Source organism: Microcoleus vaginatus FACHB-2002, from assembly GCF_040004035.1.
GTDB lineage: Bacteria > Cyanobacteriota > Cyanobacteriia > Cyanobacteriales > Microcoleaceae > Microcoleus > Microcoleus vaginatus_C.
This window is the reverse complement of sequence record NZ_JAMPLN010000023.1, coordinates 57,672-115,342: the sequence shown is the minus strand read 5'-3', so window position 1 is coordinate 115,342 and position 57,671 is coordinate 57,672. Positions and strand designations below refer to the sequence as shown.

Genomic DNA, 57,671 nt, shown 5'->3' with positions numbered 1-57,671 from the left:
AAAATTTTAGACTCCTGTTCCTGCTCCCAGATTTAATGCCAAGTAAATCTAAAATCTAAAATCTAAAATCTAAAATCGACTGACTGATGGCTATCACCGTTTGGGGCTTGCCTACCGTTGCATTCTTTTTTGAAACTGGTGCTGAATTATTTTCTTGTGATAGGCGTTAACTCACTTGCGACTAAGGGTTCTTGGGCTATTTTGCCGAGTTCGACTGAGTTCAACAGTGCTGACCACTTGATCGCTAAACTGGCATCGCTGGGAGACTCGATACGCAATTGAGCTAGAGTTGCCAGGTACTCGTACCAGAGACTTTGTTGGGCGAAGATACTGAGCTTGGTGAGGTCGGGCGATCGATCCAACTCTGTTTTCACGGTTGGGGCGAGTGCGGTGCGGTTGATCCACCCGGAAACGAGAACATCATCTGTTGTATTTTTTGGGTTGCATTTGATAGTAAAGTACCATTGATAGTTTTTGCCAACTTCCAGGGCTGGCGAGTTGTCGTCGGAGCCGAGGCTGACGCTAACGATACCTGCACGGCTAGTTACCATGCGAAAACTTTTTTTGTATACTGTTTTGTCTCTTTGGTCTGCTAACTCAAACTGAACTGTTTTGTCGAGGGGTACGGGAAGGTAGTAGAAAAATGTTGGCTTTGCTGATATGGTTTGCCCCATAGTTGATTGGGGAATCAAGGCAGTTAAGGCAGTTGTGGCCGTGGGGCATTCTAAGCCGCGCGTTCCTCCCCCTTCCCTCCTTCCGGGTACTCCGTCCTCCGGCGGTTGAAAGCTATTCCACGTGGAACCCGTTGGCTGAATGTTCGGTCTGCTTCCGCTGGGTTCAGGGGGTTGAACTGTTTGCCAGTTGAGGGGTAGCTGCCGTGGTGAGGGGCGCTTGACAATGTTTGCGGGGCTGTTGAGAGCCTCTGCTGGTATTAAGAAACTACCGGCGGCAACTGCCTCTAAAGACAGAATTAATGAAAGAGCACCGATATTTAGAGCAGACTTCAAAGCCATGACGAACCTGCCTTTTGATGAACCTAGGAACTTTATCGCACGGTTTTATTCTATCCAAGGTTTTGATGGATATAGTAATCTGTTGTACTTAATTTATATCTTTAGGCAGATACGATTATTTTGGTCGCTGTGCTCAACATAGAATTCTGTGTCGCCTTTGTCAGTGGTAGCTTAGTAGTTATACTTACTTCCATTCACGGCAGCAGGTTGGGTTGAGCTTGTTAAACCCAACTTTGACAAAGACTAATATTCGGGTTCTTTTAACTCTAGCAAGAGGATACAACGCGTCTTTTCGTAAAAACACCCGGTTGATGCGTCAATCCTGGATATCAGGAAACTCGGCAATTTTGCTGGTGAACCTCAAGCGATCGGCTACAAGTTACAAATCAGGTTTTCTGTACAATACCGGCAAGAAATTTAGCATGAATCTCGATTCACCTGTTCTCTCGGACAAACAGCCACCTGGGCTGCGGATGGTAAGACCCATCGGAGTCTTGGCACTGCACGGCATTGCTTTTTTAGGAAATAGGTTGTTCGCTGTCGATCGCGCCGAAGGGCTGCTATTGGAGATCGATAGAGAAAGTGACAACACTACTGTTTTGAATCCTTATCAAACGGCTAAGTTTGCGGGCGCAACGGGGCTGGCTATTTCGGAAGATACTCTCTGGTTTGCGCGGGATGAGGATATTTGTTGCTGTCGGGGCGCAATTCGGGACGGGGCGATCGCTGAACTCAAGCCGGAACATTTTGTTTCGCTTTCTTATCCTGCTGACGGGATTGCTGTTTGGAAATCTACGCTTTATGTGACTTGCCAGAGATTGGGTTCTATTCTGGTTTTTGACCTGAAAACGGGTCGGGAAATTACTCGGTTTTACGCTCCCGGTATTGGGGTAGAAAATATCACTGTCCGGGATGAGGAACTTTGGGTTTGCGACAAAACTGAGCAAACTGTTTACTGTTTGGAACGGGGAACTGGGGAGATTAAATTTAGCGTTTTGACTCCCTTTGAGTTGCCTTCTGGTTTGGCTTTTCACAAAGATTCCGAGACCGGAGAGGAGGTTCTGTACGTGGCTTATGCCGGCGATGAACTTTACATCCGGGACGACCCGAATTCGGAAGATCCTTTTCAGTTGACGAAGCGCGATCGCACTTTTATTCAGCCTTTGTCTTTTTACTACAATGAAGCTGACCGCTACGCTCTGTCAAACGGTTTTTTGATGGAAATGTCTTATGTGGAGGAACTCTCTCCTCTCGATGAGGTAGAAATCGAAAATTTGGAGTGGCGGATTGCTTTGCCTTCGGAAACTCACCGGCAAAAGGTCAGGAAAATTACGCCTATCGGAATGCCTTTTACTGAGGAAATTCAGGAAGGGGAACGGGTGGCGGTGTTTAAGTTCGATCGGCTGCACCCCGGGGAACGCCGAATTTTTGGCTGGAAGGCATTGTTAGAAGTTCGATCGATTAAGTATCAGTTGTCGCCTCGGGATGTCGAAAAGGCTCCGAAGCTGTCGCCGGAGTTTGCAGCTAAGTATTTGGTTGATAATGACAATTTGGCGATGGATACGGAGATTGTGCGATCGGCTGCTGTGGCTGCCATTGGCTCAGAAACTAATATTCTCCGGCAATTGCTGAGCATTCGTAATTTTGTTTACGATCAACTTTCTTACGGGATTAGGCCTCACATTGACACTCCCGATATTGTGCTGCGCCGCGGCATCGGTTCTTGTGGCGAGTACGTGGGCTTGTTGTTGGCTTTGGCTAGGTTAAACGGGATTGCTTGCCGCACGATCGGGCGCTACAAGTGTCCGGCTTTTGCTGACAGAAAAGGTGTGTCGCTGGAGCCGGATTTCAATCACGTTTGGCTGGAATTTTACATTCCGGGTTTTGGCTGGGTGCCGATGGAATCTAATCCTGATGATATTCAAGACAGAGGCCCTTATCCTTTGCGATTTTTTATGGGTTTGGCTTGGTATCACGTAGAAATTGGCAAGGGAATTCGGTTTCAAGGTCTCACGAGCGGCGGTCTCCCTTTGAACAAGGAGGATGTTTCTGTGGGGACTCTGGCAATTAATCATGTGAGGTTTACAATTTTGGAAGATTTGCCAGCAGTTTGAATCGAGTGTTAACAATTAACAGTTAGCCGTCAACATTTAACTGTTAATTGTTAACATTTTTAATCTAAAATCGAAAGTAGAAAATGTAAAATCAGAGGAAGAGGGGTTGTGGAATTTTCGATTGCTAATTTTCTCGTTTTAGTGGCATTTGTACTGCTGGTGACGGTGACTGGCGGGGTCGCTTATTTGACTTCTGTTGAGTGGCGCGATCGCAGGCGGTTAGATAAGGCTAAACGGAAAAAAAAGTAGCTTTTTGCTGTTGACAAAGTGCATTTCTTATGATAAAAAACAAGGTTGCCTGGTTTGGTCGCCTTGTTTTTTTGAATGTGAACCGCAGATTAACGTATAAGCCCAGAGGATATTTTTTCTACTTTCTTTTGTTTCTCTTACCTACACCTATGTTAGGGGATTTACCTCGCAAAATATTGCCTAAATCATTATTTGTGCGACTAATTTCAAAATTATTTTTATTAAACACCTTAGATAACTTATTTTGATACTCCTGATGTTCGTGGGGTACAGAACCAGCAGACCCATAAATGAACGCTTTTGGTTTATAACTAGAATTTAGATGTAATTTGAAACTGGTGTAAGTATTAATTACTTGCTCGGTTGCATGACCTAAATCACTCATATTCTCTTTTAATTCTACAAAACAGATGACGCGCTCCCTCTCTTTAGCGTAAAAAACTATCAGATCGCAAATTGTTTGACCTGTTTGTGTTCCCCATAAAAATTTACGCAACTTACAACCAGGATTTGATTGATCATCAATGTTAAAAAAAAGTATCGTTTCACCCTCGTCGGGTGTTACTTCTACAGTAGCTTTACCTTCCTTAAAAGAGGTTAGACCGGGAAGTAAACAATCGGATAAAAGCAAAATTTCAAAAGGCAGCAAAGTATCAGAAGCCATTAACTATCTCTCAATCTTTTACTTTTAGTAAACTAGCATAAATTTGAGAAACATCATCAGACACTTTGCCAAAAGTTTCCCAATTTATTGTACCTTCTTCACGGATAATGTTTTTGGCTGTTCCATCTTCAAACAAATAGACTGAAACTTTTTCTTGAGAAATAAAAGCCTCTGTTCGCTCTAAATAAAACATTTCTTTAATGCTATCGGGATCTTCATGCTTAGCGGCTTGCATCAGATTAGCAAGATGGTCAACAATGTACGGACTATGGGTTGTAATTAAGACGTGCAACCCAGCATTAACTAACATCGCCAAGAATTCAGCAATTTCCACTTGAGCTGCTGGGTGTAAGTTCATTTCTGGTTCGTCAATTATCAGCAACTCATAGGGTTCTACTAAATAGCGCAAACAGAGAACTAATGGAGCTAGTTCTTTTACCATTGAGGAAACAATCGGCATTTCCAACTTAGTATTTTCTTTAGGTTGAAAAAGTAGTTCGTCTCGCACTTCGGCTGTCTCAAAAGCAACGGTTCCTTGTAAAATCTCCTTTTCCAAAAAATCAGCCAACTTCACATATTCCCCTAGCTGGGGATTTTTATTGATTTCCTCTTCTCTGCGTCGTCTGTGTTCTTTTTGATAACTATGAAGAATCATATCGAAAAAATTATTTACTGGTTCAATAAAAGACGTCCCTCTTTGTTCAACTTCAGATTGATCTGTGTCTGTTAAAAGTTCTTCAATTCTAACTTTTCGTCGTTGAACTGGCAAAGTTATAAAAGCCGTTCTTTCAGTCGGAAATGTATATATATAAGCATAAAATGCTCTGTGGAGTATCTGGAAAATTTCCCGAACTACGAATTGCTGAATCGCTTTTTCAGGGAGCTTTTTCAAAAGGTCTCCTTCTGAATAGAAGTATAGTATTTTATCTCCTGTTTCTTTAATAGCGTTTAGTGACTCTAAAGAATTTTTCCTGTTTAAAGAAATTTCTCTATGTACAGAAGCTGCTTTTATCTTTTCCAAAAACTCTGCCTTTGTTTCTGCTAAATTTAAATGTACTTCCAAATCATTAAAATTGGCTCGCTCCGTAGCCATAAACGATCGCATCCTGTTTGGAGTTAAACGAGCCACATCCTTAATATAATTTTCGGCATAGTCATTAGCAAATTGAATCATGTCAATTTGTGCATTACCTTCCTCAAAAAGTTGCTGAAGTGCGCTATCTAAGGTTGGATATGCTTGTTGGGTGTTACCGTCAAGATAAGCTTTCAAGTAATGTCCGTATCCCTGCTGCCCAAAGATAGCTGACAAAGTGTATGCAGCCCAAGTTTTGCCTTCACCATTACCACCAATAAAAACAGTTAAAGGCTTCAAATCAATTTCAGCTTTTTTAATAACACCTAAGTTCCTAATTTCAACTTTCATTAAAAAATGTCCTGTTGATAAACTATCAGATAGAGAGGAACCTGAAACCGTTAGTTTTATAGATTTTTCATTCCTCAATCCATTATACCTGGATTGGTGATTCCTGTTCAATATTAACAGCAAGTAGAGCGGCGACGAGCGCCGCCTTCGGCAACATCACATTTAAGTCCACTGTCGGAAAAATGTATTTTCTTGCCACGCCGCAGCGGTGCGTTTTTCAAGTGCTGCCATTTCTGTTTGGTTCAGGGGTTGGAATGCTTGGGCGACTTTGAAGTTTTCTTCTAATTGCTTTACTGAGTCGGCGGCGATGACGCAGCAGTGTACGCCGGGAAGTGAAAGCGTGTAGCCCATTGCTTGGTGCATTCCATCTAAAACACCGTTCTGAAATAATTTGCCGTAAGCTGGTATTTTCATGGCTATGACGCCGATGTTTTTGGCTTTGGCAACTGGTAAAGCGCTGGTAACAAAGGAGCGCGGGTGATGTTTTTCGGCGGCGTTGAGGGAGATTAATGTTGTGTCGAAAGGATAGCGCTCCAACCCTGCGGCAATGATAGCAGGTTCGTGGTGTCCGGTGATGCCGGAAAAACGAATTATTTTTTGCTGTTTGGCTTCTTCGATCGCCTTTATTGCTCCTTTAGCACTGAAAATTTGGTCTAATTCGGCTTGGAATGAGACGTGGTGGAGTTGCCACAAGTCGATCCGATCGGTTTTCAATCTTTTGAGCGATCGCTCTAAGTCTCTCCACGCGCCATCTCTGTCTCTGGCGGAGGTTTTTGTGGCTAGGAATAGGCGCGATCGATATGGTGGCAAAACTTTGCCTAAGTTTTCTTCGCTGGGCCCGTACTCGGCCGCCGTGTCAAAATAGCGAATGCCTAGTTCGATCGCGCGTTCAATTTGTACCGCTGCTTCTGCTTCTCTTCCCGGCTGCGAAAGCGGTGTTTGTCCGGCCCCCCCCAAACCGAAAATCGGGACTTTCACGCCGGTGTTGCCTAACAGTCGTTCTGGCATTTTTACTGTGGCGGCCACCTTGTTATTGGGTGCGGCTGCGATTTCCCGATCCTGCTGTTCGATCGCCTTAGCACCTGCAATGCCGCTGGCAACAGCTATACTGCTCAATATAAAATTGCGGCGAGTCTTTTTGCGGGCCATTGTTTCCGTCTCCTCAGAATATGTGAGAGAAATTAACCGCGTTTGTGTTGGCACAATACATAAATTTTTACTGCAAATCGGATAATTTTCCCCCTCTCCGAGGGAGGAGATGGCCGGGGGAAAATTATATATGTGCCGATCGACTATTGGTCAATTATCCATGCGCGAATCAGTTCGTTTATCTGTTCTGGTACTTCGTCGTGGGGACAGTGACCGGCTTTGATAAAGTGTTCTGTCAACTGCGGATAGTGTTTGCGAAATTTGGCGCTTCTTTCTGCGGAATTCATCCACGGATCGCCTTCTCCCCAAAGCATTAGCAACGGGCAGGTTAATTGAGTAAGTAATACGTCAATTTTTTCGCCTTGGGGTGTTCGGAATACGGAAGCGAATACTTTGGGGGCACCGGGATCGCAGGAGGGAAGGTATATTTCTTCTACTAATTGGTCTGTAACGGCGCTTTGGTCGAGATATACTTTTTCTAGGGTTTTCCGAATTGTCGATCGCTGGCGCACGTACTGGAACAGCAGAAAACTTGCCCAATCTTGCTGAAATAAAGTTTTAGCTACTGCAGATATAGCTTTTTGCAAGGGCGGGGCTTCGGGTGCGGGCTGCGGTTCGCTGAAGGGGCCGGCGCTGTTGATTAATATGAGTCCGGCTGCTGATTCGGGGCGCTGGGCGGCTACACACAAGGCGGCGTAGCCTCCGAGGGAGTTGCCGGCTAGTACGGCCGGTCGGCCGATGATGTTGGTGATAAAGTCGTGGAGTTGGTCGCGCCAGAGGTCGCCGCTGTACTGCAATTCGGGTTTTGCCGATCGCCCGAATCCGATCAGGTCGATCGCCCACACTTCAAAGTCTTTGCTCAGCCCGCTGATATTTTTGCGCCAGTGGTCTGTAGACGCTCCAAAACCGTGAATTAACAGTAGGGGAGGGCGTTCTGGATGGCGATCGCTGGATCGAACGTAGTATACTGAATGCCCCCGCCACTGCCAGTAAGTGCCGGCTATGGGGGCTGTGGTGATGGCTGGGGTTGTTTGCATGATGTAAAGAAATAATTATTTACTTTAACTATTGTATCGCGACGCTCAGATTTATAAAGTTTGGCATCCGCACTGGGCTTCCGCTAGCAAAGGATTCGTGAATGTGAGCGAGTTGGGATCTGGCGATCTTACGCACTCAGAATTAATAAGTTTTGTAACGAATATTGATTTTGTGAGGGGCGCAGCAATGGGAGGTGTTTGGCCCGATCGCATTGGGGAAAATAAATCGGGTTTTGGCTGCAACATACCTAGGTATGATGATTGTGCTGTGTGGCGGTAAGAGATAGCTCTGCGGCGATGGGTGCAAAGCTTGGCGGCGAGGGTCGAACCTGATTGGTGAGCGTTAAGGGATCGACTTTTTTATAGTTATTTCCGAGCTTTTCCAGGTGGGGATCGTTTGTTCAAGAGGTGTTGACGCCTTGGGGGATGAAGCGAACCTAAGCGTTGCGAGTTGTCAAAAGCTGAAATCAAAAATTTCGTGGCTGGGAGAAGTTATAAGTAAAATTACTGATGGTTGTCTGCAGAAGTTTCTCAGAATCGCTGAATATTTTGTGACGTTGTTTGCTGTTCTTAATTGCTTTGATACTCTAATATAGAAGTAGAGCTGCGCCGCTCAATTAATTAGCATTTTGAATACTAGGGAGCCAACTATGCAGGGTGTGAACTTTATCCACCTGAAAGTTAGGGAGTTTTCTGAGTGATTGCTATTTCACCTCGTCCTGTCGGACGCAATTGGATTACGATTAGCTTCGCTTCTACTCTATACCTTTGTCCTATTTTGGATCTGCTCCTAGCAGAGGTGCCAGATTGCTGGCAAGCGGAATTGCGGTTGGGGCTTCAAGAAGCTTTGGTAAATGCTGCTAAGCATGGAAACAAGTTAGACCCCGCTAAAACTGTTGGAGTCCGTTTTTCCATAGTCCAAAACCAATATTGGTGGGTGATATCGGATGAAGGTTCTGGCTTTAAAGCTCCTTGCAGTTGTAACCTTTATACCGATGATTGCGACAATCTGCTAGCAGAGGACGTTGCAGATAACTCTGGACTACCTCATGTGGAACAGGAATGTGGTAGGGGGTTGTTTATTCTTTACCAAATATTCGATCGGGTAGAGTGGAATTCTCAAGGTACAGAGTTACGGCTGTGCAAAGAACTTCCCAGTCGCTACCGACTGCCTCGCTTTCGCTAGCACCGCTATGAAAGCAGCAGTTTTCACCTCAGCTAGACCTGGAAAATTTTTCGTTCTCGGGCTGAAGTTTGCAGTGAGAATTTGAACGTTCTGGCTATTGATAGCTGATCATAATGCAAAATGTGAGTTTTGAGTTAAAAAAGTATAAATCTTTTGAACTCACAATCGCGCTGCTCGATCAAGCGGCGCGATTGTCTAAGTTTTGAGCGACTACTCAAGCCAAAACTCAAGACTCAAGACTCAAAATTATTTGCCGTGGGTGGGACAGGGAGGAGCAGATATCGATCGATCCAGCCATCCTGCTGCTTGGTTTAAGCGCGGGAGAGCTTCTTCGGGCTGTTTTTTGAGCAAAAAGACCAAAGCGGCTGCGGCTTGCTCTGCGGCCCGCGCAGAACGGTTGGCTTTGAGGCGATGCCAATCTTTTTCGTGGATGGCGAGGCGCGCGGCTAGAGCTTGGGCTAGTTCTACCGTGCTCAGCTCGTTGAGGTTGACAGTTTGGGTTGTTTGTGTAGTTTCAAGCATAGGTGGTAAGGAAGAAGGAAGAAGGAAGAAGGAAGAAGGAAAATGCGATAAAATCAATGGTTTCAGCAATTAAAAACGTTTTAAAGGCCGATAAAGTTGCTATACTTATCTCTATTTGGCTAGAGTTCGTTAATTTAGAAAATATACTGCATATAATAACAACTTAATTGGAAATCGGTTTTTTTTATTATTATTGTCAGGTTTGCAGATCGAAATGCCTCAACAGCCGTCAGAGTTAAATCGGGAAGAGCAAGAAAGCGAGTTTGTTCAAGCGCTCGCAGCAGTGGAGCGCTCGCTCGCGGCAGTCAAAGAACGGTACACTCAAATTCAGGTCGATCGACAGCGCCAAGTCGAGCTCGGCCATCGGCGCGAAGAAATCCGCCAGTCGGGGCGCCGAAATCCTTTGCCGCAACTCAAAAAAGAATTGCGGGAAATTGAGCAAGAATTGGAAACTATCGAGTTGAATTTAGAAAGCAGCCTCTTTTCTTGGGGAAGCATAAAACAACCTTTTTGGCAAGCCGTTCGCTTTGGGGGACTCGGTATTTTGATCGGTTGGATTTTGAAATCCTATGCAGGTTGAAGGATTTTGGGAGTTAGAATTTTTGATTTTTTTATTTACCGCAGAGGGCGCAGAGGGCGCAGAGTCAGAGAAAAAAGAGAAATATGGTGCAAAATATTAAATAAACAGGAGTGGATATGACAAATCAACGAATAGCAGCAATTTTGCGCGCCGGTGAACCCGATGAAACTGTAACTGTTCAAGGCTGGGTTCGTACCAAACGCGAATTGAAAGAATTTGCCTTTGTCGAAGTCAACGATGGTTCGGCGATGGCTAATTTGCAAGTAGTCATAAATTCAGATTTGCCAGACTTTGAAAATGTACTCAAACAACTGAATACAGGTGCATCTCTAGAAGTGTCGGGAGTGCTGGTAGCATCTCCAGCAAAAGGACAGCGAATTGAGTTGAAAGCCTCACAAGTACAAGTTTACGGGGATGCAGACCCGCAAACTTATCCGCTGCAAAAAAAGCGGCATTCCTTTGAATTTTTGCGGACAATCGCGCATTTGCGGCCGCGCACAAACACCCACGGTGCTGTCTTTCGAGTCCGCAATGCTTGTTCGGCGGCGGTACACCAATTTTTTCAAGAACGCGGTTTTTTGTGGGTTCACACTCCGATTATTGCTGCTAGCGACTGCGAAGGGGCGGGGGAAATGTTCGCCGTTACCAACTTTGATTTAAAGAATGTGCCGCGCACTGATTCGCAAGAAGTTGATTATGCTAAAGACTTTTTTGGAAAGCGCGCCTATTTAACAGTTAGCGGCCAGTTGGAAGCGGAAGTTATGGCAATGGCTTTCGGAAATGTTTACACTTTTGGCCCGACTTTCCGAGCGGAAAATTCTAATACTTCGCGACATTTGGCTGAGTTTTGGATGATTGAACCGGAGATGGCTTTCTGCGATTTGCAGGGAGATATGGATTTGGCTGAGGCGTTTTTAAAGTACATTTTTAAATACGTTTTGGAGCGTTGCCCGGAAGATATGGAGTTTTTCAATGAGCGCATTGACAAAACGGTTTTGGCTACTGCTGAAAATATCATTAATAATCAGTTCGAGCGGATTACTTACACGGAGGCGATCACACTTTTGGAAAAAGCCGACAAAAAGTTTGATTTTCCGGTAAGTTGGGGTTTGGATTTGCAGTCGGAACACGAGCGTTACTTGGCTGAGGACTTGTTTAAAAAGCCGACAATTGTCAGCGACTATCCCGTCGGGATTAAAGCATTTTATATGCGTTTAAACGATGACGAGAAAACAGTGCGAGCAATGGATGTTTTGGCTCCTAATATTGGGGAAATTATCGGCGGTTCGCAGCGGGAAGAAAGGCTGGATGTATTGGAGCGGCGCATGGAAGCGCAGGGTATGAATAAGGAGGAATTGTGGTGGTATTTGGATTTGCGCCGCTACGGTACTGTGCCTCACGCTGGGTTTGGTTTGGGATTTGAACGGTTAGTGCAGTTTATGACGGGAATGGGGAATATTCGGGATGTGATTCCGTTTCCGAGGGCGCCTTTGACTATTGATTTTTAGTTGAGGTTCGTAGTGAGGACTTTAGTCCGCATTCATCAAGGACTAAAGTCCCCACTACAAACATCTTAACTGGTTCCCAGGCTCCAGCCTGGGAAACTAAATCCAACATCTTAACTGGTTCCCAGGCTCCAGCCTGGGAAACTATATCCAGAGGCTCTGCCTCGCTTGGTAAAATGGAGGCAGAGCCTCCCGATCGGCGTTACCAGGCTGGAGCCTGGTAACGAGTAATCTAAAATATAAAATCTCAAATGGTATGAGCTAATGGTACTTCAAATCCCATCGAGTTCCAAAGCACCAACTGTCACCTGGGAAGCCTTACCAACCGATTTTGTATTACCGGACGATCCGGTGGAAAATATTCAACAACCGCCCCTTGCTGCCGCTCTCACCGATGCTCTGGGAGCCGCCGGACGCATTCAGCCGATCGCCCTAATCGGTTCCCATTTTGGACTGGTAGCGACTGTAAATAAGCAGATTGTAGTCAAAGCACCGGATTGGTTTTTCGTGCCGCAAGTGCATCGAGTTGCTGAGGGGACGATTCGCCGCAGCTACACGCCGAATCTGGAGGGTGCGCCGGTATCGGTGGTGATGGAGTTTTTGTCTAATGAAGATTACAGCGAATTGTCTGTGCGATCGACTCCTCCCTACGGCAAGCTCTACTTCTACGAACAGATTCTGCAAGTGCCCACCTACGTCACCTACGACCCCTACGAGCCCAAGCTGGAAGTGCGGTATCTGCAAAAGGGAGCCTATGAAACGCAGGCTGCTGATGCTGAGGGACGGGTGCGGATTCCAGAGTTAGATTTGTGGCTGGGGATTTGGTCGGGGGAACGGCTGGGGCAAACTATGAATTGGCTGCGCTGGTGGGATGAGGCAGGAAATTTGCTGCTGTGGAGTTCGGAACAGGCCCAACATGAACGGCTGCTGGCTCAACAGGAACGCCAGCGGGCAGAACAGGAACGCCAGCGGGCGGATGTATTGGCGGCAAAGTTGCGCGAATTGGGTGTCGATCCCGATCGGCTGGCATGAAAGGGCAGGATGTCTGTGAAACAAAAAGAGAGGAATAAAGTCATTACTACGAACCTTAAAATTGTTTTTAGTAATGACTTTATTCCTTATTACCAATTAAGTCGCGGAGGGAATAGTGATATCAACAGATTGCACTTTTACCGAAGTTCCCAAACTCGATAACGGCGGTTGAATTGCCTCGGTATTTCCCACTACTAATGTTACGAGATTCTCCGGTTTCAAGTAAGTCTTAGCTACGCGCTGCACGTCGGCAATTGTTGCTGCTTCGATGCTGCGGCGGTAGCGAAAAATGAAATCTTCGGGATAACCGTAGTATTCGTAGCGCATTAACCGCGACAAAGTTTGACTGGGATTTTCAAATTTGAAGATGAAAGAATTTAGAGTGGAATCTTTAGCAAAAGCTAATTCTTCCGGGGTAATTGGTTCGGTGCGGATACGCTCGATCTCGGCGCGAATCGCTTGGATAAACGGTACTGTGGCGTCCGATCGCGTTTGGCCTCCTGCGACAAACACCCCCGGATAGTCATATCTCGGACTCCAAGCCGCGTATACTGAATAAGCTAAGCCTTGGCGCGATCGCACGTTATTAAACAAACGGCCACCGAAACCATTGAGAACCCCATTCATCACGTCCAAAGCACCGTAATCTGGACTGCTGAGCATTCCGCCCAAATGTCCCATTTGCACATAACTTTGACTTAATTGTGGCTGATTTACCAAAAATACGCCGCCCCCATTTGCTGGCGCTACGGTTGGTAGTGCAGGCACTTCTGCACTTTGACTCGGTTGCCAGTTGCCGAATTTTTGCTCGACGAGCGATCGCATTTTAGCTGTATCAAAATCGCCAGAAATACCCAAAATCATATTCTTGGGGTGGAAATATTTCTGGTAGAAACTCACCAAATCGTCGCGGGAAATATTGGCGAGGGTTTTGTATTCTACCGTGCGCGCGTAAGGACTGCGAGATCCATAAATTAATTTTTGAAACTCGCGGCCGGTAATACCGTCAGGATCGTCATTGCGGCGGGCGATCGCACCTTGAGTTTGGTTCTTCGCTAAATCCAACTTTTCCTGAGCAAATATTGGCTCCCGAATCACTTCCGCAAATAAGTCAAACACGGGTTCCACATCTTCAGCTAAAGCACTAAAATTAGCCGTACCAGAAGCAACATCAATCCCCGTTTCTACCGAAGCTGCTCGCTGTTCTAGCAACTGATTTAATTCATCAGCCGTATGCCGGCTCGTGCCGCCAGTTCGCATCACTTCTCCCGTCAAACCTCCCAGTCCGATTTTATCGGCAGGTTCAAAGCGCTCGCCCGTGCGAAATAGCGCCGTTCCCTCAATTAGCGGGAGTTCCCGGTCTTCCATCAGATACACCCGGATGCCATTTTTCAGCTCGAAGCGAGTGTATTTAGGCAGTTTAATTTCTGATAGCGGGGGAAATGTTAATTCGTCGTAGTGTTTGGGTGCCGCCGCAAGGGAAGGTAACAAATTAAACGTGCCAAGTGAAACAGTAAAAAAGCAAAGCGATAGCAGAAATAACTTTACTTTTTTCAGTCTCAATTTAGTCCTTTTCATTCTTTCTCCTAAGTTTTTTAGTGTGACAATTCTACAGCGAGGCATAGCCTCTGGATCTGCGTTCCCAGGCTCTACCCAAGGCGTGACAACTTAACGTTAAACCAACCGTCTATCTTGTTTGTCGCGAACTGCGAGATCCCCCCTAACCCCCCTTATTAAGGGGGGGGACAAGACTCTTCTCAAAGTCCCCCTTCTTAAGGGGGATTTAGGGGGATCTAGAGTCGAATAAAAGCGACATTTATTATGGGTTTTAGTCTTAAGTTGTCAGGAATGGGCAGAGTCGGGAAACGAATTTTCCTTCTTCCTTCTTCCTTCTTCCTTCTTCCCTCTTCCTTCTTCCCTCTTCCTTCTTCCTTCTTCCTTCTGGTTACAGCGGCAAAAGCTTACCAATCGTGCGATTTTCCGGGCGGAAAGTTGCCTGAGCGACACGCTGAATGTCAGCGGGAGTAACAGCCGCGATCGCATCCAATTCCTTGAACAAATTTCGCCACGAACCGGTGTTTACTTGATAGTCCACCAGCGCAAATGCCATGCCCATATTAGAATTGAGCGATCGCAACAAATCGGCTCTCGCCTGAGTTTTCACTCGCTCCAATTCCAAATCAGAAACCGGCTCTGTTTTCAGGCGCTCGATTTCCTTGCTCAAAGCGGAGGCTACTTCATCAACCGTGCGGCCCGGAGCAGTTTGAGCATAAAATAACATCAAATTCGGATACTTTTCCCCTGGATAACCGCTGAAACCTTGAGCCGCCAGCGCCAATTGCTGCTCTTCTACCAAAGATTTGTAAAGCCGAGAAGTGCGGCCATCGCTGAGCAAAGAACCAATCATTTCATAAATCGCATTGTCGGGATGATTCATCGCCGGTTTGTGGTATCCTTCCAAATACCAAGGTTGAGTTTTTAATTGGAGCGTGACTTCCTTAGTTTGCGTTTGGGGAGGTTCGACAAGTTGCAATTCTGGAGGCGCTGGTTTCGCCTTGTAACGGCCGAAATAAATTTGAGCGAGTCGCTTGACCTCCGAAGCTTTCACGTCTCCTACCACCGCCACAGTCAGCTTGCTGGGGACGTAGTGAGTCTCGAAAAACTTCTGCACGTCGCTGCGGGTGAGGTTTTTAATGTCTTCACTGTAGCCAATTACAGGGCGGCGGTAGGGATGAACAGAGAAAGCTTTGTTGGCAAAAACTTCCACCATTTGTCCGACTGGAGAATTCTCGGTTCGCAGCCTACGCTCTTCTAAAATTACCTGTTTTTCTTTGTAAAATTCCCGAAATACTGGTTCTAGAAATCGCTCGGATTCCAGGGACATCCACATTTCTAACTTATTAGCTGGAAGGCTGTAAAAATACATTGTGGCGTCGGTGGAAGTAGCAGCATTTAGTCCGACTCCGCCGGCTTGTTCCACTATTTTGCCGAGTTCGTTGCGCTTGACAAATTGCGAAGCTTCGGCTTCAACTTTGTCAAATTCTGCTTTTAATTGGGCGACTTCTTCAGTTTTGCCGCTGGCCTTGGCTGCTTGCATTTGCTCGAAGAGTTGGTCTTGTTTTTCTAGCAGCGGCTTTTCGGCTTGGTAGTCGGTAGTGCCGATTTTTGGCGTGCCTTTAAAGGCTAAATGTTCGAGATAGTGAGCGACACCTGTTTGACCGTCGGGTTCGTTTGCCCCACCCACATCGGCATGAATCAGAAACGATGCTACGGGCGCTCTGGGCCTTTCGAGTACGATGAATTTCATGCCGTTGTCGAGCTTAAATTCGCTGACTTGGCTGATTACTCGATCGAGCGACGGTTGAACAGAGACTGCTTGGGAGCCGCTAGCGGGGTTGGGGCGGGCGAGGGCGATTTCGGGAGAAATGCCCCACCACAGCAGTACAGCGGCCAGCAGGGAGGCGATGAATCGAGTTTGGATCACGGGCGATTCCCTACGGGATAGCTTCGCTTCACGGGGTTGTTGGAACTGCGGGGTCATTCGATTTTAGATTTTAGATTTTAGATTTTGGAGTGTCAAACAAAAAAATGTTTGTGTTCGGTGGCCAGAGATTCTTTTCTCAGGATAAAGATTTTTGGAGGCATAAGCGATCTGTTGCGCCTCAGATGTTAGGCTGATACAGCAAATCTCAAAAAGGGTCTGGAGCCCGGCGAGGAGTTTTAAGTTTGGGATAAAAGCCGCGCACAACTTAAAACTTAACATTATTTAGCCATTCCGTCCCGATCCCGTAGTTCCAAGTCGCAAATTACCGATTGCAAAGCCATGCGAATTTTTAATCAGTCTCCTCCTTCTGAAACAGAAACCAAGAAGCGGATTTTACAAGCCGCTCAGCGGTTGTTTGCCCGCAGCGGATACGACGGCACGACAACTCGTGATTTAGCAGCGGCGGCGGGGGTGGCAGAGGGTACGCTATTTCGGCATTTTGATAATAAAAAAGCGATTTTGATTGAGGTGGCGACGGAAGGATGGGTGGAGTTGCTGACGGATTTGCTGACTGAATTAAGCGAGATGGGCAGTTACAAAGCAGTGGCTCAGGTGATGCGGCGGCGGATGCTGAATATTCGCGAGAATAGTGACATGATGCGGGTGTGTTTTTTGGAAGCGCAATTTCACCCGGATTTGCGCGACAGAATTCAGTTGGAAGTCATCGGAAAAATGAGCGATGTTGCTGAGGCTTTTTTTGAAACAGCGATGGAAAAAGGAGTTTATCGGAAGATGAATCCGAAGATTGTCGCTCAGGTATTTTTGGGAATGTTTGCAGTCGCCGGTTTCAGTCAAAATACGATTATGGAGCCAAATGCTTCTCCGCAGGAAATGCAGGAAATGGCTGAAGGATTAGCCGATATTTTTCTGAATGGGGTTTTGCAGAAAGATGAATAATTAGGGCAACAGGGAAAAGTTGTTATGGGCAAAATTTTGCACTATTCTATTCGGCCGCTAACCCAGAAAGACGAGCCTTTTCTCTGGAAAATGCTGTATGAAGCAGCGCACATGGCAGAAGAAGGCGAATCAACGGTGCAAGCGGTTGTCAATCATCCTTTAATTGCGAAATATGTCAAGAATTGGGGACGTGCAAACGATCTGGGCTTCGCAGCAATCGAATTGAACGGGAACCAGCCAGTAGGAGCCGCCTGGCTGCGTTTGTTTACAGAGGATGACAAGGGGTTTGGCTGGGTTGACGATACTATCCCGGAATTGGCGATCGCCGTTCTTCCAGAATATACAAATCAGGGTGTAGGAACGCAGTTGCTGGATCGTTTGTTGTCCGCAGCAAAAGCATCTTATCGATCGGTATCCCTAAGTGTCAGAAGCTCGAATCGAGCCCTGAGTTTGTACGAGCGATCGGGATTTAAAGTAATTGAGGGAAGCGAGACAATCAACCGCACAGGAGGGACATCATTCACCATGAAAGTGGATTTTGATTAAGTGAATTATTACTCTATAAAATCGTACATCTTTTGTACCCACTTCTCCCGATTATCCTGCCATTCATCCGTCACTACTTCCCAAGTTGTATTGCTTTCAAGTTCCAGCAATAGACTTGATACTTCTTCTAGCGTCGATGCTATGTGACATTCTTCTACCCAACTTTCACGGATCATTTTCCAGAGACTTTGTACCGCTTCTCGCTGAAAATTTGACTCTAATTCAACTAGCAATTTGGCTAGGTGTTTTTCGTCAATTGCTGCTGACACCTCGCTCATCCAACAGTTGCGACGTTCTTTCCATTCTTCCGTCACTGCGTCCCCGTTTAGGTGGGCTTGAAACTCTAACAGTAATTGGTTTAGTTCTACCATATTAAATTTTGTCTTCTTTGCAGTTTGTGCTATGATTGTACAAATTTTAGTAATTTAGACTGTGGGTTTTTTATAATGAGATATGTGGCTGAGGCTTTATTGGGGAACGGCGATGGAAAAACAAGTTTATCCAACGACGAATCCGAAAATTGCCGCTCAGGTATTTGTGGGAATGTTTGCAGTCGCGCCCTTCAGTCAAAATACGATTATGAAGCCGAATGCTTCTCAGCAGCAAATGCAGGAAATGGCTGAAGGACTCGCTGATATTTTTCTGAATGGGGTTTGGCAGAAAGATGAATATTGAGTCATTAGTTATGAGAAAATTTTAGAGCCTGAAAACGCATATCTACAGGCTCTGACTCGTCGAAACTACTCCTTAAACTTGTGCATTTCCTGTACCCATTTCTCGCGATTCTGCTGCCATTCATCGGTCACGGCTGCCCAATTTGTATTGGTTTCAAGTTCCAGCAATAAACTTGATACTTCTTGAACAATCGATGCTCCCAGACATTCTTCTACCCAACGGTCTCGACGCTCTTGCCACTGAATATCCACCGATTCCCACTGCAAGTTAGATTCCAATTCAACTAGCAATTTTGCTAGATATGTAAGGTTAACTGATGCTGCCACCTCGCTAACCCAACTTTCCCGGCGCTCTATCCATTCTTTTGTCACTCCTTCCCATTTGAGGTTGCTTTCAAACTCTAACAGTAACTGATTTAGTTCTACCATCTTAAATCTTGACCCTTTTGTAGTTTATGCTACAATTATACCAAAAATTTCAATAAACAAAATGTTAATTTTTTTTTTAAGATTGCGGTTGCAGTGAAACTACAGAATAGATAACTGAATAATGAGCGATGAATTTACTTTAGATATGCTAGAGATTCCCAGCGGTTGGAGGCGGGGCGAAGGTGACTGGACTGGAGTGGCGGCGGCTCTTGCTAGAGGGGAAACTGTCGAAGTAATTCAAGAAGTTGGTTCTACTTGGTGGCAAAACAGTCTGCCAGAAAAACATTCTTTGTATTGGGATGGGGAAAATCTCTCAACTATCAAAGCCAGAATTTGGATTAGTTTCACCCAGAGAAGATTTTCGCCAGAATCTGCTTTGCCAAAGGTTCAGTGGCATCCGAGAGTGTTGTGGATAGGGATAGGTTGTGAACGCGGAACAGGGCGAGAATTAATCGAAACAGCGATTAAACAAGTATGCCGTGCTTATCATTTAGCCGAAAGTGCGATCGCAGGTATTGCTACAATAGACACTAAAGCAGGTGAAGTCGGTTTATTAGAACTTTGTCAAGAGCGAAACTGGCCGTTACAAACCTTTGCGGCTGACATTTTAAGTTCCGTAGAAGTCCCCAATCCTTCAAATATTGTAGTCAAACAAGTCGGGACGCCTAGTGTAGCAGAAGCGGCGGCACTTTGTGCAGTTAGAAAAGAAAATTTAACCGCAGATGAACGCGAATATACGCAGATATCCATCAATCATCAGCGTCCCTCTGCGTTTATCTGCGGTTCAAATCCCCTCTTAGTTCCTAAACAAATATTTCGCAGCAAAAATCCCCCCCTTTCACAAGGAGGGGTTAGGGCGGGTTCTGCGGTAACAGTAGCGGTTGCAGTTTGCCCGATCGAGTATCTGGGATAATGTATTACTGAGACAAAGTATTGGCATTCACAAATCGACCAATCAACCCAGAAACAAATGACAACACAATGGAACCCACCAAAGCCGGCCAAAAACCGCCAACCACAAAGCCGATATTGAACGCACCCGCCAACCACGAAGCCAGGGAAAGCGAAATTGCATTCACAACGAATAAAAACAAACCTAAAGTAATAATGGTCAAAGGCAGCGTCAGCAATGTCAGAATCGGTCTGACAACCGCGTTTACCAATCCGATAACAACAGCAGCCAGCATCGCCGCCGGAAAGCTAACCACCGAAATACCTGGTACAATGTTAGCGGTAATGATCAGCGAAACCGCTGCTACTATCCAAGTTAAGAAAAAACTTAGCATATCTTTTTTTTCATCTCCATCACTATTAATTAAGATTGTACCTGTTTAGTCGAGCGACCCAAGTTCGGGATACACTACGAAATACCCACCTTGCAAGAATATCAGGCTTATGAAACTCCGGCAACTAACAGCATTCCTCTTGGCGCTAACTATCTTCATCCTGCCGCGGCCAGCCCTGGCTCAATCTAAATATTACGCTCCGCCGTTGTCCTTTAGCAACGCCGAACTGACAAGACGCGATTTTTCCGGTCAAATGCTGCGCGCCGCCGAGTTTTCTAACGCTAATATGGACTTGACTAATTTTTCTAATGCCGATTTGCGGGGAGCAATTATGAGCGCTTCGGTGATGACTCAGGCGAATTTGCACGGAGCGAATTTAACTAATGCAATGATAGATCAAGTTAAATTTACTAATGCCGATTTAAGTGATGCAATTTTAGCGGAAACAATTTTGCTGCGTTCTACTTTTGACGGAGTTGATATTACCGGCGCTGACTTTACCGACGCAATTATGGACGGCTCACAAGTTAAAGAATTGTGCACAAAAGCCAGCGGTATTAATTCTCAAACAGGGATTTCTACTCGTGATTCCTTGGGATGCCACTGATTTATTTTACAATCCTATAATTTCAATTTGTGGAACGGGCATCTTGCCTGTTCCGAGCTAGAAACTCACCCCTCAATCAATAAATACACAAAATAAATTTGTTTTTGGGACGACGGGCCGGAGAACCCGTTTAGGGCGGGCTAGAAGCCCACCCCACAATCAATAAATACAACAAATAAATTTGTTTGTGGAACGGGTTCTCAGGCCCGTTCCTGAAAGCTTAGCCTAAACCCAATTTACTAAGGCTTTGCTTTTTTCTGAGCAGCCGCATAATGCTCACTCATTAACTGATTAACTTCTGGATTGTATATCCGCAGATAATTCCAGTAATTCTCAAACACCGATTTTACGTATCCTTTCGTTTCAGGAAACGGAATCTTTTCGGCAAAAGCATCCGGGTCACTAAAACTAAACCTCTTCAACCAATCTGCTACTGCAGTCGGCCCGGCATTGTAACTCGCCACAGCTAACATCGAGTTATTCTTGTACTCGTCGTGAGTGTGATCCAAATACCACGTACCGAGTTTAACGTTGTCGTCCACATTCTCCAATGAATACTTTTTGAGGCTGATTTGAGCGGCAACCCAAGCTGCTGTTTCCGGCATTACTTGCATTAAACCAGTGGCGCCAACTGATGATTTGATTGCGGGCATAAACCGCGATTCTTGCCGGATTAATGCTGTTACTAATACTGAATTTAGTTGGCGTTCTTGCGACCATTTGACAATGGTTTCCAAGTAAGGAAAAGGATAAAGTGCTTGCCAATAAATCGGTTGCTGTCTGAGTTCCAGGTATTGGACTCTATCATCTGGTTTATCGCGCTGCCGCAAACTACCCACCATCCACAAACCGTCTAAGTTGTCTCCAACTCCTACTCGCATTAAACCGTCGGTAAACTGTTCGGCAATACTTGGTTCTACGCGGTCGATAAATTCTACTTGCCACAGCGTCCAAGCATCCCTATCTTGACCTAATTGATAGAGTTCTTTTAACGCAGGAGAACCGGCGGTTGGTTCGGGGCGCTGAGGTGGCCGCACTACATTGGGAGACAAATCTCGGACTGTGGTAAAGTCGCCGACTGGCCAGCCAAGAAGTACAGCCGATCGCCACGCAAAATATGATTCTGGATAGCGTAAGATCGTATAGTCAAATGCAGTCTTGGCGTCTTGTTGGCGGCCGAGTTGCTGTGCCCATTTCCCGACCCAAAATGCTGCTTCTGGAGCTTGTTCGCTGTCGGGATTGTGGGTGGTTAATTCTCTCGCCCACTGCCAAGCTGATTTTAAATCTCCGCCTTTGGCATACTGCTGGGCGATCGTCCACCGCAATTCGCCGGCTTTATCAGAATTATTGTATTTTGTCAAGAGCAATTTCCGGGTGTCTGAGGCGGATTGACCGCTGCGTGCTTTGTCGAGAATTTGCGATTTATCTAACAAAGCTTCGGGGGCATAATTGGGAAATTTGCTAATAACTCGATCGAGCAAAACGATCGCTTCTTTCGGTTCGCTCAGCCGCGATAGCCGAATTAAACCCAAACCAGTATCTTCGGCATCGGGAAACTGGCGCACTAATTCTTGATAGGCAATTCTCGATTCCGGGATTTTTCCGTCGAGCCACAAACCGCGAGCTTTTCGGTAAAGATTTTTGGCGTTGCGGGGAGCTTTCCCGTAAGCAATAGCTCCTTTGCCGTAATCTTGTTTTTCCCAATAACCAAAGGCAATTTGTTCCCAATCTTCCGGTTTCAAAGCGGCGCTGTTTCGCTGCACCAGTTGTTCCAAAATTGTCCCGTAATCTTTGACATAATGACCGTGTTTTGCTACGAGCAGCATCAACTGCGGCTGATTAGGATTTTCTTTTAACTTGCGGAGGGCAATTTCTACGCTGCGGGGATGAGCGGGAAATTCAGTAATTGCCTGTTGCCAATATTCCGGTTTTGACTTGCCTAAAACATATAAAGCTTCCGCTGCTACCGGGTCGCTCGGATAGTTTTTGAGCAGTTCCTGCCAAGCTTTTTGGGCTTTGCCTTTGTCGCCGGTCAATTGGTAGGCTTCCGCTCTTTTTAGGGCAATGTGAGCAGCTAAAACCGGATATTCTTGCTCTAATTTATCCAATAAGTTTAATGCTTTGGCGGCATTTCCTTGCTGGATTAAATCGCTGGCAAGCAGGTAGCGGGCGCGGCTTTGAGGGGAGATTTCCTGCTGCGGGTTCGTACTTTCAGACTGACTGGCTGCGAGTTCAACTAATTTCGCAGATCGCTCGCTCGGTGACAGCGACACAAGCATCTTGACTTCCGATTCGGAATTCGCTGCATTCAGGGGCTGCTGAGCCTTCTGGACCGAGCCAAAACCCATCCATTTCATCACAGCAACCAAAGAGCCGATCGCAATAACGCAAACTGAAACGCTGATTAAAACAGAAAATCGGGTCCGGCGTCGTTTTAGCATGGGAAAATTTAAGAGAATAAGATATAGAGAACCGATCGTTTGTCAAGAGCTATCACAGGCAGGATGGGTGTTCCACGCCATCACAGGCAGGATGCCTGTTCAACGAGAAATAAATGTTAAGAGTGGGGCAAAAACGGACAGCCGACCCCCAAACAGATGATTGAGATTGGTGGAAGATCCGAGCGCAGGCGGACTTGGCTGATATAGTAGCAGAATTTATTTTGATGTGGAGCGGAAAATTTGTGCGATCGATCTATTTACCCGCACAAAGGAAAAACCACAAACCACCAAGTACAAAGTACAATCTAAAATCTAAAATCTAAAGTGTAAATCAAAACATGGAATTTCTAGTCACCGATACGCCCCGCTCTGTTTGGACGGGAGACGCCCTGGCAATTGGTCTATTTGAGGACGCCCTGGAACTCACGGGCGATCTGGCACAATTAGATGAAAAGCTGGCAGGCACTTTGAAAGAGCTGCTACTGGAAGTAGATTTTAAGGGCAAAGTGGGTACGAGCGCCATCACCCGCGTCGGCGGCAATAATCCCATTCGCAAAATTGCGATCGTCGGTTTGGGCAAAACAGAGGATTTAAAATTAGACACCGTGCGGCAAGCAGCAGGCGTTTGCGCCAAGTTAGCCAAAAAAGAGAAATGCAAAACCCTCGGAATTAGCTTTCCGGTGTGGAAAAACGCGCCGGATGTTACAGCAAGCGCGATCGCCGAAGGTGTAGAACTCTCCCTAAATCAAGACAACCGTTTCAAATCGGAACCTGAAGACAAAAGCCCGCAAATCGAACACATTCATTTGCTCGGTTTGGCCGGTACCGAAAGTGCGATCGCCCGCGCCCGCAAAATCACTGCCGGAGTCATTTTAGCACGGGAATTAGTCGCAGCGCCGGCAAATTTTGTCACCCCGATTACCATGGCAGAAACTGCTCAAAGTCTGGCTGCAGAATGCGGTTTAGAATTAGAAATACTGGAGCGGGAAGACTGCGAAAAACTAGGAATGGGAGCCTTTCTAGGCGTAGCTTTAGCATCTGATTTACCGCCAAAATTTATCCACCTAACTTACAAACCAGAAGGCACACCGCGCCGCAAAATAGCAATTGTGGGCAAAGGATTGACCTTTGATTCTGGGGGTTTGAACATCAAAGGTGCGGGCAGCGGCATTGAAATGATGAAAGTAGATATGGGCGGCGCTGCGGCTACTTTGGGAGCGGCAAAGGCGATCGGACACATCAAACCCGATGTGGAAGTTCACTTTATCAGCGCCGTCACTGAAAACATGATCAGCGGCCGTGCCATGCGCCCTGGAGACATCCTTACAGCTTCCAACGGCAAAACAATTGAAGTCAACAATACCGACGCTGAAGGTCGTTTAACCCTGGCTGATGCTTTGGTATTTGCTGATAAATTGGGAGTTGACGCGATTGTCGATTTAGCCACTCTAACCGGGGCCTGCGTAATTGCTTTGGGCGACGATATCGCCGGTTTGTGGAGTCCTCAAGATAGCGTCGCCGCCGAAATAGTCGCCGCCTCAGAATTGGCAGGCGAAAAATTTTGGCGAATGCCGATGGAAGAAAAATATTTTGAGGGCTTGAAAGCATTGCACGCCGACATGAAAAACACAGGCCCACGTCCCGGCGGTTCGATTACGGCGGCGCTATTTTTGAAGCAGTTTGTAAAGGATACTGCATGGGCGCATTTAGATATTGCCGGCCCGGTTTGGACGGACAAAGAAAATGGTTACAATGGCCCTGGGGCTACCGGTTTTGGAGTTCGGACTTTGGTGCAGTGGGCCCTGGGCGGCGCTTAATTGTGGATTTCCAGCCCAAAAATTGAGATTTTCTCTGCCTTAAAAGTCTGTTAGTCCATCTGTGAGCCAGGGGTTAAAAACCCCTGGCTCACTGCTTAAGTAATCTAAAAGAAAATTTAATAGTGATCATTAACAATTTAAATGTTTCTGAATCAATAGCTAGGCGAACCTATTTATTCCGTTACAGGGAGCAACCTAAGCGTTGCTAGCCGTGAGGCTCAGCATTGCTCATACTTGCGATAAAGCTTCGTTTCCGGGGCCCAACATCCACAGTTTTGACATTTCCTGAAAAAAATAGCTGTTTCCTAAAAAATGAAAAAAGTATATAATTATGTAAATATTTCACTAGCCGAAATCAAATAATTAGATTTGATCGGATTTGCATTGGTACAGATAATTTTTTTCTTGAACTTTATGCAAGAACAATTAACAATTTTTTTTTCCACACTTGCTGTATCTTCTACACTCGCCTGCAACGTGGTGCCGGAGTTGCGATTGTACGCTGTTTTTGACTCGCTGACGGCACTGGCTTATTGTTCGATCGCCCTATCTTTAGTTTATTTTACCCGCCAAGGTTCTCACCGCAAGATTTTCCGGGTGTTTGCCGTGGTTTTTTTTGCCTGGGGCGCGGCTAAATTGACGGAAGTTTGGACGCTTTGGCATTCCATATATTGGCTGTCGGTAACTCTCAAAGCTGCAAGTGCTTTGATTTCTTGGCTTTTAGCCGCAACCGTCCTCGCCCTGATGCCGAAAGCACTTGCCGAGTCTGGTTTAAATCAAAAAGAAAAAGTTCAACAACAGTCGTTAAAACAGGTAGAAGAAAATCAGCACCAGCATGATATCGAGAAAGGAGAATTGGCAAAACAATTGATCGATCTTTACGCTTCGGATACTATTGTCGATCGCGCTTTAGCTCTCAATTCGCTTAATGAACAGTTAGAAAAAGAAATTGCCGATCGCCACCGAGTTGAGGAAAAGTTGCAACTGACTCAATTTGCGATCGACCGATCGGCAGATGCGATATTCTGGATCGGACCCGACGGTAAATTTTTGTACGTCAACGACGCTGCTTGCACTTCATTGGGATATTCTGCTGCAGAATTGCTCTCGATGACCGTGCACGACATCAATCCAGATTTTCCCCAAACTGCTTGGAGTTTGCACTGGAAAGTCTTAAAACGCTGCGGTTCGGTTAATATTGAAGTTCACCACCTCACTAAGTACGGTCGCATTTTTCCGGTAGAAATTACGATCAACCATTTGGAATTTAACGGCAAAGAATATCAGTGCGCGTTTGCTCGCGACATTAGCGAACGCAAGCGGATTGAGGCAGTTTTGCGAGAAAGAGAAGAAGAATTTAGATCATTAGTTTCTAACATTCCCGGTGCGGTTTATCGGTGCAGTGCTGTTGGGCGATCGAGCCTAACTTTTATTAGCAGTGGCATAGAAGCTATTTCCGGCTATCCGGCAGCTAACTTTATGCAAAAACCGGTGCAGGCTTTTCCGAGTATAGTTCATCCCGATGACGCTGAGCAGATCGAGACAATTATCGATCGGGCTATTAAGACAAAACAACCTTACATCATCGAATATCGCCTGATGCACTGCGACGGAAATGTGCGGTGGGTTGCAGAGAAAGGCCAAGCCCTTTTCAACGCAGACGGTGAAGTTTTATCCCTCAACGGCGCCATTTTTGACATAACAGAACGCAAAGCAGCGGAGGATGCTTTACGGCTCTCGGAGGCGATCGCCAATAACAGAGCCCAGCAGCTAGAAATCGCTCTCAAAGAACTTCGAGAAACTCAAGCTCACCTAATTCATACCGAAAAAATGTCAAGTCTCGGTCAAATGGTAGCTGGAGTAGCTCACGAAATTAATAACCCTGTCAGTTTTATCTACGGCAATATTTCCTACGCCAGCCAATATATCCAAGACTTGTTGCAGCTTGTGGAACTTTATCAAAAACACTATCCTCAGCCCGTGGTAGAAGTTCAAGAATGTATTGACAATATCGATTTAGAATTTCTGAGAGAAGATTTAGTAAAAATATTATCTTCGATGAAAATGGGAGCAGATCGCATTCGCGAAATAGTTCTGAGCTTGCGAAATTTCTCGCGTTTAGACGACTCTGTAAAAAAATCTACGAACCTTCACGAAGGCATAGATAATACCCTTTTAATATTGCACAACAAACTCCGAGCCAGAGGCGACTATCCAGAAATCAAAATAATCAAAGATTACGGTCAACTCCCTTTAATAGAATGTTATGCAGGTCAGCTCAATCAGGTATTTATGAATCTCCTTAGCAACAGTATTGACGCATTGGAAGATGCTTGCAACCAAAAAAGGCGCTCTGCGGCGGTCGGCGACGATTGGAAACCAACTATTAGGATTCGCACAGAAGCCCTGAACGAAAATAGTATTTGCATCCGCATTGCCGATAATGCGATCGGCATGACAGAAGACGTGCGGAGCCGATTATTTGACCCGTTTTTCACGACCAAACCGATGGGAAAAGGCACTGGTTTGGGGTTAGCCATCAGTTACCGAATTGTCGCGGAAAAACACGCCGGAGCCTTGAGCTGCCGTTCCACCGTAGGAGAAGGTACGGAATTTGCGATCGAGATTCCTTTATAAATTAGTGCAACGGAAGTATCAAGAATTTGGCCGAAGTTATCGATCGCTATAAATTGTCAAGTGGGCTGTAAAAAAAAATAAATTTTCAAGAAAAATCCCAAAATTGGCTATAAACTACCAAGGTAATAATCAACATGGCAATGATATCGTAAACTCCGTCCCTTTTCCAACTACAGAACTTACCTCGATCGCCCCTCCATGTTTCTCAACTACAATCTGCCGTGCGATCGCCAATCCCAATCCCGTGCCTTTACCCACACCTTTAGTTGTAAATAAGTGGTCAAAAATATGACCTTTTATCTCATCTGATATCCCTGGCCCGTTGTCAGAAATGCGAATTCTCACCCACTCAGAAGACTTTATTTCTGTGCGAATCGTGATGCAATGGGCTGGGGCTTTAATCTTCTCTAAACTCGGTTCCCGATTTGATTCTTCCAGTGCATCAATGGCATTGGCCAATATATTCATAAACACCTGATTTAATTGTCCGGGGAAGCAATCAACTGATGGCAAGTTCCCGTACTCTTTCACAACTTCAATCGCTGGACGCTGTTCGTTCGCTTTCAATCTGTGTTTGAGAATCAAAATCGTACTGTTAATTCCGTCATGAATATTGAAAGGAACTTTGTAATCTTTGTCGGCGCGGGAGAAGGTACGAAGACTGGTGCTGATACCTTGAATGCGATCGCACCCGAGTTGCATCGAATTCAACATTTTGGGTAAATCTTCTAAGAGATATTCGATATCGCTCTCTTCAGCTTTTTCTTCAATCTCTTCACCCGGACTGGGAAATTTTTCTTTATAGAGTTGCAAGTATTCTGTAATATCTTTGACGGCGGCGATCGCTTCATGAATATTGCCCGAAATAAATCCGACTGGATTATTAATTTCATGGGCTACCCCGGCCACTAAATTGCCCAACGCCGACATTTTTTCGCTTTGCACTAATTGCAGTTGTGATTGTTCCACCTGGTGGGCATAGTCCTGGGCTTGCTGATACAATCGCGCATTTTCTAAGGAAATGGCAGCCTGAGTGCAGAGGAAGTTGAGGACGAGCAGACGAGCGCGAGTAAACACTCCTTTTGTCGAGCTATGTTCGAGATAAAGTATCGCCACTAAGTTCCCGCGATCGAGAATCGGAGTACATAGCATACTCTGAGAGTGATACTGGAGCGTACAGTCATTCATTAAACCCGGAATATCGGTCTTGCCACCTTCAATAACCACAGTTTCCAGAGTGTGTTTGACATAATAAACCAGCTTGAGCGGAATCACCGCCGAGCCTTCTATAGGTTGGGTTTGGAGTAAGGTTGTGGGTAACTCGTTATCTGGATTGAGGTGAGTTATTGCCCGGATTTGCCATTCATCCTGATGGGGGAGTAGCAAAGCACAAGTTTCTGCGCCCGAAGTTTTTAAAATAATTTGGTTGAGGCTACCGAACAATTCATCAAGCTGAATTTTACTGGATAAAGCTTGAGCAGCTTGCACAATAGAGGCGAAATCAAGGGCATCGGAAATACTGGTGCTGCTATTACTGGAAGTCTGCGAAGAGTGGCTAATTGTTGCCAGCGTCTCTAGAGGATTAAAGCGAAGTTTGGGCTGATTCAGGATGGGATGAAGTAACTGCGGATACCTTTTTTCTAAGTCTTCAACCTTGGCTAGTGCACCCCAACGGGCATAACAGTAATACGCCTCCTGCATATAGCTGGCGGCGACTTTTTCTTTGCCCCATGCCCAGTAGAATTTTGCTGCGAGTTCGTTGGCTAATCCTTCCTCTTGGATATAACCGTTTGCCTTGGCACCTTGAATTGCTAAATCATAAAATTCTATAGCTTCTGTTTTGCAATTGAGGAGTTGATACTTTTGGGCTTCAACTAAATGATATTTGTGCAAGTAATTCATGGGGCCATAATCTGCCCAGTCTTTTAGCTTGGCTTGATTTTCTTTTATTCGCTGCCATCGCGGCTCCGACTCCGACATTGATTCACCAGGAGTGGCCAGCACGTTCAGAGAATCATAGAAATAGAAGATCGGTTCAACAATACTTCCCATCCCTCCAGCCAAATACTGTCGCGTTTGAGCGGCATCGTGTTCTGCTTTAGCAAAGTCTTCCAGCCAGTAATTCAATGTGAATCGATACAGGTAGAAGAAGGATAGGCGGTAAAAATCGACTTTTGCCTCAGCAAGGACTTTTTCTTCATAGGCATCCTGGCGTAAGGGAATTTCGTCCTCTGACTCACCCAAGAGAATTTGAGCCGCCTGCCAGTACGCCAACACACAGTTTGCTGCCGTCAATTGGTTGAGGTCGCACAACTGTTGGTAATAGGCGCGAATTTGCGGTTCGAGTTCAGCCAGCGGTTGACCGTACCAATAAGCATTGAAACAGTACAACTGAGCGTCGTAGCCCATAAATTCTAGATTGCCCGTTTCTAATCCAGCTTGATAGCCATCGAGAAGAATGGGCAGCGTTTCTTGCAGATGGATCGTCCAAGAACCCACATATGCCCCCATTAACATCGCAGTGGCGGCTCGAATGTTTTTGGCATCGGGTTCTAAGGCCAGTTGGTATCCTAATTGCCCAAACTGAGGCACCATTGTCATGTCGCCCCACAGCATCCTCAGTTGGAAGGCGTAACCCACGTAGCAAAAAGCTGAAACCGGACTATTGCCGAATTGGATGGACAACTTAACCTGAAGTGCCACCACCAGGAAATAAAGCTTGGTGCCGGACATATAACAGACGGGTGTTAAGCGCGCCGCATTTTGCATAATGGCCAGTTGCTGCGGATCGCTCATTTTCGGCAGATGGAAGAATGATTCAATAGAGCGACCTTCAATTAAGGCATCAATTTCTTGCTTCAACTGCCGAATATCGTCTAGGGTGGGTTCATTTGGTAAGTTTACGCCTAACATTTGGAAGACAGATTGACCTATAGCGATCGCCTCGACAAATTTATTGTGGGCGACCAACGCCTGGATTTTGACTTGGTAAACTTGCACCTGTTCTAAAGGTGTTTTCGCATGATGAATCACCGCTTCAATCCACTGGTGCATCTGCTCAAAATCGCCAGCCAAGAAAGCCACCTCGGCAGCCAAGTCGTACAAAGATAGGGTCATTTCATACTGCCGTTGCCAAGCGTCTGTTCCCAGCAGTTTCAGCCCCACTGTGGCATATTCGCGGGCGGCTTGATATGCGGTGGCGGCTCTGGCTTTGTGGCAAGCAGTGAGGTTGAGTTGGGCGAGTTCCTCCCTTTCCTGTTGTTCTACAACCAGTGTGGTTCCGTAGTTCAACTGATTGACTAATTCAAAAATGCGTTCTTCTCTGGCTTCTGCGGAAATTTGTTGCTGCAGCAGTTGCCCGATTTGATAATGGGTGATCGCGCGTTCTTCTTCAGGAATCAAAGAATAAGCAGCTTGTTGGACGCGATCGTGCAAAAAACGATAGGCAACGGTTTGAGTAGTCGCTTCAGAAATCGCCTGTTGAGCGCCTACATAAAATTTATAAACTTCACTTTGGGGAATAATCAGCTCTTCCTGTAAAGCTTTCCACAATGCGGTTGCGGTTTCCGTCTCCGAACTCTCTGAAACAATTGCCAATGTTGCCAGATCGAACTGATTGCCAATACAAGCTGCTAATTTTAAAACCGACTGAGTTGTTGCTGGCATTTTTTGCAACTGCTGCGCCATAAATAGCACCACATCATCAGTGAGCGCTGCCTCTCTTACTTTGCTAATATCGCACTGCCAATGTCCCGATTGCATCTCAAAAGTAATCAATTCATCCTGATGCAATGCTTTGAGAAACTGCGTTGCAAAAAATGGGTTTCCTTTAGTTTTTTGATAGACCAATTCTGTCAGCGTTTGTGCCAAATTAGGATGACAAACTAGCGTATCCGCTACCAATTGATTTAAACTGATTTGACCGAGGGGTGCTAATGTAATAGTGTTGAGTGTGGTTCCTGCCTTCCTCACTTCATCTAGGGTCAACATCAGGGGATGGCCTGGTGATACTTCATTATCCCGATAGGCTCCCAGCAGCAACAGATAACCTAATTGCGACTCATTGACGAGCAATTGCATTAATTTCAGCGATGCCGAATCTGCCCATTGTAAATCATCCAAAAATATGACCAATGGATGCTCTTTTGTGGTGAAGACAGCAATGAATTTGTGGAAGAGCAAATTAAAGAGATTTTGAGCAGCCATCCCCGATAATTCAGGGGCTGGGGGTTGTGAGCCAATAATTCGTTCTAGTTCGGGAATGACTTCAATAATGACTTGTCCGCTGTCACCGAGCGCTTCGAGAATTTGAGTTTTCCATTCTTGGATTTTGGCATCACTTTCACTCAGTAATTGTGCCATAAAATCGCGGAATGCCTGGACAAAGGCGGAGAAGGGGATGTTGCGGTTGAACTGGTCGAATTTGCCTTTGATGAAATAGCCGCGCTGTCGGACAATGGGTTTATGAACTTCGTTGACTACTGCGGTTTTTCCAATCCCGGAGAACCCAGCGACTAGCATTAATTCTGATGTGCCATTTGCCACGCGCTCGAAGGCATTCAACAGGGTTTGTACTTCTGTTTCTCGTCCATAGAGTTTTTCGGGAATCAGGAAGCGATCGCATATATCCCGTGTTCCTAACTCAAAAGTTTCAATTTTTCCAGTTTCTTGGCACTGCTGCAAACACCGTTCTAAGTCATGTTTCAATCCCAAGGCACTTTGATAGCGTTTTTCGGCATTTTTTGCCATCAGCTTCATGACAATATCCGAAACCACCTGCGGGATTTCTTTGCTGTTTATTGAAGGAGGTTGTTTGGCAATATGGCAGTGAACCAATTCCATGGGGTCGTCACATTCAAATGGCAGTTTTCCTGTCAGCAGTTCGTAAAATGTGGCTCCCAGAGAATAAAAGTCGGTGCGGTAGTCGATGCCTCGGTTCATTCGTCCAGTTTGTTCGGGAGAAATATAGGCGAGGGTTCCTTCTAAAACGTTGGGATGTTGAATTTCTTGAGTTTCTCTCGGCAGTAGGGAGGCGATGCTAAAGTCAATCAGTTTGACTTGTTTGGTTTCGGGATGTATTAGGACGTTAGCTGGCTTAATATCTTTGTGGATGACTCGATGCCGATAGAGTCCATGGAGAATGTCAGTTATTTGAATGCCAATTTCCAAGATTTCTGCCAGAGTCAGCGAGGCCTCTTGGGCGTAGTCTCGCAGAGAAATGCCCCCAAAATCCTCCATTACTAGGGCATAGCTGTGGCGATAGGACTCCAAATTGTAGGGTTCAACGACTCCCGGCAGACGTAGGTTTTTGGCGATGGTGTACTGGTTGCGGAATTGCAGCAGTTCGCTGAAGCTGGGATAGTCTCGATTTAATAGTTTAATGACAACCGGAAGCTGATCTGTTTCTCGAATGGCTCGATAAACTAGGGTTCTCGAACCGCAGTATAATTGCTCAACCAGATGATATCCTGAAATTCTGTTTGTCAAATCCACTGCGGTACTCCTATGGATTACTCCATCTTAGACATTGACTCTTGTAACTAAGTATACACTTTTATTGGTCGAGTCTGAGGAAAATAGAACTGTGAAATCCCCTGGCGACAGACTCTACCGCTTTTATTTTTTTTCACTTTTGAAGAGAAAGATGGCGAGCTATCAAGATAGTTTTATCCTTTCATAGGCAATAAAATTGTCAACTCCGTCCCTTCTCCCAATACAGAATTTACCTCGATTGTACCGCCGTGTTTCTCAACTACAATCTGCCGTGCGATCGCCAAACCCAATCCCGTGCCTTTCCCTACTTCCTTGGTAGTAAATAACTCATCAAAAATCTTCTCTTGCACCGTTTTACTCATGCCCACACCGTTATCTCTGATGCAAATTATCGCTTGTTTTTTGTCCCGAATAATGTCTGTTTTAATGGTAATTTTATTGATAATTTCTGCATAATGTCGTCCTTGATTTGATTCATCCAAAGCATCGATCGCATTACCTAACAAATTCATAAATACTTGATTCAACTGTCCGGCATAACACTCCAATTGTGGCAAATTCCCATATTCCCTAATCACTTTGATTTCTGGACGAGTTTCGTTAGCCTTGAGGCGATGTTTCAGAATCATAATGGTGCTATCGATGCCATCGTGGATATTGCAAGCTACGGGATAGTTAGTATCAGCACGGGAGAATGTCCGTAGACTGGTACTAATATCCAGAATCCGCTTCACGCCTTCCCGCATCGAACCTACTAATTTCGGTAAATCTTCCCGGATGTATTCCAGATCGATGTTCTCGATTTCTTCTTGAATCTCTGGATCGAGTTGCGGATATTTTTGTTCATACAAATCGAGCAATCCAAACAAATCCTTGATATAATCTAAGGCGGGTTGAATATTACCAACCAGGAAACCAACTGGATTATTAATTTCGTGAGCAACCCCAGCCACTAAGTTTCCCAATGCTGACATTTTTTCGCTTTGAACTATTTTTATTTGTGCTTGTTTGAGATCTGTAAATGCTTGTTGAGATTCTTGATACAACCGGGCATTTTCTAAGGAAATAGCAGCTTGAGAAGCCAGCAAATTTAGCACTTCAATGCGATCGCTCGTAAACGCGCCTACCGTCAGGTTATTTTCGAGGTAGAAAACTCCTATCAACTGCCCTTGATTAAGAATTGGAATACACAGAACACTTATCGGCTGGTGCTGTTCAATATAGCGATCGCCCGCAACCTGGGAACTTACCCTAGCATCGACTATTACTAAAGGTTTCAAACTACGCTTGACAGTGTTAACCAAACTAATCGCTACATCCTGACTTGATTCTAGAGGCATTGATGGTAATAGCTTAGGTTCCTGTCCCTCTGCTACAAGAGCCGCTACCTGTAAATACTGTTTTTGTTTGAGCAATAATACACACTTAGTTGCCCCAGCATTCGCGATCGCTATTTTTAAAAGAGTAGTCAGGAGTTTATCTAGTTCAATCTCGCCCGAAATGGCTTGAGAGGCTTTGATCAGAGTAGGCAAATCGAGGAATTCAGAGTTGCTGCTAGAAGAGTTGGTATTATAAGTAATTGTTCCACGGGTGATCGTTTCCTGAAAGGAAGTAAAGGATTGAGGTTGCTGAAGGATAATACCTAGTAGGCGAGGATAACGTTTTTGCAAATCCTCAATTTTGGCTTTAGCTCCCCATCGGGCATAACAATAATACGCTTCAATCATGTAGGCTTGAGCTACTTTTTCTTTGCCCCATTCTAGGTAGAATTTCGCTGCGAGTTCGTTGGCGAGGGCTTCTTCGTTGAGGAATAGATTTTCTTTAGCGAGGGAGATCGCGCGATCGTACATTTCAAGTGCATCTGCCTTGTAACCCAAAACCCGCTGCCGTTCTGCTTCAACCAAATACCACTTATGCAGATGATTCATGGGAGCATTTTGCGCCCACTGGTGCAGAGTCGTTTGATGGGTTTCCACAGAGGCCAGAATATCAGCTTGCTCAATTTCTGCCTGTGTGGGTAAAAGCGCCAGATGCGTCAGGGCTGCATAGAAATGGAAAATGGGAACATGAACCAATCCCGATAATGCCATCACACACTCTTTGGCTGAGCTAATGTAGTTTAGAGCAGCCGGATAATTACCAAAGGAATAGGCAAGCAGTAGTTTGTAGACGTAAACAAGGGCGATCGCACTGAATTCACGATCCTGATAGTGCTTAGGAATCATTACCGTTTCATCATAGGCTTCGCCGATTAAGCAATCCGACAGAGTACGAACTTCCCTCAAGTTATGCAACATCTGCCGCTCCATGTGCAAATAAGTCCGAGCAGAATATTGCTTCACCTGAGCCAAGGTAGCACTGTAGACTGCAAGTTCCGGTTCCCAAGTATCCAGTTCTACCCCACCGTAAAAGTTGAGGTAGCTGTAAGTAGCTATGTTGTAGCCAGCGTTAAGAAAATCGCCAGTTTCCATGCCCGCCAAAAAGCCTTCTTTCAGCGTTGGTAGCCCTGCCCTCATAGCATTTTGATGATGCTGAATAAATGCCCCAAACATATTATGAGTAATGCACTTAAATTCTCGTGCATTTACCCGATCGAGCAATGAGAGTGACAATTTCCCAAAGCTATAGCCCGTTTTTGCCTCTCCCAAAAAGGCACTTAATACAAGCCCGTGAATTGCATAGCCCACTGTTGATGCGGGTGCATTCCCAAATTGGAGCGATAAACTTACCATTGTGGAGCTCAGGAGGGGCACTAAGCCTGGAATTCCCTGGAGAATGGGTGCAAATAACATTGCCAATATTGGCATAGCTGCCTGAGTCTGAGGATCACTCATCACAGGCAGATCGATTAGTTCCTCAATTTTTCTGCCACTTAGTTGGCTTGCAAGGCTCTGTAGCGCTTTACCAATCAAGGCTTCGTCAGCTTCGGTGGGGAGTTCAACCCCCAGTAGCCAGAGTGCATCTCTGGCTACTGCGATCGCTTCTAACGTCTTACTCTGTGCTGTCTGTGCGACGATTTGAATTTCGTAAATTTTGATTTTGTCTAAGATTGTCTGGGCTGCTTGCAACACTTGTGCTGCAATCTCTTCCATGCTGTCAAACTCAGCATTCAAATAGGCTGCTTCAGCAGCAGCAACATAAAGGTTCAGGGTTAATTCATACTGGCTTTGCCAGCAGTTGGCTGTTAGTAGATCAATGCCTGTTTGCAGATAAACTCTAGCTGCTGTGTAGGCGGTAGAATTTCTGGCTTTACAACCGGCTGCCAAGTTCAGTTTAGCTAAGGCTTCTCGTTCGCTAGGTTGGGCGATCAACTCAATTCCTCGATTCAAATGCCCGACAATATCAAACAGTTTTTCCTCTTGCTCTATCTCGGGGCAATTTTGCTGGAATAACTTTCCTATTTTGAGATGCGTTGCTTTTTTCTGCGAATCAGGAATTAGCGAATATGCGGCTTGCTGGACGCGATCGTGTAAAAATCGATAAGTTGGATTAGCTGAAGCCTTGAAAACTTCATCACTATCCGATTCCGTAAAGAACTTATAGATTTTGGTCGTGGGAATCACCAAACCTTCCTGTAATGCTTTCCATAAAGCCGTAGCCGTCATTCCAGCAGATTTTTCACCGACAATTACTAACGTATTCAAATCAAACTGTGATCCTATACAAGCAGCTAAGGTGAGAAGATACTGAGTTCCTTTGGGCAGCTTCTGCAATTGCAACGCCATGAATTCAACGACATCATCAGTGATAGCTAAGGATTTCACTTGGGCAATATCACACTGCCAATGCCGAATATCCCAGTTAAAACTAATTAGCTGCTCGTCATGTAATGTCTTGAGAAACTGAGTTGCAAAGAAAGGATTCCCCTGAGTTTTTTGAGAGACTAATCTTGTCAAAGGTTGGGCAAGTAATGATTCGCAATTCAGCGTATCCGCCACCAACAAATTCATATCTAGTTCGCTTAAGGGTTCCAAAGTAATTGTATTCACTGTTGCCCCAGTTTTAACTATCTGATTCACTCTTAAGATAAATGGATGCACGGGCCAAACTTCATTATCTCGATATGCCCCTAATACTAATAAATATCCTGTGTCCCTCATCAATAATTGTAGCAAATTCAGGGAGGCTGAATCCGCCCATTGCAAGTCATCCAAAAACATCACTAAAGGATGTTCTTTGCTGGTGAAAACTTGCACAAATTTCTGCATGAGCAGATTAAAGCGATTTTGAGCGGCGCTTCCTGACAATTCAGTTGCAGGAAGTTGAACACCAATTATACGTTCTAACTCAGGAATCACGTCAATCAAGACTTGTCCGTTGTCTCCCACTGCTGCTAAAATCTGGGTTTTCCATGTTTGCAGTTGGAGATCCGATTCTGATAGCAATTGACCCATTAAGTCGCGGAAGGCTTGCACAAAGGCACTGAAGGGAATGTTGCGTTGAAATTGATCGTATTTGCCTTTGATAAAATAACCGCGCTGACGGACAATGGGTTTATGAACTTCATTGACAACGGCGGTTTTCCCAATTCCAGAAAAACCAGCTACTAGCATCATTTCCGTTGCTCCCAGGCTGACTCGCTCAAAGGCAGCTAATAGTTGATCAACTTCTTTTTCTCTACCGTAGAGCTTTTCGGGGATAGTAAAGCGATCGCTAATATCTCGCTTTCCGAGTTCAAAATCTTCTATTGTGGCGGTTTTTTGTAACTGAAGTAAACAAATCTCTAAATCGTGCTTGAGTCCTAATGCACTTTGATAGCGTTTTTCGGCATTTTTCGCCATCAGCTTACTGACAATTTTTGCTAAGATTAGGGGTATCTCTGGATTTATTTGATGGATCGGTATCGACTGTGTGGCGAGATGACAATGCACCAGTTTCATCGGATCATCCGAGATAAATGGCAAGTTTCCTGTCAACAATTCATAAAAGGTCACACCCAGGGAATAAAAGTCACTACGATAGTCAATGCCCCGATTCATCCGTCCTGTTTGTTCGGGAGAGAGATAGGCTAATGTTCCTTCTAAAATATTGGGATTCTGTATTTCTTGGGTTTCTCGTGGTAGGAGGGATGCAATACTAAAGTCAATTAGTTGAATTTGTTTGGTGTCTGGATTAATCAGAATATTAGCGGGTTTAATATCTTTGTGAATGACTCGGTTTTGGTAGAGATAGTGGATAATGTCTGTTAGTTGTATGGCGAGTTGGAGAAATTCTGCTAAAGGTAAAACTTGAGAGGGTTGGGTTTCATTTGTTGTTGTTTTGAGATAATTAGGTAGGGAGACTCCGCCAAAGTCCTCCATTACTAGGGCATAGCTATTGTGGTATACTTCCAGCGTCAGGGGTTTGACGATGTGAGGGAAGTCGAGATTTTTGGCAATGGTATATTGGTTGCGAAACTGGATGAGTTCGTTGAAGGTGGGGTATTCGTTTCGCAGGAGTTTGATGACGACTGGGTATTGATCACGGGTACGGATGCCTCGATAGACTAGGGTACGTGTACCTACATAAAGTTTCTCTGTAATCTTATAGCCTGACAAATTTGCGATCGCATCCATAACTCGTTTATACAACAGTTAAATTAAACATTCCATTCCATTGTATTTTATTATGTGACAAAGATGGGGATCGCAAACTCTGCACCCTCGCTAGGTACAGAATTAACTGTAATTTTTTCCCTATGTTTATCAACTATTACTTGACAATCAAGCAATTTGGTGACAAGCCCCCGGACTCATCCGTGCGAGCAATCTCAAATCTCAAATCGCATGAGGTGCGATCGCTAATTCTCAACCAGTTCCTTTCCCTATTCTGCACTATTGGCTATGGTATGTATAGTATGGTTTCGTAAGTTGTCATGGTATCATAAAACAATAATTTGTAATTTTTAACCGCAAATATACGCAGATAAACCAGTATATAAACTTGATACTATCTGCGTATATTTGCCTGCATCTGCGGTTGTATTATGCTTTATTCGCCGTAGTGCCCGCCGACAACCTTACCCCGAAACACAACATAATTGTAGATGTTGTAAAAAATCATAATCGGGAGGAGAACGCCCATAAACACAATCATAAATACCAGGGCGCTGGGCGAAGCTGCGGCTTGGTAAATGGTGATTTGCGAGGGAATAATGTAGGGAAAAACAATTAATCCCAAGCCAATGAAAGTAAGCAAGAAAATCAGAATCGTCCAGACAAACGGCGTTCGTTCTTCTTTATTTGCGAGACTTTTCAGCAGCAGTCCCACCAACAGCATTCCCAACAAAGGAATCGTGGCAAAGACATAAACTAGCGGTTTCTCGAACAACCTGGATCTAGCGCTTTCGTAAAAAATCGGAGTGGCGATCGTAATTAAGATCGCTCCGATTAAAGTTGTCACCGCCGCAATTTTAGCCGTGCGATAGTGATTTGTTTGCAGTTCGCCCTCCGTTTTCATAATTAGATAGGTTGAACCGATCAAAACATAGCCTTGAATCAGCGTCAAAGCAACCAAGATCGATCGCCAATCCAGCCAATCCCAAGTAGAACCGACAAAGTGACCGGCTTCATCAACCGCAATCCCTTCGAGCACCGCACCGAGGGCAAATCCTTGAGCTAAAGCTGCTAAAAAGCTGCCCGCACCAAAGGCATAATTCCAGAGTAATTTGCGCTTAGAATGCTCGCGAAATTCAAAGGCTACAGCCCGAAATATCAAACCAAAAAGCATCATGCAAATTGGTATATACAGCGCTGTCAAAATCGTGCCGTAAGCGAGGGGAAATGCGCCAAATAAAGCGCCTCCCATTAAAACCAGCCATGTTTCGTTCGCGTCCCAAACGTTACCCAAACTCGTCATTAAAATGCCCCTGCGTTCCTCGTCATCAGCAGTCAGAGACAGGATTCCTACTCCTAAGTCAAAACCGTCTAGCATGACGTAGAGCAATAGGAACAAAGCCAAAATTACAAACCAAACTTGCGGGAGAAAATGCTCCAAAGCTTGCATACAATCTCCTATTGTTGTGCTTCTAATGGACGTTGATCGGGAATGTGCTCTCCGGGTTGACTTTCGATTGCAGGTTCATTGTCTAAACCTGGCACAGGAAGACTTAAATTAGGCCCTTGGCGGATAATTCTGCTGCCAAAATACAAGGCACAAACAAACAAAAAGCTGTAAACAACGGCAAAGAAACTGAGAGAAGTTAAAACATTGCTGGCGGGGATGTTTGACACCGCGTCAGCAGTGCGAATTTGCCCGTATAAAGCCCAAGGTTGTCTGCCGACACAGCGCACAATCCAACCCGATTCTACAGCAATATACCCCAGGGGAGCAGCTAATACCCAAGCGCGCATCAGCCAAGGTTGACTGCTAATATTTTCAGCAGAAAGTTTGCCCCGCAGCCACTGAATTATACTGAACAGCATCAGTCCTAAAAAGAAGAATCCAATCCCGGACATGATGCGGAAACAATAGTAGATTAAACCCACCATCCGGGGTCTATCTTCTGGCTTCCACTCCTTTAAACCTAGTACAGGTTCGGAGAGTTTTTGTTTGAATTCCAGAACGTATCCTAAGCCATTGGGTACGCTAATTTCCCAGTCATTTTTTTGGGCTTTTTCATTAGGCAAAGCTAGCAAAGTCCAATCGGCTGACTCTCCCGCTGGTGAAGTTTCCCACTTAGCTTCGATTGCTGCTAATTTAGTGGGTTGGTAGTGATAAACTTGTTCGGCGCTCAAATGTCCGATGTATATCTGCAAAGGTGCAACGGCGATTGCTGTTGCTATGGCAATTTTTAAAGACTTGGAAAAAAAGGCTTGGTTGCGCTTAGTGAGAATGTACCAAGCGCTAATTCCCCCAATGACAAACAGCGAAGTTTCTAATGTCGCAAAAAACATATGGAGAATGCTGTTTAATGCGAACGGGTTCATAATTGCTTGAAAGTAATCGCTGACAATAAACTTGCCATTGACCATTTCTCCACCCGCAGGAGTTTGCAGCCAAGAGTTAGCGACTAAAATCCAGACGGTTGATAGGTTAGCGCCGAAGGCTACCATGATTGTAGCGAAATAATGGACGATCGGGTGAACGCGCTCCCAACCAAACAGCATAATGCCTAAAAAGCCGGCTTCTAGCATAAATGCCATTGAAGCTTCAAAGCCTAAAATGCTGCCAAAAAAGTCACCAACAGCTTCAGAAAATGGTGCCCAATTCGTGCCAAACTGAAATTCCATCGGAATTCCTGAAGCTACTCCAATACCGAAGTTGAGGAGGTAGAGTTTAGACCAAAAACGAGCGTGATGGTAGTAGTCGGGATTGCGAGTTTTCAGCCACATTCCTTCAACAATTACCAGGTAAATCCCCATTCCAGTTGTCAGAACTGGCCACAGCATATGGAATATGGCGGTTAGGGCAAATTGCATCCGCGATAGCGCCACGGTGTTAGATAAGATATCCATCGTTATGTCCTTGAGTCAGTTCAAGAGAGGTTAGCTTGCACGAGTTCTAGAATTGACACTGGTTATAATGTAATGTAAAAATTTGTGACATTTTGTAGAGTTTGCAACTTTTAAGGTTTTATACAGATTTGGGTTGTATTTTCTTGTATTTTAAAATAGGTAGATTATGATTTGCCGTTGGGTGGGGGCGGGTTTATGAGATTGTGTGTTTTAGGCATTTATTGTCGGTGAACCCGCCCCTACAAGATTTATGTTCGGTGATGGAAAGATTATCTTAGCGAACCGTGACTGTATAAGTCAGCTTAAAAGGTTTAAAATTAGCTTTATTTTTGGCTGTTCCGCTCAATTCAAGTTCGTAAATTTCCGCCTTGGGAAACACGATATCAGCTCCCGGAATCCCTTGATATTTCTCTGCAGATATGGCGGTTAAAGGCGGCTGCATCAACGGCTTATCCGCATCTTTACGGTCTTTCGGATAAACCGCTAATTTGCAATTACACTGCTCTAGCGGGATAATTTGACCGCCCCTGCGAGTCAGCGCAAACCACACTTTCGCAGGCTGTCCGGCGCGGGGATTGTGGTTGGGTTCGAGGTGAAAGGTAGCGGCAACATCTCCCGATACTTTGACTTCGTGGGCTAAAACTGAAATTGATTTTAACTGTGGTATGGGAAATATTGCTGCTTCTACTAGCAATCCCAAAAAAACTAACAATCCTAAACTTTTACTTTTGTTTGACAGGGGAAACATAGAAATTTTCTAGTGATAAAACTGACCAAAAAAAGCGCCATCGCACAAACATAACTAGCACGACAACCACCGCTAACACGGCTGTCAGCAGTTGATTGTGCAACTTCCATTCAAAACCGCCGAGATAGTGGGAACCGATGAGTGCCGCGTGTACAGCGCACAGCAAGAAAGCTGGAACGCTTAACAGGTGAAGCATTCGCCACAGCTTGCCTAAAAAATTTTGAATGCGATCGCAACTTGTAACCGCCGCCGGCAACATCAACAGCAGCGACAGCATCCCAGCCGCCATTCCCAACTGATGCTGCGGCAACATAAAAGATAGCGCGTCAAAATTCCATTTCAGCGTATGATCCAGCATATGAAACGTGTGGGCGACTGCTAGGACAAACGCGCCCACACCCAAGACGCGGCGGTAGCGCAACAGTTGCGGCAAAAACTTGCTAACCGGACGCGCCAACAGTGCTAGCATCAAGCACAGCAGCGCTGCGTGGCCGGTAAAATCGACCATTTCATCGGTTCGCAGCAAGGTAAGAATCCCGATCGCCACCGTCACCCACCCACCCGCACGAAAAAGTTGACTGCGCTTGTCCGCGCTCAATCTGCCAGCAAAAAAACTCACTCCCAGCATAGTTGGCAGCGTGCCGAGTCCAAAAGCCAGCATCGTCGCCGCACCCAAAACCGAATTTCCGGTTTCCGCCGCCTTAATCTGCGCTGCGTAGAGGAAGCCGCAGGGAATCAAACCCCAAAGCAAACCCAAAGCAATCGGCACCCACCAGTTTTTTTGTGCCGAAAGCTTGCTCATTGCTTGTCCGACTCGATCGTGCGACAGCGGGTGCAATCGGGGCAATCCCGGCAGCAAGTTCGGTTTAATTTGCCCTACTCCGAACCAAATCAGCATCGTGCCCGTCAGAAGTGCGATCGCGCGCCGCAATTCGCTACCTGTACCTGCCAAAAGTCCGCCAGCAATTAACACCGAACCCAGTCCGCCAATTGCAGCACCAACCAAAGCGTAAGCAGTAATTCTCCCCAAATTTAGCAGCAAATGAAAGCGGAAAGCAGCTAATTTATCGTTGCGGGAATTAGAAAGAGAAAACGCCATTGTCAGCGGGCCGCACATCCCAGCGCAGTGACCGAAACTGCCGAGAAATCCCAAAATTGCAATTAGCAGCAGGTCTAGCATTTTGCTGTTTTTTCCCAAACAACGCCATCAAGGTATTGACAAGATTTTCTTTGGCTCTTGGACGCTTTTTTCTTTACTTTATACAAAAACTTATCTCAGCAGATCGCTTTTGTCAAAATACAAGTTGTCCAACTTCTATCTAATCTCACCCATATTTAAAAAGACTAATGACTGATAACTAATCACTACTTTTGTTCTGGATGGGCCGCCTTCGGCGAAGCTGCACCCATTTGATTGATAGCAGCAATTAGCTGATAAAGCCGCCCAAAATCCCGCTGGTTGAAATGCAAAGTCAGGCGCGGCAGATCGAAAGTTTCATCTCCTATTTCCGGTTCCAAAGCTTGACTTTTTTCAATTTTTCCGGTGACAACAATATCGCTAAAATCAGTATTTAGCCGATCGACATTCTCCTCAGAAAGCTCTGTTTTCAAGCGAATTACCAGTTTTTCGCGCACGTAGCGGCAGGAGTGATAAACCAGATAAAAACTGCCGATCGCCTCGCAAGCGACATTTATATCGTCAGTAATCGTATACAGGCTGCGATCGTCGGGTGAAATCAAACCCCGGCCCCGCAATTGTTTTTGCACAAAATAATTCCAATCAAGCCAATAATCTCCTCCCGGTCGATCGATCAATACCAAAGGAGCCGGCCCGAACTTGCCAGTTTGAGTCAAAGTCAGACACTCAAAAGCCTCGTCCAGAGTGCCGAAACCGCCCGGAAACAGAGCTAAAGCATCGCTCTCCCGGAGAAAAAATAACTTGCGAGTGAAAAAATATTTAAAATTGAGCAATTTGGGATCGCCGGCAATGAAAGGATTAGAACTCTGCTCGAAAGGTAACTGAATGTTCAGCCCAAAAGAACGTTCAGCAGTCGCCCCCTCGTTCCCCGCCTGCATAATTCCCCCACCGCCGCCAGTAATCACCATAAACCCCTGCTGGGCCATCGCCCGCGCAAAGTCTCTGGCCATCAAATATTCCGCCGATTGCGGTGACACCCTCGCCGAACCAAAAATCACAATTTTGCGAACGTGGCGGTAAGGATAAAACATCTCAAAAGCGCTCTCCATATCTCGGAGCGACGCCGCAATAATCTTCAAGTCTAGGCGATCGAGATCCTCTCTGGCCATTTGCACTATTGTAGAGAGCGATCGTTCGATCCACTCAGAGTGCTTCAACATTGGCAAGCGATCGAGCAAATCCATCACTTCAGCTTGGAGGGACTCAAACCCTTGACCAGACCCAGAACGAATCATGAATTTTTCCGAAACGATAACAAATTGTCGCTAATAAAAATTAAGGGGCAAGCCAAAGTTAGAAGCCAATAGCCACCAGCAAATTGCCCTGCTGGCCACTAATAACTTTTCCCGTAGCTTTGCCCCGGTTCTGAAGCGAGTTAGCTGTCGCGGCCCAAAAAGAACAGCGCGAAACCGCTCGCAGTTGGGTTAAATGTACTTTTCCAGAGTGTTTGCCAGAGTAGTTTTCGGAACTGCCCCAACCACCATATCCACACGTTGACCGCCCTTAAATATCATCAGCGTCGGAATGCTGCGGATACCGTATTGGCTGGCCACGTTAGGATTCTCGTCGGTATTAACTTTTACTACCTTGACCTGCCCTTCATATTGCTGGGCAATTTCGTCTACGACGGGCGCCACCATCCGACAGGGCCCGCACCAGGGAGCCCAAAAATCCACTAGAACTGGAACTTCGCTATCGAGCACTTCCTGCTTAAAGGTAGAGTCGGTTACTTGCGCGGCTGCTGACATCCCTAGCCATCCTTGTAAATACTATTTCTCGGATAACAAGTCTAGCAAAAAGTGTAACCACTTGCGTCAACGATTTTAACAGAAGGCTTCTGAAGGAAGAAGGAAGACGCTAGAAGGAAGAGGGAAGACGGTAGAAGGAAGAAGGCACAAGGTTTCTGAAGGAACAAGGCACTGATGTTTCCCAAGGCACTGATGTTTCCCAAGGCAGAATGCACTTATGTAGAAAAAAAATTCTCCCACCCCCAGACTCTCCCACTCCCAGACTCTCCCACTCTCCGGAGCTAAAAGCCTCAGTTCTGTATCTAGTCAGCAAGAGCCAAGATTTCCGGCAAAAAAGGAACCGCCCGAACAGTAGTCCGGGCGGAGTGTGGTGTGAGGAGTGAACGGAAACATGCGTCTCCGCTTCTTCTATTGTGACATCTCCTTCTCGATAATTCCACAATATTCTGTAAATTTCGAGACTGTGGAACAAATTTTGTCAAGGTATGCTGGTATTCGATCGGTAAATCTACTTACCCATGCCCAACTGCTGAGCTTTTTGATAGACTTTACCCTCAGTCAGCAGAGAAGGAGCAATTACCACCTCCACTTGCTGCATCTCCTTAAGATCCTTAGCGCCCAAGGTGCCCATGCTAGTTTTCAGAGCTCCGAGCAAGTTGTGCGTACCGTCATCTAGGAGGGCCGGCCCGCGCAAAATTTGCTCCACAGTACCCGTAGTCCCCACGCGAATGCGAGTCCCGCGCGGCAAAACCGGGCTGGGAGTCGCCATCCCCCAGTGAAAGCCGCGGCCGGGAGCTTCGGCGGCCCTGGCAAAGGGCGAACCAATCATCACTGCATCGGCACCGCAGGCAATGCACTTGCAGATATCGCCGCCGGTAATTAAACCGCCGTCAGCAATCACCGACACGTATTTGCCAGTTTCGCGATAGTAGTCGTCCCGCGCGGCGGCGCAGTCTGCTACCGCTGTGGCTTGGGGAACGCCGACACCCAATACGCCTCTAGATGTGCAAGCAGCCCCCGGCCCAATGCCCACGAGAATGCCCGCAGCGCCAGTTTTCATTAAATTCAGGGCGACTTCGTAGGTCACGCAGTTGCCCAAAATTACTGGTATCGGCATCTCTTGACAGAATTGTGTCAAATCTAAAGATGAGATTGATTCAGGGGAAAGGAAAGCTGTCGAGACTACTGTTGCTTGCACAAAAAATATATCGGCTCCCGATTCAGCAACCGCCCGGCCGTATTTGCTCGCAGCGGCCGGTGTACCGCTGACGGCGGCAATCCCTCCTCCTGCTTTAATTTCTTTAATTCTCAGGTCGATTAATTCTGGCTTGATGGGTTCGGCATAGAGTTGCTGCATCAGGGAAACAAATTCGTGGTTCCCGACACTGGCGATGCGCTCTAATATTGGCTGGGGGTCGGCATAGCGGGTTTGAATTCCTTCTAGGTTGAGCACGCCCAGTGCTCCCAATTCCGACAGCAAAATGGCCATGCGGACATCGACTACTCCATCCATTGCGCTAGCGATGATCGGGATTTCTCGATCGATCCCGCCAATCTGCCACTTGGTATCTGCCAAACTGGGGTCGAGGGTGCGCTGTCCTGGTACGAGCGCGATTTCATCTATGCCGTAAGCTCGGCGAGCACTTTTGCCCCGCCCAATTTCAATATTCACGCTGTTTCACTTCCACAAGGTATTTAAATTAGAGTAACAAAATCGTAGCCGGTCGGCAGGTAGCGATCGCGCAAATGAGTTTAAAAAGCCAGATATAGATTGGATTTTATGAAATCGAAGGGGATACTTTTCCTCAGCAACGGCCACGGGGAAGACGCGATTAACTGTCAAATTCTCAAAGCTTTGAGAGCATCTGGCGCGGATGTTGATGTTTCGGCGATGCCGGTTGTCGGTGACGGGGCTGCTTACCGCCGATCGACCGTGCCAATTATTGGGCCCACCAGTCAAATGCCGTCTGGGGGAGTTTTTTACATGAATCCCCTGTTTTTCCTCAAAGATATTGGGGCGGGGCTAATTGCTTTGACTTGGCAGCAATTGCAGGCTGTTTGGAGGCATTCGCGCCACTGCGATTTGGTGGTGGCGACTGGGGATATTGTCGCGGCGGCGATCGCCCATGCCAGCAACCGCCCCTATATAATTTTTCTATCAGCCCATTCTAGTTATTACGAAGGGCGAGTCGATTTGGGTTTAATCTTGTGGCAGTTGCTTTGCTCCGAGAAATGTCAGGCGGTTTTTACTAGAGATGCTTTGACTGGTGCTGACTTAAACCGACAGGGTTTAAAGAAAGCTCAGTTTGTCGGCAATCCAGTCATGGACAACCTCAATTCTACGGGCAAAGATTTGCAGTTAATACCCGGAGTTCGGACGATCGCCCTTCTCCCCGGTTCTCGCCTCCCGGAAGCCACTAACAACCTCGTTTTGCTGCTGGAACTGGTTAAAAAAATTGCTAGCAACTCTACTTTACCGGTGCAGTTTCGGGCAGCTTTAGTTCCGGCTTTAATGCTTCAATTAGATGATATTGCGGCGCGTTCTGGATGGCAACACCGATCGGGAAAGCTCATTTTTCCAGCAATCAAACCGTCTCTTCGCGAACAAAAATTAGAACTTGAAGTAATTTGCTCAACCGATGCTTTCGCCGATATTTTGCAGCAGTCTAGTTTAGTAATTGGGATGACTGGAACTGCTGTCGAACAAGCTGTGGGCTTGGGAAAACCTGTAATTGCAGTACCGGGAAACGGCCCTGCCTTTACCTATCGGTTTGCGGAGGCTCAAAATCGGCTTTTAGGTGATTCGGTGCAGGTTATTGGCACAAAACCAGCGAATTCAGATATTCTCAAGGAAGCTGCTTTGGCAGTCGATCGCACTTTGCAAGATGATAAATATTTAGCCAGTTGCATTCAAAATGGTTTAGAGAGAATGGGGCAAGCTGGTGGCAGCATAAAAATTGCTAATTATGTGGCAAACTATCTAGGTTATTGATTGTAGTAGGGTGCGTCAGGTTGGAAATTTTAAATCTGCACGAAAAGTCTAATTCTGACGCACCATTTATATTATGTCCGCTCGATTACCCCTAATACGGTAGGGGCGGGTTCACGAAAAATATTTGCCAATAATTGACAATCTCAAAAACCCGCCCTTTTAATCGTTCGTCGCGAAAATAATTGTGGCTGACGCACCCTACTGCTATTTCAACAACTCAGAAACAGTTTTAAATTCGTAACCTTTCGACTGCAAATCCTTGACAATCATCTCAGTTGCTGCTACGGTTTTCGAGCGATCGCCCCCGCCGTCGTGCATCACCACAATCGAACCCGATCGCACATTGTCAATCACCCGATTGGCGATATCTTCCGCCGTCAGTGTTTTTTCATAATCGTGGGAATCCACATCCCACATAATCAGTTTTTTCTGCATTTGGGATAGCAAATAAGACAAAACTACAAATCGCCTACCCCAAGGTGGTCGAAAACTAATACTGTCTTGCTTAACCCCAACTTCCTGCAAAAGTTTGTCTGTTTTTTCAATCTCAGACAGCAAAACTTCCTGGGGTTTAAACATCATATCTTTGTGAGAGTAGGAATGGTTTGCCAACTCATCTCCCCTCGCCACAATCATTTTCACGATTTCTGGATGTTTCTCAATATTGCGGCCGATTTCAAAAAAAGTTGCTTTAACTTGATAGCGGTCTAAGATATCTAAAAGCTGATTTGTATAGGGAGGATAGGGCCCGTCGTCGTAGGTCAGGGCAACAACTTTTACTTCGGTATCGGCGCGGTTGATGCCGAAATAATTGTGAAATTTAGTAACTTTGATCAACAGCGATACTGCGAAAAATAACGCTATGGTGAAAAGCAGAAACTTTTGTAAATTTTTACCGATTCGCATAGCTGCACGCACTCGATCGAGCATGAAAGTGGATTGTTGTCAGATTACCACAATTGGGGAGCTGAATCCTTAATCTATTTTCTCATTAATTAGACCTCGGGCAAAAATAATTAGGACGGGCAAGATGCCCATCCCACAAGAGCTATTTTTTCTCGTGGGATGGGCAAGATGCTCGTCCCATCAATTGATGAAAAGGATTTTTGCAAGAGGTCTATTATTGTCCGTTCCCAGGTTTTTCAGTTTTGGCGATCGCACAGTAAGTAGCTAGAGGCTGCGATCGCCATTGCCGTTGTACGCCCGATCGAGCGTACTTGCGTAAGTCATATTGAAATTAACAGAGGTGATGAGTGCGATCGCGCGCTTGAAGAGAAATGTATCGAAATAGAAACGCGATCGCAAATTTATTTTTTATACCCTCCGATAACTCCCCACCTACAGATTGTTTCCCAACTACGCTTCAACTATCAGAGTAATGTTGTCAAGTCTCACGACGCGAACAACTTCACCGGGTTGCAAAGTTATTTCTCGAACGCATTTTGCAGGCCACCAACTGCTTTGAAATCGCACACTGCCGGACTGATTTGGTTTAATTTCTTCTTCAACGATCGCTCTTTCTAAATGGCTGACAGTCATGATTACTTTCTCCTGATTCTAGGTTGGCCTGAACGTTGGGAGGCTATAAACCTATAGCTAGACTCCCTAACTCATTGATTTATAACGCGGCTTCCACTATCAAAGTAATATTGTCAATTCCGACTACGCGCACCACGTCACCCGGCTCAAAAGTCATCTCTAGATCGCACTTCGCAGGCCACCAACTGTTTTGGAAATGAACGCGACCGGACTCATTAGGTCGAATTTCTTCATCGACGATCGCTTTTTCGGAATTGTCACAATTCATGATGGCTTACTCCCGATTGTAGATTTGTCTTGACTTTCAGAATTGAGCGCAAACGACGCTGCAACGATCAAAGTAATATTTTCAATTCCCACAACGCGAACCACCTCACCGGGTTCAAAAGTAATGTCTCGATCGCACTTCGCCGGCCACCAACTGTTTTGGAAACGAACGCGGCCGCATTCTTGAGGGCGAATTTGTTCATCTACGATCGCTGTTTCCACATCGTTAATAGACATAGGTGCTTGCTCCTAAATATAAACTCGACTCGATCGGTGTGTAAGTTAGAAGCTTGTCTGTCAACTTCCCCTGCACACTCAACAGTATCTCCGGCCAACCTCGGCCGTGTCAGTCGGTAAAAGTCTATACAAGTCCACTGTTTGAGGGTGTAAGCGAGTCGGAAAAAGTCTGTTAAAGTTGTCTCAGATGGGTAACGCTAAACCTGGTGACTAAATGGAAGCCGATCGTGCACTGGATTTTACCAACTCGTTACTTGTGGCTCGAAACCTGAAAACTCTCGACAACCTTGACAGCGCGATCTTTCGGGAAGCTTGGCAAGGCGTGCAAGGCAGGACGTACCAACAGGTTGCAGATAGTGAAGGGTATGGAGTAGGGACTGTTAAGGATGCTGCCTCTAATTTGTGGAAGCGGCTTTCAGCGCTGTTTGGAGAAGGAGAAAAAGTAAAAAGAGACAACCTTCAAGCGGTTGTAGAGCGGTATTGGCGCAGCTACTCGAAACTTGAACCGCAGTCGGGACAAACTGTTCCGGCCCAAGTATCTCTCGGACTTGATGCGGATTTGGAAATCGAAAACCCGAACTTTTTGGGTCGCTTCGGGGCGATCGAAGATCTCAATACTCTTGTCGCCCAAGGTGCAAAAGTGATTGTCATCCAAAGTGCCGGCGGTATCGGCAAAACAACTTTGGCCAGACAGTATCTCAAATCTCAAGGGTTCGATCGGGTAATTGAACTGTTGATGGCAAAAGAGACAGAGAACATCACAGCCTTGGAAAGCGCGATCGAAGAATGGCTCAAGCAAGACTTTCAGGAAGAACCAGGGCCAGACTTTGGCGTCACCCTGGGGCGGCTGAAGCGGCAGCTTCAGACTCACAAAGTCGGCGTATTGATTGACAATTTGGAAGCCGCACTCGACGGACAAGGTAAGTTTATTGAACCGCACCGCCTTTACGTGGAACTGTTGCGAGTTTTGGCTGACGCAGCGGTGCAGTCGGTAACGCTCATTACCAGTCGCGATCGACTGTGCGATTCAGATGTAACCGTCGAACACTACTTGCTTCCGGGATTGGAAGTTGAAGTTTGGCGGCAGTTTTTTAGCGGCCGCAACATCAATATAGATGATGTCGCCCTCAAGGAAATGCACAAAGTTTACGGCGGCAATGCCAAAGCTATGGGCATTATTTGCGGCACGATTCGAGAAGATTTTGACGGAGATATGGCAGCCTACTGGCTGGAAAACAGCGACCATCCGCTGGTTGAAACAGACTTAAAAAATTTAGTTACCAGTCAGTTTAACCGCCTGCAAGAACTCGATTCGGAAGCTTATCAACTCCTCTGCCGCTTGGGCTGTTACCGATATCAAGACGTGCCGACAGTCCCGACTGACGGACTTTTGTGTTTGCTCTGGGACGTGCCCGAAGCCGGACGCCGACAAATCATTAAATCGCTGTTGCACCGATCGCTAGTCGAGTCTCAGAAGGGCGAATACTGGCTGCATCCAGCAATTCGGGAAGAAGCGGTCGATCGGCTCTCGCCCGGAGACTGGGAAACTGCAAACAGCAAAGCAGCCGAGTTCTGGACAGAGAGTGTTGAAAATATTGAGACTGTAGAAGATGCGCTGAAAGCTTTTGAAGCTTACTATCATTATGTGGCAATTAGCTGTTTCGAGCAGGCCGCGAGCGTCATCCTCAAAAAAATCAATATCCAGTTTGCCAAAGATTACAAGCTGGGTAGAGCACTCTACAAATTAGGTTTCTTGCAGCCAATAATTTCAGCAACTACTCGTATCGTCAACAATGTGACTTCTGATTATTATTTGAGCGGCTTATACAGTATTTTAGGCAGTTGTTACCGGATTTTAGGCGAAATAAATCAAGCCATAGAATGCCACCAAATATCAGAAATAAAAGCCACTAAATCTTTGCAAATTATAGGAAAAAGTAGCGAACCGGACAACGGTAAACAAGCTGATCTGGAATTTTGGAAAGTTAACGCGGCAATTAATATAGGTTTTTGTCAAATAGAAATGCGCGAATTAGAATCAGCTATGGAGATATTTGTCAAGCTGAAAAATTCGCGGGACGAAATCGGGATTAACAGCTATTCGATTAATGTCGGGTTAGCTTTCCTCAACGCGTGTATCGGAGACAAAAAAGAGGCGGAGGAACTCGCCGAAAAACTTTATGCCGATCGGGAAAACAGTCAGTTGGTGGGTACGGGATACAAGTTAGTTTTTCTCGCCGCCACCTATCAAAACCTGGGAGAGACAGAGAAAGCTTTGAGCTTGTACCGCCAAGCGATCGCCCAAGCCGACCAAAACCAGTACAACACCATCAAAGCCAAGGCTCTCAGCAGTATAGCAGCACTGTACCGAGAAGGGGGAGAATTTGACCAAGCCCTGCAGCACCATGCAGAAGCAATAGAAATACTCGATCGAACCAGCGCTAAATTAGACCGAGCCGAAGCTTGCTATCAACTAGCACTAACAGAACAAAAACTTGGTAACATCGAGAAAAGTCAAGAAAATTTTGAGCGCGCCATTCAACTGTTCAGCGAAATGGACGCTAGCAAACAAGTAGAAAAAGTACAGTTAGCAGCGACCAAAAAAATTGAAAAAATACCTAATTAATCGAGAAAAAAATCAGAAAATAGATACAATACACGAAAGGACAACAATAAATTTTGTAGACATGAAACTAAAACGATTGGGACACGTAGCCGTCTGCGTGCAAGACATAGAGAAATCTGCTGAGTTCTACCTAAACTTGGGCATGGAGTTAGTTTGGAAAGATGCAGACTGGGCTTATTTGAAAGCAGGAGAGGACGGATTGGCGCTGTTGAGTCCGAGTTACGACCAAGCAGGGCCGCATTTTGGGTTTGTATTTGACGATCGCGCCGAAATGGAATCCGCCTACCAACAACTCAAAGCCGATGGTGTTTCCGTCACCCACATTCACGAACACCGCGACGGTACTGCATCTTTTTACGGCAGAGATCCAGATGGGAACGGCTTTGAGTACCTTTACGAACCGGCTTGACGATTCTAGGGCTTACGAATCAAAACCCAAGAAACCGGGTTTTTAGCGGTTTCGGCGAGTTGTAACCCGTCTTCTCGACAAAAACCCGGTTTCTGACCACGTGCGATCGCGAACTAAATTAAGTAAGCGCACAGAAAAAATAGAATACCCAGATACCCGGTTTGGCGTTCCTTTTTTCGTTCCCGGAACCTCCCTACAACTCCCCGAATAATGTGAGGTACTCACACCGACGCTTCTGAAGTAAGGTGCAGAGTCTGAATCCGAAATATATCCACAACTTCCGAAAATCGGCTCGATAATCTAAAATCTAAAATCTAAAATCTAAAATCCTCATGTTGCAGAGAATACAAGTCAGAAACCGCTGGAAATCAATCTTCAAACCCTGGGAAGAAGCAGACCCTTGGCTGTTTGGCGCTTGCATCGCCCTCACCATCTTCGGGGGAATCATGATCCACAGCGTGGAAATTAATCAGGGACTCATCAACTGGTGGCGGCACTGGGTAACTGGGGCAGTCGGTTTGTTTCTCGCCATCATCATTTCCCGCTGCCGTTATCAAACACTGATTGAGTGGAAATGGCCGATTTACATCTTAATCAATTTGTCCCTGATCGCAGTGCGCTTTATCGGTACTACAGGGCTCGGTGCCCAGCGGTGGATCAACATCGGCGGCTTCTACCTGCAACCCTCAGAATTTGCCAAAGTAGGCATGATTGTCACTTTAGCAGCTCTCCTGCACGACAAGACTGTCCCCACCGTGGGTAATATGTTGAGGATGCTGGCGATTATGGCTGTACCCTGGGGATTGATCTTTGCTGAACCAAATTTAGGTACTTCCTTGGTCTTCGGGGCGATCACGATGGGGATGTTTTACTGGGGAAATGTCAATCCCGGCTGGCTAATATTGCTATTCTCTCCTCTCATCTCAGTTCTCTTCAATAACCTGTCTACACCGATTTGGATAGCCTGGGTAGTTGTTGCGGGTATTATCGCTTGGCGAACCCTGCCTTGGCCGTGGTTGGGTACTTTCGGTGCTGTGTTGGTGAACGTTGTTTCTGGACACCTCGGACATATTTTTTGGAATGTGCTCAAGGATTATCAAAAAATGCGTCTGACAGGGTTTTTAAACCCCGAGAAAGACCCTTTAGGCAGCGGATATCACTTGATTCAATCTCGGATTGCTATTGGCGCTGGGGAACTGAAGGGCAGGGGTTTGTTTCAGGGAACGCAAACTCAGCTTAACTTTATTCCCGAACAGCATACGGACTTTATCTTTTCAGCTATTGGCGAAGAATTGGGTTTTATTGGCTGTATTGCCGTGTTGTTGATTTTCTGGATAATTTGTTTCCGGTTGGTGACGATCGCTCAAACGGCTAACGATAATTTTGGTTCTTTGCTGGCGATCGGCGTACTGTCAATGTTGATTTTTCAGGTGTTCGTAAATATTGGGATGAACATTGGCTTGGCTCCAGTTACGGGCATTCCCCTGCCTTTCCTAAGTTACGGAAATGCGTCGCTGCTGAGTAATTTTCTCGGCCTGGGACTGGTGGAGGCGGTGGCAAGCCAGCGACAGCGCAAGAAGCGTTGGAATTAGGTCATTGGTAATTGGATCTGGGAATGCGATCGCCCTTTTGATTTCTTTCGAGAAATTCAGCGGGCGATCGCATTTTTTGTCGATCGGCCTAGGCGCATCTAAATTTTACGGTTCCTGAGCGGAGCCTTTAGGAAAGTCAAGTTTGATAAAATTCTTGTGGGGGTGCGCGCGAGAACCCGCCCAAAAATAAAATTTAGATGACCCAACAGCTTAACTATATCGACTTAATTCAACCACTCCTGACGCAAACAATAAATGGTTTTATGGGCTATGGGTAAGCAACTATGTGTGCAGTGAATGCCCTACTGAGGACGTTATCAATGCCTGAAACCCCTTGTTATTATTACATCTTTTTTTCTTCTTCCTTCTTCCTGACATCCGTTACATCCGCTACATCCGTCGAGCGAATCCGTTGCCGAACTTCCTTCTTGCTGACATCCGTTACATCCGCTACAGTATCCGTTGCCGAACTTCCTTCGCCTCTAATTATTCGTTCATATTCTTGTACGTAGCCACAGCCGAAGGCGAACTCCGGTTTAAATAACGGAATATCCAATACTTAAATACCGTATCCAAGATCACGGGAAACGTTGCAATGAACAAAAATATGAACTGCCTATTTTCTGGCAGTCCCAAATGCCTCGATACACCTTCTAGAACAACTTCCCAACCATGAGGCGAGTGGAATCCCACAAACACATCTGTAAACAAAATAATTACGAAAGCTTTCGCACTGTCGCTGAGGCCGTAAATCACATCGTCCATGAAAGACTTTAAAATCTCAATCTCTTTCTTGTTAGTGACGATAATCGCGGCAAAGGCCATGAAGGAAATCAAATCGGCAAAAATATTTTTAATAGCTCCCCCACTTTCAGCGCGGTATTCCTCCGCGAGCTCAACTGCTTTCTCGGAAATCTTCTTTTCCGTTTCCTCTAAAGAAAGCGACGGAGCAGTGCCTATTAACCTTTCAAATTTGAGGCGCTGCTCAAATCTCTCCAGTTCTTGGAATGCTTCTTCTTCCAGGTTAACATTTATGAAAAGTGGAGCATTTTCTTGACCTCTAAAATGCTCAACTACCGGTCCGACTATAAAGTTTTTGGAGATTTGATTCGTCAACAGCGGAACTAAAATTAAAAGTAAAATAAATCGAAGAGAAATAATTGTTTTTACTTTAGAATTGCGAAAATTCTTGACTACTTCTTTTTCAGCTCCAGGGTCTAAATCTTTAGTGATACGATTCAAAGTTCCCAAAAGTGATCGCGGCAATAAATTCACTTCTTCATAGTTAGTGTCAACCTCACCGTCGTGAATCTTAACAGAATTAGCTGAACCTTTATTATTGTCAGGTGGAGAGCTGCTACTTCTTGTAGATTTTGCCTGCACATTTACTGAACTGACAACCGGAACAATTGCCGTTGATCTACTATTATTAATATACTTGTCGATGACTCCATCAATAAACTCTAGCTTCTCAAATATAAGAGATTCTCTATCTTTATTGTTGAGATGTAATCCGTGCTGGTGAGGCTCAGCGCTGTACCCCGTTTTCGGTTTGGCCCCCACTCGCTCCGGCAGTTCCAAAAAAGAACGGCTAGCATTAAACTCAACCATTCGGGTTTGGATGACCTTGAGGTATTTTTGCAGTTCGGATTTAAAGTAAGACAGTGTGCTTTCTCCGTAATTTCCCGATCGCTCAGAGATTCCTTGACCGCCAAAATGCTCGTCTTCGATCGCCTTAATTGCTAACGCAGCATCGTAGGCCTGTTCTAGAGCCCTCTCAGGCGTTTCTCGATACCATTGGTGAAGGCTGTAGAGATATTTTACAATCCTGTTCCACGGAGAAGTATTCATAGCTAAAGCTGGTTAGTTGGCTGTAGACATTAGTGATTAAAGTATTCACGGTATGGTAACAAATTTACATAAATTGAGAACTGCCACGCAGGATTCAATTTGGATTGTCGGATCTGCCCGCAGTGGCAAAACGACTCGTTTAGTCGAGCAGTTCTGCATTTGGAGCAAAACTGTCAAGCCCTTGCCCACAAAAGTTTCAGGGCGATCGAGTTCCGGGCGGCGGCGGGCTGGACAAACTGCCCCAGCAATTTTAGTCTTAGCAGCTAACGGAGACAACCGGCTAGAATTAGCCGATCGCATCGCCGTCGCTACCGAAGGAAAATATACCTTTCACTCGACAACACCCTTCGGTTTTTTTGAGCAGGAGGTATTGCTATTTTGGCCCCTGCTAGTTCAGTCGCTGAATTTGACGGCTCAATTTCCCCTGCGGCTGCAACCTGAAACAGAACTGGAACTTGCCGCGAGACTCTGGCGTCGCGAACTAGACGAGGGCATTTTGCAACAAACAGGGGTAAGTCCAAACCGAATGGTGCGTCGAACACTAGACTTATTACAACTTGCTGCTGTCAGCGGTACGCCTAGAGAAGCGATTCCCAGCATTCTGCAACAGGGATTTGCTATCTCAGGCGGCTCGATCAACCTGTGGACTAGCATGGGAGAGTTGCTGGAAAGGTGGCGGGAATGGTGCTTGACGCGGGGACTCCTGACTTACGGGATTGTTTGCGAACTCTACTGGCGCTATTTGTTGCCGGATGTCAGTTACCAGAAGCATTTGGCCTCTAGATACCAAGCTGTGATCGCAGACGATGTTGACGATTATCCGGCGATCAGCGGTCATTTGTTCGATCGAATGCTCGACCAAGGTGCAGCGGGGGCGTTCTCCTACAATCCGGATGGAGGAGTGCGTTTGGGCTTGGGGGCTGACACGGAATACCTAGCCCAACTCGAAGGCCGCTGTCAAAGCGTGGAAAATTTGGACGCAAAAGCCGGTTTAGCCGCAGAGATTGGAGATTTAGCGGTAAGTTTAGCAGTTAATTCTGAGGGTTTTTATCCTTTAGGCTTGAGTTTGCCCGGATCAGTTCGATCGCTCCAAACCACTTCCAGGGCTCAACTGCTGCGAGAAACCGCCGAAATCATCGTGGATGCGGTGAAGTCACAAGCCGTGGAACCGCAGGAAATCGCCG

46 protein-coding genes and 1 pseudogene (1 of these 47 only partly in view) are annotated in these 57,671 nt (G+C 45.8%); 18 read left to right on the top strand and 29 right to left on the bottom strand.

The genetic code is table 11. From position 1 onward, the window contains the following. Positions 1 to 146 precede the first annotated feature (146 nt). Positions 147 to 1,013 carry a DUF928 domain-containing protein gene (locus NDI35_RS19630; protein ID WP_445314193.1) on the bottom strand — a complete coding sequence of 289 codons (867 nt, stop codon included), beginning with the start codon at positions 1,011 to 1,013 and terminating at the stop codon, positions 147 to 149. A 422-nt stretch (positions 1,014 to 1,435) separates the two neighbouring features. Between NDI35_RS19630 and NDI35_RS19625 the strand changes: the two genes are divergently transcribed. Both NDI35_RS19625 and NDI35_RS19620 read left to right on the top strand, forming a co-directional pair. Then, entirely contained in the window at positions 1,436 to 3,127 is a 1,692-nt protein-coding gene (locus tag NDI35_RS19625; protein ID WP_445314204.1) for a transglutaminase domain-containing protein, read from the top strand. A gap of 108 nt (positions 3,128 to 3,235) precedes the next feature. Further along, positions 3,236 to 3,376, top strand: a complete 141-nt coding sequence (locus tag NDI35_RS19620) for a hypothetical protein (protein ID WP_190736053.1) — start codon at positions 3,236 to 3,238, stop codon at positions 3,374 to 3,376. 118 nt (positions 3,377 to 3,494) lie between these two features. Here NDI35_RS19620 and NDI35_RS19615 read toward each other — a convergent pair whose 3' ends face one another. The 4 genes from NDI35_RS19615 to NDI35_RS19600 all read right to left on the bottom strand — a co-directional run bounded on the left by NDI35_RS19615 (position 3,495) and on the right by NDI35_RS19600 (position 7,649). Further along, entirely contained in the window at positions 3,495 to 4,040 is a 546-nt protein-coding gene (locus NDI35_RS19615; RefSeq protein WP_445314192.1) for a hypothetical protein, read from the bottom strand. Between the two features lie 10 nt (positions 4,041 to 4,050). Beyond that, positions 4,051 to 5,541, bottom strand: a complete 1,491-nt coding sequence (locus NDI35_RS19610) for an AAA family ATPase (RefSeq protein ID WP_445314191.1) — start codon at positions 5,539 to 5,541, stop codon at positions 4,051 to 4,053. Between the two features lie 84 nt (positions 5,542 to 5,625). Next, positions 5,626 to 6,612, bottom strand: a complete 987-nt coding sequence (locus NDI35_RS19605; protein ID WP_445314190.1) for an aldo/keto reductase — start codon at positions 6,610 to 6,612, stop codon at positions 5,626 to 5,628. 143 nt (positions 6,613 to 6,755) lie between these two features. Continuing rightward, positions 6,756 to 7,649, bottom strand: a complete 894-nt coding sequence (locus NDI35_RS19600) for an alpha/beta fold hydrolase (protein ID WP_445314189.1) — start codon at positions 7,647 to 7,649, stop codon at positions 6,756 to 6,758. Positions 7,650 to 8,346: 697 nt separating this feature from the next. Between NDI35_RS19600 and NDI35_RS19595 the strand changes: the two genes are divergently transcribed. Then, entirely contained in the window at positions 8,347 to 8,835 is a 489-nt protein-coding gene (locus NDI35_RS19595; RefSeq protein ID WP_445314188.1) for an ATP-binding protein, read from the top strand. A 246-nt stretch (positions 8,836 to 9,081) separates the two neighbouring features. Here the strand turns inward: NDI35_RS19595 and NDI35_RS19590 are convergent, their stop codons facing one another. Continuing rightward, the gene (locus NDI35_RS19590; protein ID WP_333170421.1) at positions 9,082 to 9,357 is read right to left on the bottom strand and encodes a DUF6439 family protein; all 276 of its coding nucleotides are present in this window, start codon (positions 9,355 to 9,357) and stop codon (positions 9,082 to 9,084) included. A 214-nt stretch (positions 9,358 to 9,571) separates the two neighbouring features. On the opposite strand from NDI35_RS19590, the gene NDI35_RS19585 reads away from it, so the two are divergent. The 3 genes from NDI35_RS19585 to NDI35_RS19575 all read left to right on the top strand — a co-directional run bounded on the left by NDI35_RS19585 (position 9,572) and on the right by NDI35_RS19575 (position 12,474). Then, a complete protein-coding gene (locus NDI35_RS19585; RefSeq protein ID WP_445314187.1) occupies positions 9,572 to 9,937 on the top strand; it encodes a sll0565 family protein in 366 nt (121 codons plus the stop codon). A 116-nt stretch (positions 9,938 to 10,053) separates the two neighbouring features. Next, positions 10,054 to 11,445 (top strand): asparagine--tRNA ligase, encoded by a 1,392-nt coding sequence (gene asnS, locus NDI35_RS19580; RefSeq protein WP_445314186.1) that lies wholly within the window; start codon positions 10,054 to 10,056, stop codon positions 11,443 to 11,445. A 261-nt stretch (positions 11,446 to 11,706) separates the two neighbouring features. Then, the gene (locus tag NDI35_RS19575; RefSeq protein ID WP_445314185.1) at positions 11,707 to 12,474 is read left to right on the top strand and encodes a Uma2 family endonuclease; all 768 of its coding nucleotides are present in this window, start codon (positions 11,707 to 11,709) and stop codon (positions 12,472 to 12,474) included. A 96-nt stretch (positions 12,475 to 12,570) separates the two neighbouring features. Here NDI35_RS19575 and NDI35_RS19570 read toward each other — a convergent pair whose 3' ends face one another. The 3 genes from NDI35_RS19570 to NDI35_RS19560 form a co-directional block, all read right to left on the bottom strand. After that, positions 12,571 to 14,052 carry a M16 family metallopeptidase gene (locus NDI35_RS19570; RefSeq protein WP_445314184.1) on the bottom strand — a complete coding sequence of 494 codons (1,482 nt, stop codon included), beginning with the start codon at positions 14,050 to 14,052 and terminating at the stop codon, positions 12,571 to 12,573. 264 nt (positions 14,053 to 14,316) lie between these two features. Then, on the bottom strand, positions 14,317 to 14,442 hold the full coding sequence (locus NDI35_RS19565) for a hypothetical protein (protein WP_445314183.1): 126 nt from the start codon (positions 14,440 to 14,442) through the stop codon (positions 14,317 to 14,319). Further along, positions 14,420 to 16,015: a M16 family metallopeptidase gene (locus NDI35_RS19560; RefSeq protein WP_445314182.1), complete on the bottom strand. Its 1,596-nt coding sequence runs from the start codon at positions 16,013 to 16,015 to the stop codon at positions 14,420 to 14,422. The genes NDI35_RS19565 and NDI35_RS19560 overlap by 23 nt, the downstream gene beginning before the upstream one ends. Before the next feature lie 282 nt (positions 16,016 to 16,297). Here NDI35_RS19560 and NDI35_RS19555 point away from each other — a divergent pair, with 282 nt between their 5' ends. Next, positions 16,298 to 16,915 (top strand): TetR/AcrR family transcriptional regulator, encoded by a 618-nt coding sequence (locus NDI35_RS19555; protein ID WP_333056383.1) that lies wholly within the window; start codon positions 16,298 to 16,300, stop codon positions 16,913 to 16,915. A gap of 24 nt (positions 16,916 to 16,939) precedes the next feature. Then, on the top strand, positions 16,940 to 17,461 hold the full coding sequence (locus NDI35_RS19550; RefSeq protein WP_445314181.1) for a GNAT family N-acetyltransferase: 522 nt from the start codon (positions 16,940 to 16,942) through the stop codon (positions 17,459 to 17,461). An 8-nt stretch (positions 17,462 to 17,469) separates the two neighbouring features. Here the strand turns inward: NDI35_RS19550 and NDI35_RS19545 are convergent, their stop codons facing one another. Continuing rightward, the gene (locus NDI35_RS19545) at positions 17,470 to 17,832 is read right to left on the bottom strand and encodes a hypothetical protein (RefSeq protein ID WP_333036936.1); all 363 of its coding nucleotides are present in this window, start codon (positions 17,830 to 17,832) and stop codon (positions 17,470 to 17,472) included. A 97-nt stretch (positions 17,833 to 17,929) separates the two neighbouring features. On the opposite strand from NDI35_RS19545, the pseudogene NDI35_RS19540 reads away from it, so the two are divergent. After that, positions 17,930 to 18,136: pseudogene (locus tag NDI35_RS19540) on the top strand (TetR/AcrR family transcriptional regulator); the annotation flags it as partial. A 65-nt stretch (positions 18,137 to 18,201) separates the two neighbouring features. Here the strand turns inward: NDI35_RS19540 and NDI35_RS19535 are convergent. Then, the gene (locus tag NDI35_RS19535; RefSeq protein ID WP_445314180.1) at positions 18,202 to 18,564 is read right to left on the bottom strand and encodes a hypothetical protein; all 363 of its coding nucleotides are present in this window, start codon (positions 18,562 to 18,564) and stop codon (positions 18,202 to 18,204) included. Between the two features lie 121 nt (positions 18,565 to 18,685). On the opposite strand from NDI35_RS19535, the gene NDI35_RS19530 reads away from it, so the two are divergent. Then, complete coding sequence (locus NDI35_RS19530) at positions 18,686 to 19,477, top strand: cobalamin biosynthesis protein (RefSeq protein ID WP_445314179.1); 792 nt, start codon at positions 18,686 to 18,688, stop codon at positions 19,475 to 19,477. Positions 19,478 to 19,481: 4 nt separating this feature from the next. Here NDI35_RS19530 and NDI35_RS19525 read toward each other — a convergent pair whose 3' ends face one another. Continuing rightward, complete coding sequence (locus tag NDI35_RS19525; protein WP_333036939.1) at positions 19,482 to 19,850, bottom strand: phage holin family protein; 369 nt, start codon at positions 19,848 to 19,850, stop codon at positions 19,482 to 19,484. Positions 19,851 to 19,959: 109 nt separating this feature from the next. On the opposite strand from NDI35_RS19525, the gene NDI35_RS19520 reads away from it, so the two are divergent. Next, on the top strand, positions 19,960 to 20,457 hold the full coding sequence (locus NDI35_RS19520) for a pentapeptide repeat-containing protein (RefSeq protein WP_445314178.1): 498 nt from the start codon (positions 19,960 to 19,962) through the stop codon (positions 20,455 to 20,457). Between the two features lie 239 nt (positions 20,458 to 20,696). Here the strand turns inward: NDI35_RS19520 and NDI35_RS19515 are convergent, their stop codons facing one another. Beyond that, on the bottom strand, positions 20,697 to 22,898 hold the full coding sequence (locus NDI35_RS19515; RefSeq protein ID WP_445314177.1) for a transglycosylase SLT domain-containing protein: 2,202 nt from the start codon (positions 22,896 to 22,898) through the stop codon (positions 20,697 to 20,699). A 338-nt stretch (positions 22,899 to 23,236) separates the two neighbouring features. Here NDI35_RS19515 and NDI35_RS19510 point away from each other — a divergent pair, with 338 nt between their 5' ends. Further along, entirely contained in the window at positions 23,237 to 24,715 is a 1,479-nt protein-coding gene (locus tag NDI35_RS19510) for a leucyl aminopeptidase (RefSeq protein WP_445314176.1), read from the top strand. A gap of 414 nt (positions 24,716 to 25,129) precedes the next feature. Beyond that, a complete protein-coding gene (locus NDI35_RS19505; RefSeq protein ID WP_445314175.1) occupies positions 25,130 to 27,352 on the top strand; it encodes a PAS domain-containing sensor histidine kinase in 2,223 nt (740 codons plus the stop codon). 129 nt (positions 27,353 to 27,481) lie between these two features. On the opposite strand, the gene NDI35_RS19500 is transcribed toward NDI35_RS19505, so the two are convergent. The 9 genes from NDI35_RS19500 to NDI35_RS19460 all read right to left on the bottom strand — a co-directional run bounded on the left by NDI35_RS19500 (position 27,482) and on the right by NDI35_RS19460 (position 46,646). Continuing rightward, positions 27,482 to 32,845, bottom strand: coding sequence for a trifunctional serine/threonine-protein kinase/ATP-binding protein/sensor histidine kinase (locus NDI35_RS19500; protein ID WP_445314174.1), 5,364 nt, complete (start codon positions 32,843 to 32,845; stop codon positions 27,482 to 27,484). Between the two features lie 173 nt (positions 32,846 to 33,018). Continuing rightward, the gene (locus NDI35_RS19495) at positions 33,019 to 38,400 is read right to left on the bottom strand and encodes a trifunctional serine/threonine-protein kinase/ATP-binding protein/sensor histidine kinase (protein WP_445314173.1); all 5,382 of its coding nucleotides are present in this window, start codon (positions 38,398 to 38,400) and stop codon (positions 33,019 to 33,021) included. A 415-nt stretch (positions 38,401 to 38,815) separates the two neighbouring features. After that, complete coding sequence (gene cydB / locus NDI35_RS19490; RefSeq protein ID WP_445314172.1) at positions 38,816 to 39,829, bottom strand: cytochrome d ubiquinol oxidase subunit II; 1,014 nt, start codon at positions 39,827 to 39,829, stop codon at positions 38,816 to 38,818. Positions 39,830 to 39,837: 8 nt separating this feature from the next. Next, positions 39,838 to 41,280 (bottom strand): cytochrome ubiquinol oxidase subunit I, encoded by a 1,443-nt coding sequence (locus NDI35_RS19485; RefSeq protein ID WP_445314171.1) that lies wholly within the window; start codon positions 41,278 to 41,280, stop codon positions 39,838 to 39,840. A 274-nt stretch (positions 41,281 to 41,554) separates the two neighbouring features. After that, a complete protein-coding gene (locus NDI35_RS19480) occupies positions 41,555 to 42,028 on the bottom strand; it encodes a hypothetical protein (RefSeq protein ID WP_445314170.1) in 474 nt (157 codons plus the stop codon). After that, positions 42,003 to 43,208 carry an urease accessory protein UreH domain-containing protein gene (locus NDI35_RS19475; RefSeq protein ID WP_445314169.1) on the bottom strand — a complete coding sequence of 402 codons (1,206 nt, stop codon included), beginning with the start codon at positions 43,206 to 43,208 and terminating at the stop codon, positions 42,003 to 42,005. The genes NDI35_RS19480 and NDI35_RS19475 overlap by 26 nt, the downstream gene beginning before the upstream one ends. A gap of 185 nt (positions 43,209 to 43,393) precedes the next feature. Beyond that, positions 43,394 to 44,461 carry an LOG family protein gene (locus NDI35_RS19470; RefSeq protein WP_445314168.1) on the bottom strand — a complete coding sequence of 356 codons (1,068 nt, stop codon included), beginning with the start codon at positions 44,459 to 44,461 and terminating at the stop codon, positions 43,394 to 43,396. Positions 44,462 to 44,650: 189 nt separating this feature from the next. Then, positions 44,651 to 44,974, bottom strand: a complete 324-nt coding sequence (gene trxA / locus NDI35_RS19465; protein ID WP_006631199.1) for a thioredoxin — start codon at positions 44,972 to 44,974, stop codon at positions 44,651 to 44,653. A 508-nt stretch (positions 44,975 to 45,482) separates the two neighbouring features. Next, entirely contained in the window at positions 45,483 to 46,646 is a 1,164-nt protein-coding gene (locus NDI35_RS19460; RefSeq protein WP_445314167.1) for a GuaB3 family IMP dehydrogenase-related protein, read from the bottom strand. Positions 46,647 to 46,754: 108 nt separating this feature from the next. On the opposite strand from NDI35_RS19460, the gene NDI35_RS19455 reads away from it, so the two are divergent. Beyond that, positions 46,755 to 47,966 (top strand): lipid-A-disaccharide synthase-related protein, encoded by a 1,212-nt coding sequence (locus NDI35_RS19455; protein WP_445314166.1) that lies wholly within the window; start codon positions 46,755 to 46,757, stop codon positions 47,964 to 47,966. A 204-nt stretch (positions 47,967 to 48,170) separates the two neighbouring features. Here NDI35_RS19455 and NDI35_RS19450 read toward each other — a convergent pair whose 3' ends face one another. From NDI35_RS19450 to NDI35_RS19430, 5 genes are all read right to left on the bottom strand, one after another. Then, positions 48,171 to 48,896 carry a polysaccharide deacetylase family protein gene (locus NDI35_RS19450; RefSeq protein WP_445314165.1) on the bottom strand — a complete coding sequence of 242 codons (726 nt, stop codon included), beginning with the start codon at positions 48,894 to 48,896 and terminating at the stop codon, positions 48,171 to 48,173. A gap of 240 nt (positions 48,897 to 49,136) precedes the next feature. After that, complete coding sequence (locus NDI35_RS19445; protein WP_445314164.1) at positions 49,137 to 49,271, bottom strand: hypothetical protein; 135 nt, start codon at positions 49,269 to 49,271, stop codon at positions 49,137 to 49,139. 51 nt (positions 49,272 to 49,322) lie between these two features. Next, the gene (locus NDI35_RS19440; RefSeq protein ID WP_333085395.1) at positions 49,323 to 49,505 is read right to left on the bottom strand and encodes an NfeD family protein; all 183 of its coding nucleotides are present in this window, start codon (positions 49,503 to 49,505) and stop codon (positions 49,323 to 49,325) included. A gap of 79 nt (positions 49,506 to 49,584) precedes the next feature. After that, entirely contained in the window at positions 49,585 to 49,773 is a 189-nt protein-coding gene (locus NDI35_RS19435) for an NfeD family protein (RefSeq protein ID WP_445314163.1), read from the bottom strand. Next, the gene (locus NDI35_RS19430) at positions 49,770 to 50,009 is read right to left on the bottom strand and encodes an NfeD family protein (protein WP_445314162.1); all 240 of its coding nucleotides are present in this window, start codon (positions 50,007 to 50,009) and stop codon (positions 49,770 to 49,772) included. Before NDI35_RS19430 ends, NDI35_RS19435 begins: the two co-directional genes overlap by 4 nt. A 214-nt stretch (positions 50,010 to 50,223) precedes the next feature. Here NDI35_RS19430 and NDI35_RS19425 point away from each other — a divergent pair, with 214 nt between their 5' ends. From NDI35_RS19425 to rodA, 3 genes are all read left to right on the top strand, one after another. Further along, a complete protein-coding gene (locus tag NDI35_RS19425) occupies positions 50,224 to 52,635 on the top strand; it encodes a tetratricopeptide repeat protein (protein WP_445314161.1) in 2,412 nt (803 codons plus the stop codon). Between the two features lie 61 nt (positions 52,636 to 52,696). After that, a complete protein-coding gene (locus NDI35_RS19420; protein WP_333124149.1) occupies positions 52,697 to 53,044 on the top strand; it encodes a VOC family protein in 348 nt (115 codons plus the stop codon). 332 nt (positions 53,045 to 53,376) lie between these two features. Continuing rightward, positions 53,377 to 54,636: a rod shape-determining protein RodA gene (gene rodA / locus NDI35_RS19415; protein ID WP_445314160.1), complete on the top strand. Its 1,260-nt coding sequence runs from the start codon at positions 53,377 to 53,379 to the stop codon at positions 54,634 to 54,636. A gap of 343 nt (positions 54,637 to 54,979) precedes the next feature. Here rodA and NDI35_RS19410 read toward each other — a convergent pair whose 3' ends face one another. Further along, on the bottom strand, positions 54,980 to 55,192 hold the full coding sequence (locus NDI35_RS19410; RefSeq protein WP_445314159.1) for a hypothetical protein: 213 nt from the start codon (positions 55,190 to 55,192) through the stop codon (positions 54,980 to 54,982). Continuing rightward, positions 55,123 to 56,487: a proton extrusion protein PcxA gene (locus NDI35_RS19405; protein WP_445314158.1), complete on the bottom strand. Its 1,365-nt coding sequence runs from the start codon at positions 56,485 to 56,487 to the stop codon at positions 55,123 to 55,125. The genes NDI35_RS19410 and NDI35_RS19405 overlap by 70 nt, the downstream gene beginning before the upstream one ends. Before the next feature lie 52 nt (positions 56,488 to 56,539). On the opposite strand from NDI35_RS19405, the gene NDI35_RS19400 reads away from it, so the two are divergent. Then, positions 56,540 to 57,671, top strand: the 5' portion of a protein-coding gene (locus NDI35_RS19400) for a recombinase family protein (protein WP_445314157.1). The gene runs 1,079 nt beyond the window's last position; only the first 1,132 of its 2,211 coding nucleotides appear in the window; the start codon lies at positions 56,540 to 56,542; its stop codon lies beyond the right edge, outside the window.

Coding starts and splice junctions, on each gene's coding strand:
- NDI35_RS19495 (WP_445314173.1), bottom strand. CDS start 38,400: ATGGATGCGATCGCAAATTTGTCAGGCTATAAGATTACAGAGAAACTT.
- NDI35_RS19450 (WP_445314165.1), bottom strand. CDS start 48,896: ATGCTCGATCGAGTGCGTGCAGCTATGCGAATCGGTAAAAATTTACAA.
- NDI35_RS19605 (WP_445314190.1), bottom strand. CDS start 6,612: ATGGCCCGCAAAAAGACTCGCCGCAATTTTATATTGAGCAGTATAGCT.
- NDI35_RS19435 (WP_445314163.1), bottom strand. CDS start 49,773: ATGAATTGTGACAATTCCGAAAAAGCGATCGTCGATGAAGAAATTCGA.
- NDI35_RS19625 (WP_445314204.1), top strand. CDS start 1,436: ATGAATCTCGATTCACCTGTTCTCTCGGACAAACAGCCACCTGGGCTG.
- NDI35_RS19555 (WP_333056383.1), top strand. CDS start 16,298: ATGCGAATTTTTAATCAGTCTCCTCCTTCTGAAACAGAAACCAAGAAG.
- NDI35_RS19520 (WP_445314178.1), top strand. CDS start 19,960: ATGAAACTCCGGCAACTAACAGCATTCCTCTTGGCGCTAACTATCTTC.
- NDI35_RS19570 (WP_445314184.1), bottom strand. CDS start 14,052: ATGAAAAGGACTAAATTGAGACTGAAAAAAGTAAAGTTATTTCTGCTA.
- NDI35_RS19425 (WP_445314161.1), top strand. CDS start 50,224: ATGGAAGCCGATCGTGCACTGGATTTTACCAACTCGTTACTTGTGGCT.
- NDI35_RS19440 (WP_333085395.1), bottom strand. CDS start 49,505: ATGACTGTCAGCCATTTAGAAAGAGCGATCGTTGAAGAAGAAATTAAA.
- cydB (WP_445314172.1), bottom strand. CDS start 39,829: ATGCAAGCTTTGGAGCATTTTCTCCCGCAAGTTTGGTTTGTAATTTTG.
- NDI35_RS19600 (WP_445314189.1), bottom strand. CDS start 7,649: ATGCAAACAACCCCAGCCATCACCACAGCCCCCATAGCCGGCACTTAC.
- NDI35_RS19550 (WP_445314181.1), top strand. CDS start 16,940: ATGGGCAAAATTTTGCACTATTCTATTCGGCCGCTAACCCAGAAAGAC.
- NDI35_RS19420 (WP_333124149.1), top strand. CDS start 52,697: ATGAAACTAAAACGATTGGGACACGTAGCCGTCTGCGTGCAAGACATA.
- NDI35_RS19630 (WP_445314193.1), bottom strand. CDS start 1,013: ATGGCTTTGAAGTCTGCTCTAAATATCGGTGCTCTTTCATTAATTCTG.
- NDI35_RS19515 (WP_445314177.1), bottom strand. CDS start 22,898: ATGCTAAAACGACGCCGGACCCGATTTTCTGTTTTAATCAGCGTTTCA.
- NDI35_RS19475 (WP_445314169.1), bottom strand. CDS start 43,208: ATGCTAGACCTGCTGCTAATTGCAATTTTGGGATTTCTCGGCAGTTTC.
- NDI35_RS19525 (WP_333036939.1), bottom strand. CDS start 19,850: ATGCTAAGTTTTTTCTTAACTTGGATAGTAGCAGCGGTTTCGCTGATC.
- NDI35_RS19505 (WP_445314175.1), top strand. CDS start 25,130: ATGCAAGAACAATTAACAATTTTTTTTTCCACACTTGCTGTATCTTCT.
- trxA (WP_006631199.1), bottom strand. CDS start 44,974: ATGTCAGCAGCCGCGCAAGTAACCGACTCTACCTTTAAGCAGGAAGTG.
- NDI35_RS19480 (WP_445314170.1), bottom strand. CDS start 42,028: ATGTTTCCCCTGTCAAACAAAAGTAAAAGTTTAGGATTGTTAGTTTTT.
- NDI35_RS19430 (WP_445314162.1), bottom strand. CDS start 50,009: ATGTCTATTAACGATGTGGAAACAGCGATCGTAGATGAACAAATTCGC.
- NDI35_RS19590 (WP_333170421.1), bottom strand. CDS start 9,357: ATGCTTGAAACTACACAAACAACCCAAACTGTCAACCTCAACGAGCTG.
- asnS (WP_445314186.1), top strand. CDS start 10,054: ATGACAAATCAACGAATAGCAGCAATTTTGCGCGCCGGTGAACCCGAT.
- NDI35_RS19535 (WP_445314180.1), bottom strand. CDS start 18,564: ATGGTAGAACTAAATCAGTTACTGTTAGAGTTTGAAAGCAACCTCAAA.
- NDI35_RS19545 (WP_333036936.1), bottom strand. CDS start 17,832: ATGGTAGAACTAAACCAATTACTGTTAGAGTTTCAAGCCCACCTAAAC.
- NDI35_RS19470 (WP_445314168.1), bottom strand. CDS start 44,461: ATGATTCGTTCTGGGTCTGGTCAAGGGTTTGAGTCCCTCCAAGCTGAA.
- NDI35_RS19530 (WP_445314179.1), top strand. CDS start 18,686: ATGAGCGATGAATTTACTTTAGATATGCTAGAGATTCCCAGCGGTTGG.
- NDI35_RS19575 (WP_445314185.1), top strand. CDS start 11,707: ATGGTACTTCAAATCCCATCGAGTTCCAAAGCACCAACTGTCACCTGG.
- NDI35_RS19485 (WP_445314171.1), bottom strand. CDS start 41,280: ATGGATATCTTATCTAACACCGTGGCGCTATCGCGGATGCAATTTGCC.
- rodA (WP_445314160.1), top strand. CDS start 53,377: ATGTTGCAGAGAATACAAGTCAGAAACCGCTGGAAATCAATCTTCAAA.
- NDI35_RS19405 (WP_445314158.1), bottom strand. CDS start 56,487: ATGAATACTTCTCCGTGGAACAGGATTGTAAAATATCTCTACAGCCTT.
- NDI35_RS19510 (WP_445314176.1), top strand. CDS start 23,237: ATGGAATTTCTAGTCACCGATACGCCCCGCTCTGTTTGGACGGGAGAC.
- NDI35_RS19585 (WP_445314187.1), top strand. CDS start 9,572: ATGCCTCAACAGCCGTCAGAGTTAAATCGGGAAGAGCAAGAAAGCGAG.
- NDI35_RS19615 (WP_445314192.1), bottom strand. CDS start 4,040: ATGGCTTCTGATACTTTGCTGCCTTTTGAAATTTTGCTTTTATCCGAT.
- NDI35_RS19560 (WP_445314182.1), bottom strand. CDS start 16,015: ATGACCCCGCAGTTCCAACAACCCCGTGAAGCGAAGCTATCCCGTAGG.
- NDI35_RS19455 (WP_445314166.1), top strand. CDS start 46,755: ATGAAATCGAAGGGGATACTTTTCCTCAGCAACGGCCACGGGGAAGAC.